A 57325-nucleotide genomic window follows, 5' to 3' on the forward strand; every position below is an offset into this window, starting at 1 on the left:
GGGATGCGCGCCATCGGTCGTCACCGCACTCTCGGTCGCCATGCGGGTATGGCCGATGCCGTGCGTACCGATCATCGCGGGAAGGCCAAAGCGATTGGCAACGTCGAGCGGCAGCCCCACTTCCTTGTAAAGCTCGATCCGGCTGCCCGAACCGGTCACGACCAGGTCGGGCCGATTGAGCGCAAGCCAGCCGCGCACCAGTTCTTCGGAGGAAACAGGGAAAGACAGCACCAGATGCGTGTCGCGACGCGTCGCGACCGCAAGTCCGGCAAGCCCCGAGACCACGGAGTCGAGATCACCACCCCGAACCGTAAGCTTGAGATGCCCCGCATCCCCAGCCCCATACACCGCAAAACCCGCACTATCCGGGCCTCTGCCCGTCATCACCACCAGCATGTCTGCCAAGAGCTTGCCCAGCTCGGGTTCGAGCGCAGGATCCTTCAGGAACAGCCCGACGATTCCACACATGTTTTCGATTCTCCAGATCAGATAGGAATCGAATAATCCTCACAGGAAACTTCGTCAACTCTTGAGAAAATTATTTTCTCTCGAAGAATGTATCTTCCGTCAGGGGCGAAAAACAGGCGCCAAAGCGCCGGAACAGGCAGAAAAATGGCCCTTCCCCGCAATGGGAAAGGGCCGGAAAAAAGCGGATCAGGCCGGAAGGCTGGAAATGCCCGCCGCGATGCCCGGTTCGGTCGGCGCGCCGTCGTCGAACTGCGACAGCCAGGCGACCGCGGTGTCGCGATAGCGGTCGGTCCCCTTGTACGCCGCGATTTCGGGATGAAGGTCGCGCAGCACGCGGTGCAGGCGACGCCCCCACTTGGGCACGCGCGCCAGTTCCTCGATACTGGCAAGATAGGCGCGGATACCGAACAGCAGTGCATTGGAACGCGGCAGGCGGAAAATGGTCTGCAACTCGACCCGCAGGTGCAAGAGCTTCCCCACGTTCTCGGGCGTCAGCGTGGTCCGGTCCGGCCCCCACAAGGGATAGTTTTCCGGCGACGTGTCGAGACGCGGATTGACCGTCATCGTCCAGTTGAGACGCCGCACCGGCTGCCCATAGCGCACGCGCATCAGGTATTGCAGCGCGCGATCGAACACGCCCAGTTCATGCGCGACCGGCACCGGTCCGTGCCATTCGTGAAAGGTCATGCCGACATTGAATTCGAGCGACCAGTCCGCCTGGGTCGTGGCAATGCCGCCGTCGAGATAGAGCGTGTTCTCGCGCTGGTCCTGCAGGGTGAAATCCCCCTGCGCCTGCCGCGCAATGTACTCGAACGGCTCGTAGGGCAGCGTATCGACCTTGCCGAAGGTGAAGGTGTCATGGATGCCGAGCGGACGATTGTGCCAGGTCCAGCGATCGCCGTCGCGTTCGAGCGTGAAATGCTCGGGATAATCGCGCGCCATGCTTTCCATCAGCAGTTCGAGCGTATCCCACTGCGCCTGCATCATGTGCGGCAGGACAAGACACCGGTTGGGGTCCTGGGCCAGCACCAGCGCGCGTTCGCGGCATTCACCGACGTAATGTTCATCGACGTCAAAGGCTGTATTGAATGCATCGGTCGCGCCGCCGGGAAAGTGCGGCTCCATGTTGACCGAATACATGTAGGTGTCTTCGGGAAACGGAAACGGAAAGCGCAGGATCGCGGCATCGCTGTTCGAATAGCGGAAATCGTCGCGAAAGGTTTCGTCGGTCTTGAAAGCGGTGGTCATCGCCCCATCCTTTGCCGAATGTCAGAGATCAAGCACGAGCACGTCGCTGCACGCACGCGACATGCAGGGCATGACCAGCAAGCCGGAGGCCTTTTCAGCATCCGACAGGTAATGGTCGCGATGTTCCGGCACGCCTTCGACCACCGACACCACGCATTCGCCGCAGGCCCCGCCCCGGCATAGCGAGCGCACCGGCGCGCCGACGCGTTCGAGCGCCTCGAGCATGGTTTCCTCGGCATCGACGGCAACGTCCTGCCCGGACTTTGCCAGGCGCACGACGAAAGGTTCGCCGCCCGCCGCCCCGAAATCCTCGCGATGAACGTGGCTGGCAGGCCATCCCAGCGCTTTCGCCTGCGCCACGACAGCATCCATCAACGCAGCCGGACCGCACGTGTAGACATGCGTGCCCAGCGGCTGCACGGCGAGCAGTTCGGCCAGATCGAGCCCGCCGCGCCCGGCATGGACATGGATCTCGTCGCCCGGACGCGGTCCGAGCAACGCGGTGAACACTCCCGCCTCGTCGGACGCTGCAACCTGATGCAGTTCCACTCGCGCATCGCTCGCCCGCAGCGCCGACAGGAACGACAGCATCGGCGTGATACCGATGCCCCCGCCGATCAGCAGATGCTTGCGCGCGACATTGGACAAGGGGAACAGGTTGTGCGGAATGGTCGCTTCCAGCACCGCGCCTTCGCCCAGCCGGTCGTGCACGTAATGCGAACCGCCGCGCGAACGCACGGCCCGGCGCACGATCAGCTCATAGGCCTGGCCACTTGCCGAAACGAGCGAATAGGAATTGCGCACCGGCTTGCCGTCGGGATCGACCGGCAGCGTCAGCGTGATGTGCGCCCCGGCCGCAGCGGGGGGAAGCAAGCCTCCGTCGGCAGCTTCGAGCACGATGCGCTTGAGCGTGGGCGACAGGAGTTCGGTCCGCGCCACCCGCAGAAGCAGGCTGGTGTCCATCATCGGTAGAGTTCCTCGATCGGCAGAGTTTCGCCCGGGACCTCGGCGTCGATCTGCACGCCCATGTAGGCGTTGTTGAACCGCGAAAAGTGATCGCGCACGAAGAGCTGCGCCCCGCAGGCCGAGCAGGTGACGACATTGGTGGTCACCCCTTCGTTCATCGTCCGGCAGTGCACGCAATAGACGCGCCGCGCGGCGCTTCCGGTCGCGTGAAGGCGATATTCGTCGCGGCCCATGCCGATTGCGGCGGCCGCCTTGGCCACGTCCCACAGGAACGCCTCGGCCCCGACCGCATAGAGGCGAAAGCCCATGCGTTCATTGGCCAGACGATGGCGCAGCGAGATCAGGAGATGGCTGGTCGAACGGAAATCATGCTGCGCCTGCGGCACATGCGGCATCGGGATCGCCTTGCTGTGCCCCTGTACGGTCCACACTTCGGCGAAATCGCCGGGGCCGACGCCAGGCGCGAACGCAGTCGCAGACGGTTCTGCCCCGTCGCAGACCAGGAGATGGGTACGCCCGGTCGGATCGGGAGCGAGCGGCGCATAACTCGGGCGGCTTCGAATGCCCTGATCGGTCATCGGGACATCCCCCCGGACAAAGTGACGAAAGGAGCAAAAGGCATCGTGGCGATCCTTTGGGTGCGTTCGAAAAACTTTCTCAAGGGGAAATATTTTTGTCAATGGGGCAAAAACGCACCTCGACACTGGTCGGTCCCATTGGTAAATCAATTTTCCACAGAAGAAATTGATTCACCCTTTCCCAAACGAGGACCCCGATGGCCAACAGTTGGCGACATTCCACTCTTGCAGACAGACATCGCGCCCTGGGTTCCAAGCTCGAGGACTGGAATGGAATGGGCACGGCGTGGACCTACGACCACGACGTTCAGGACGATCACACCATGATCCGCACCAAGGCGGGACTGATGGACGTCTCGGGCCTTAAAAAGGTGCATCTGGTCGGCCCGCATGCCAGCGGCGTGCTCGACTACGTGACCACCCGCAATGTCGAAAAGATCCTGCCGGGCCGTTCGACTTATGCCACCATGCTCAACGAAGACGGGCATTTCATCGAGGATTGCATCCTCTATCGCATGGGGCCCAACAACTGGATGGTCGTCCACGGCACGGGCGCGGGCCACGAAACGCTGGCTCAGGCCTGCGTCGGGCGCAATGTCCAGATGCTGTTCGACGACGACCTCCACGACCTCTCCCTGCAAGGCCCGACGGCGGTCGACTTTCTGGCCGAACACGTTCCGGGCATCCGCAACCTGCGTTATTTCAGCCACATCGGCACAACCCTTTTCGGGGTGCCGGTCACGATCTCGCGCACGGGCTATACCGGCGAGCGCGGCTACGAGATTTTCTGCCGCGGCGTGGATGCACCGCTGATCTGGGACACCATCCTCGAAAAGGGCAAGCCGTTCGGCATCGGCCCCGCCTCGTTCACCGCGCTCGACCTGCTGCGGGTGGAAAGCTACCTGCTGTTCTATCCCTATGACATGTCCGATCTCTGGGCCTTTCCCAACGGAGAGACCGGCGACACACTGTGGGAACTCGGCCTCGATTTCACCGTCAGCCCCGGCAAGACCGGCTTTCGCGGCGCCGACGCGCATTACCGCGCCAAGGGCAAGGAACGCTTCCGCATCTATGGTATCGAACTGGCGTCGGACGCACCGGCCGACATCGGCGACACGCTCCATGCCGACGGCAAGCAGGTTGGTCTCGTCACCATCGGCATGGTGTCCAAACTGACCGGACGCTCGCTCGCGATCGTCCGCCTCGACGTAGACAAGGCAGTCCCGGGCACTCCGCTCGAACTGCACGGCAAGCAAGGCATCGTCGCTGCCACCGCGCAGCCCCTTCCCTTCGACGACCCGGACAAGAAAAAGCGAACGGCTATCGGCTGACGCCGCGCAATCCCGCCCAACATGCCCCCCGGAAGCCCACGCTTCCGGGGGTTTTCGTAATCAAAACGGGCGGAACACCAAATTCCGGATTCCGAATTCACGTCACGTAACAGCGTCGCCAAATTGAACATTAAATTTATGCAATGTTTTACAATTGCCCAAAACCATTCATTCCGGACAGAAATAACAAATGAACTTGATAATCGTATTTTTCGTACATATTCGAAGAGGCGGAGGGCGCAATTCATCATGACCGGGCGCCATCAACGAAAGGAAGTTGAATTCGCCTTGCATTGCACAATACCTGTGTCCTGTTGACGCTGTCCTTTTCTGCAACCGCACATGCCGCCGCCGTTACACCGACGACGCCTGCTCCGCCCGCGCCCACACCAGCCCTCTCGGCACCGGCCCTCTCAGCTCCCGTCTCTGCGCCGACCACCCGCACCCTGACGCTGGCGCCCGGTGCGCTGGTGGCCGTCAGCCCGATGAACGAACTCAGCAGCAAGACGCTCAAGCTTGGCGACAAGTTCAAGTTCGCCACGATGAGCGACGTGTCGGACCACGGCGTCGTTCTTATCCCGCAAGGCACCACCGGCGAAGGCACGGTGACCTACGTCAAGGGAACCGGCGTATTCGGCCGCTCGGGCAAGCTCGAAGTCTCGTTCAACTCGCTCGACCTCGGCGGCCGCACGATCGCGCTGACGGGCAAGTATCGGCAGGAAGGCAGCGCCAATTCGGGCGCGGCGGTCGGCGCGACGCTGGCGGTCGGCCTGATCGGCGGCCTCGTCGTTTCGGGTCACTCGGCCGTCATCAAGCACGGACAGGCCCTGCAGGCCCAGACCAACGCCGAAGAGAGCTTCACGATCCCTACCGAGGCGACGGCATCGGCCGCAGCCGCTCCTGCCGCCCCCCGACGCCCGCACCCGCACACTAAGGGCGGCTTCCCCTTCCCGCGTCACGCACCCCGCCGCGAACCGCATCGCGGCGGGCCCATGACCTGCGACAGACAAGACCAGCCGAACGAGGAAACCCATGCGACAGGAACGCAACGCACTGACTATGGCACTGGCACTGGCCGTGATGCTGGCCGGATGCGCCGGATCGCCCCCCCCCGACGATCATGCAGAAAATGATCGTCGACACCACCGCCCCGGTCCACGTCGTCGATGTGAAAGTCGAACTCGCCGAAGGCGTCTGGGCAACGGACCAGGATCGCGAAGACATTCGCAGCAAGATCCTGGCCCAGCTCGCCACTCTTCCCCAGGCGGCCCCGGCCCAGGCGGTCCCGGCCCAGACAGGCCCCACGCAGCCCGGAACTCCGCAGCCCGGAACTCCGAACGCGACCGCCCTTTCCTACAAGATGGTGGTAAAACTCACCCGCTTCAAACAGGGCAGCGCAGCCGCCCGCATGATCATGATCGGGCTCGGCCAGATCCATATCGACGGTGAAGTCACCCTGACCGATGGCGACGGCAAAGTCGCGGGTCAGTACAAGATCACCAAGACGATGGCTGCAGGCGGTCTCGTGGGCGGCATGACATCGACGTCCGATGTCGAGAACGGCTTCGCGAAATCGGTCGTCGCGGCCATCAACCACCACGCCTGACCGATCGGCCCGGTCGCGTCACCGGCCGTTTTCACCGGGCCCGCAAACAAAGTTCCACACCGGCCGCCTGCGCATAAGGCGCAAGGGCGGCCGGTTTTTCGATGCGGATGCGCAAGGCGCGCAAGGCCCCGAGCGCGAACAGACGTTCACCGACGTGCCGGGCGAACGTCTCGATCAGGTCGTGATGTCCTTGGGCAATGACGGCCTCCACCGCCGTGCGGACGTGGTCGTAATCGAACGTCGCCCCGATGGAATCGCTGTCCACCGGGGCGATGTCCATGTCGACATCGATGACCAGCCGCTGGGGCGCCTGCTTTTCCTGCGGGTAAACGCCGATCGAGGCCATGACTTCCAGCCCGCGCACGAACAGGCGAGTGGTTTCGACCATGAGCCCTGCTTCGGGAGCGGGCACCGCAGCGATGGAACGGGTCATGCGGGAACGAGGCTCCGGCGCACCGCCGCCGCTTTCACGGTGTTGTGCAAAAGGCAGGCGATCGTCATTGGGCCGACACCCCCGGGAACCGGAGTGATCGCACCCGCCACGGCCTGCGCTTCGGCAAAGGCGACATCCCCGACCAGACGCGACTTGCCGTCGGCCCCGGTCACGCGATTGATGCCCACGTCGATGACGATGGCACCCGGCTTGACCCAGTCGCCCCGCACCATTTCCGGGCGTCCGACCGCCGCGACCAGAATGTCGGCGCGACGACACAAGCCGGGCAGATCGACTGTTTTGGAATGCGCCACCGTGACGGTGCATCCGGCCGCAAGCAGGAGCTGCACCATCGGCTTTCCGACGATGTTCGAGCGCCCGATCACCACTGCATTCAATCCCGCGAGATCGCGGCGTACCGTTTCGATCAGCATCATCGAACCGAGCGGCGTACACGGCACGATCCCGCCGGCACCGGTCGCGACGAGGCCGACATTGGTGGGATGGAAGCCGTCCACGTCCTTTTCCGGCAGGATCGCGCGCAGCACCGTCGTCGCGTCGATCTGCGGCGGCAGCGGCAATTGCACGAGAATGCCGTCGACCGCCGGATCGGCATTGAGCCGATCGACCAGCGCCAGCAACTCGTCCTGTCCGGTCGAGGCAGGCAGGCGATATTCGAACGATTCCATGCCCACTTCGACCGTCTGGCGCGCCTTGTTGCGCACATAGACCTGGCTGGCCGGGTCTTCCCCGACCAGCACGACGGCAAGACCGGGGCGATGCCCCTGCGCCGTCATGGCCGCCACTTCGACGGCCAGATCCTGCCTCAGACGGGCTGCAATCGCCTTTCCGTCGATCAGTTGCGCGACCATGTCGTCAGTCCCGGAACACGACAGTGGTGGAGCCGTTGACGAGCGCCCGGCCACTGAGATGCATGGAAATCGCACGCGCCAGCACGCGACGTTCGATATCGCGCCCCTTGCACACCAAATCCTCCGGCGTTTCGGCATGGGTAATGCGTTCGACGTCCTGTTCGATGATCGGCCCTTCGTCGAGGTCCGAAGTCACGTAGTGCGCCGTCGCCCCGATCAGCTTCACCCCGCGTGCATGTGCCTGGTGATAGGGCTTGGCCCCCTTGAAACCGGGCAGGAAGGAATGGTGGATGTTGATGCACCGCCCCGACAGATAGGCCGCCATGTCGTCGGACAGGATCTGCATATAGCGGGCGAGCACGACCAGTTCGGCGCCGGTTTCCTCGACGACCGCCTTGATCTGCGCTTCCTGCTGGGGCTTGGTATCCTTGGTGATGGGCAGGTAGTGGAACGGGATGTCCCCGAAATCGAGGCCCGCGAAGGATTCCAGCGGGTGATTGGCGACAATGCCGACAATGTCCATCGGCAATTCACCGATGCGCCAGCGATAAAGCAGGTCGGCAAGGCAATGGTGGAACTTTGACACCATCAGCAGCACTTTCTGCCGCTCGGACAGCGAGCGGATCTGCCACTGCATCGCGTATTCCTGGCCGACCAGCGCGAAGTCGCGTGTCAGTTCCCTGGCATCGCCGCCTTCGCCCAGGTTGAAGACCATCCGCATGAAGAACTTACCGGTGGCAAGGTCGTCATACTGATGCGCTTCGAGAATATTGCCCCGGTGTGCATAGAGCAGCGTGCAGACCCGGGCGACGATCCCCGGCTGATTGGGGCAGGAAAGGGTAATCACGAACTTTTCTTGCGACATCGGAAGTGTTCCCGGACCTTGAAGCGAGACGAGCTTGAAAACGGAATGCCCGGCATGGTTCCGGCGCACCGCAATGCGCCGCGCCGGAACCCGCGCAGGACTTGAACAGGGAAGAATGCGCCCGCCCGGCAGGCCGGACAGTCCCATCGCTTCCACAAGGATCGGCAGTGGCATCCGGTCGACGCACAGGCGCCCCTTGCCAAAGGCGCTCATGGCGACCGGGCCGGAAACGGGAGCTAAAAAGACTCGCAGGCGCGGCCCCACATGATCGGGGACCGGTTTCCTGACCGGCTCCATTCTTCTTGCCAAGAAACAATCTGCCCGATAATCGTCATTTCAAAGTGACTGTGAGCGACAGAATGGTGGCCGCCAGCGACACACTTTCGGTGATTTCCCTCGGATTCCTCCTGATCGAGGATTTCGCGATGTTGCCCTACGCCTCGTTGATCGAGCCATTTCGGGCAGCAAACACGCTATCTGGGACAGATTATTACGCGTGGCAGCATTATTCTGTCGACGGCGGTCCGGTCAGAGCCTCCAATGGGCTCGAAATCGCAGTCGACGGACGGCTCGATCGAAACGCCGCCCCTGACATCCTCTTCGTTTGCGCGGGAGGAAACCCTTCGGCCTTTCGTGATTCGGCCACCTTTGCCCAATTGCGCCGCATTGCGGCAGGGGGAACGACCATCGCGGGCATTTCCGGTGGCCCCTATATCCTCGCCCGCGCGGGCTTGCTGGCCGGACGGCACTGCACCATCCACTGGGAACACGAAACCGCCTTTCGCGAAGCCTTTCCCGATCTGGAAGTCGAAGGCGGGCTCTATGTCCGCGACGGCAATCGCATCACTTGTGCGGGGGGCATTGCCGGACTGGACCTTGCCGTCGAACTGATCGGCGAAGCGCATGGTCCCGCGCTTGCAGCCCAAGTGGGGGAATGGCACATCCGCACCCAGCCGCGCCACGGCGGCGGATCGCAGCGCCCCTCGCTTGCCGCACGTTATCGCGTGACGCATCCCGGCATCGTCTCTTCACTCGCGGCGATGGAAGCCAATATCGCCGAACCGCTGAACCACGAGGACCTCGCCGCCCACGCCGGTCTTTCGGTACGCCAGCTAGAACGCCTGTTCGCCGCGCATCTGGGACGCAGCATCGGGCAGGAATACTTGCGCCTGCGGCTCGAAGCGGCGTTGCGGCTGCTGCGCGAGACCGATCTCAGCCGGATCGAGGTCGCGATGGCCTGCGGCTTTGCCGATGTCAGCCATTTCTCGCGCCGGTTCCGCGCCTGGTTCGGGACCAGCCCGATGCAGGCACGGCGCACGCCCGGTCTCTCTCCCTATCAGAACGCAGGCGCCCCGCGCGGCGCGTGAAAACGCCCGTTTTGCGGCGCAGCAGGACCGCGAGTGCAAACGCACGTTCCTGATGGGAACTTTTTTTTCTTTTTAGTCCCCATGCGTATTGCCAGCCGCCACAGTGCTATGTATGCCTGTGGAAAGCGGTGCAAAAAACCGCAGATTTGCAAGACGAATCATTAAATAAAGCCATCCTCTGCGCAGGACGGCGCTTCATGACATAACTGCTGCCTCAATAAGGCATCGACTCTGCTTTTGCGGAGCGCTTAGCTTTGTACGTTTTAAATAACGATAATAGCGATCTTGCCAAAATAACCAGGGTTCAGAAATATTCATGGGGAAAAATGATGAAGCATGTCCGATACATACTCCGTATTGCGGCCATGGCGAGCGTATCGTGCCTTGCCTTTCCCGCTTTCGCCGCCTCGGACAGCCCGGCAGCCGGCCCTGAGCAAAGCGACGACATCGTCGTCACCGCCCAGCGCCGCGAACAAAAGGCGCAGGACGTCGGCATTGCCATTTCCGCGCTCGGTTCCGCCGCGATCAAGAACATGAATATCACCGACGCCTCGGACCTCACCCGGGCCGTCCCCACGCTGAAAATGAACTCCTATTCCTCGTCGCAGGTGGTGTTCAACATTCGCGGCATTTCGCAGAACGACTTCGGCGACCAACAGGAACCGCCCGTCGCGGTCTATCAGGACGACAGCTACGGCAGCTCGCTCAACACCTCGAGCTTCCCGACGTTCGACCTTCAGCGCGTGGAAGTGCTGCGCGGGCCGCAGGGCACCCTGTTCGGCCGCAATGCCACCGGCGGCGCCGTCCAGTTCATTTCCAACAAGCCCAAGGACCAGTGGGGCGGCTATGTCAGCGCGACCACCGGCAGCTATGGCCAGATCGTGACCGAAGGGGCCATCACCGGTCCGATCACCGACAAGCTGCAATTCCGTCTGGCCGGCATTCGCGACCGCGACCACGGTTATCTCCAGAACATCCTGCCCGGCTATGCCAACCAGGGCGCGGCCAATCACTGGGCCTTGCGCGGGATGCTGGCCTGGCAGCCTTCGTCGGATTTCAACGCACTCCTGACCTTGCGCTATCTGCGCGCGCCCAACGAACGCATGGCGGGGATCTATACGCCGGCTTCGGCCTGTCCCAACGCGATGAACCAGGGCTATTTCCTGGGCGCCAACGAAACGTGCTCGTACTGGTCGGGCATCGGCAATCCCGGCCCCGGCACGACCGCGACCGGCTATCGCAATGACAAGGTCATGCCCCAGTTCGGCGGCAGCCCATGGAAGACCGCGGCAGGCGATCCCGGCTATGTCGATCGCAAGCTCTTCAGCGCGACGCTGCGCCTCGAAGGCCATCTCGGCATTTTCGATCTCGTCTCGATCACCGACTTCCAGCACGGCAGCAAGTATCTGACCGACGACGAAGACGCGACGCCCGACCAGGCGACGACTTTCTCGCAAGGGTCGAGCCTCTATCAGGGATCGGAAGAAGTCCGCGTTCTGGCGCACTTCAAGCGCCACGAACTGACCGTGGGCGCCTATGGCATGATCATCGAGGGCCGCTATTACGGCAGCTTCGGCGACCCGTTCTACGGCTATGTGCCGGAAGCCAATTTCACGCAGAAGACGCAGTCCTTCGCTTTCTTTGCACAGGACGAATGGAGCCTGACCGACAGCGTGAAGCTCATCGGCGGCCTGCGCTATTGGCACGACCACCGCATCGGCGCCTACAACGCCTATGAACCGAGCACGGGCGTCGGCATCGTCTTCAACCAGTCGCAAGTGGGCTACAGCTCGTTCGGCACGGCACAGGACGCCACGGGTCTGACCGTCTCGCCCGCTTCGGCAACGCCGTCCTTCTCGGGCGTGACCGCCCGCGCCGAAGTCGAATACAAGCCGTCGAAGGATGTCATGCTCTATGGCAGCTTCAACCGCGGGTCGAAGAGCGGCGGCTTCACCTTCTCGCTGGGCACGCCCTTCCCCGGCGGCGAAGTCTCGGCCCTCAACGGCACGCCCTACAAGCCCGAGACGCTTGACGCCTTCGAAGTCGGGGTCAAGTCGACCCTGACGCGTGGAACCACTCTGAACATTTCCGCGTTCTATTACAATTATCAGGATTACCAAGCGTTTGCACAGTACGGCTCGGTCCAGACCGTGGTCAACCTGCACGCCCATTCCAAGGGGATCGAAGCGGAATTCACCACCCATCCGGTGCGTGGCCTGATGCTTCAGCTGAGCAGTTCGCTGCTCAACACCAAAGTCTTCGACGTGCCGCTGCCCGATGCCAATGCGACGCGCGTCACTCATGCGCTGCCCCAGGCGCCCGGGTTCTCCGGCTCGGCGGTCCTGCGCTATGAATTCCCGCTGCTCGGCGGTCTCGGCTCGTTCCAGGCCGATGCCCAGCATTCGGGTGGCTTCTGCTTCACCGTGCTCTGCGCTCCGGTCGAACAGGAAGCAGCCTACAACATCGTCAACTTGCGCGCGGGCTTTACCACCGGTGACGGCCGCATCGATTTTGCCGCCTTCGTCAACAACCTGAACAAGGAAAAGTACCGCATCTACGCTTTCGACGAATCCCTGTTCGGCGGCAACGTCGCACAGGCCTACGGCAAGCCCCGCACCTGGGGCATCACCGCGACCTACCACTTCGGCGCCCAGTAACGCCGCCGGTGCCCGGAATCCTGAACTCCGGGCACCTCCTCCTCTTCGTCACCCCGGATCAAGTCCGGGGTGACGGATAATGTGACCTCTTCCCATGCCCCCGCGTCGGGTTCTAGAACGCGCGCGATGGCTCACGACCTCTCCCTGATCATCGCCATTCTGGGCGCGGGTGCCGGATCGCGGATGGGCGGGGGCAAGCCCGGTATCGATCTGGGCGGCAAACCGCTCGGGCAATGGGCGCTCGACGCTGCAGGCGCACTGGACGGACAAGTCGTGTTCGTCTGCGGGCCGGAGCGAGCCGAATTTCTCGATTGCATACCGACACTGGTCAATCCCGATCCCGGTCGCGGCATGGCGTCCTCGCTGGTGCTCGCTGCGCGTCATGCGCAAGATCTCGGTGCGGAACGTCTGCTGCTGATGCTGGCGGACATGCCGTTCGTCAGTCCGGAAACCTTGCGCGCGCTGGTGGAACGGACCGGCAGGGATGAAGTGACCGCCTGCCGCTATCCCGACGGACGGCTCGGCCCCCCGGCCTGTTTCGACGCCGGGCGGATCGCACCGCTGCTGGACCTGACCGGCGACATGGGCGCACGAAAACTGCTCAACCGTCCCGGCTTTGCCCAAGGCCTTGCCGTGTTGGACAACGAATTGTCCGACATCGACACGCCCGAAGATCTCACCCTCGCCCGGGATCAGACTTTGACGTAAGCCTCGACCACTTCGGCCAGAACCGACATCGCCAGCGTCGCCGGATCCCGCGTCGCCGCGATCAGGCCGACCGGTCCCTTGATCCGCGCCGCCGTTTCCTCGTCCACGCCTTGCGCGCGCAATCGTTCGAGCCGGGCCGCATGGGTCCGGCGGCTGCCGACCGCACCATAGAAGAAGGCGGGACGCGAAAGGACATGGGGCAGCAGCACGTCCTCCCAGTCCCGGTCGTGGAACAGGAAAACCGCCGCCGTCCAATCGTCGCCGATGACCTCGGGCACTTGTGTCAGATGCGTCAGCCGGGTCGCGCAAAGCCCCTTGCCCTGCAAAAGATCGACGTCCCGCGCCATTGGCGAGAACGCCTCGACCAACGCGCCGAAATGGTGGGCAAGCTGAACCAGAGCGGTAAAGTCCTCGCCATGCCCGAACGCCAGCACCCGCAACGGCGGCGAGAGCGTGAGAGCAAAGCCCGCCCCCTGCTCACCCACGCCATCGGGCGCGATCATCAGCGTGACGCGTTGCCGCGCGTGGAGCCGGTCGCGGGCCCCACGCAGGACGTCGAGCGAGGGATCGGGCGTGAACATGAGGTCGATGCCCCCGCCACACGGCAGGCGCACGTCGATATAGGGCGACCCAAGGCCATAGCGGACCACCCGCCCCTGCCCCGCGTCGAGCACATCGCGCGCCTCGCCCACGATCGCATCCTCGATACAGCCGCCCGAGAACGAGCCGATCGCGCGCCCGTCATGGGTCACTGCCATTTGCGCGCCCAACGCGCGCGAGGACGATCCCTCGATCGCCACAAGGGTTACAAGAGCGACCCGAGCCCCCTCTTCGACCCAGGTTATCGCCTGCTCCACGATCGAGAGCGGCACGGCAGCAATCATCGAACATCAACCCTGTTGCTTTCCCGCCGTCTTGACCGGGATTTTTCGCACTTGCCAGATGAATTTTGTCTACTTATTGAGTTGAGAAATTAGGCAGGGCTGACCCGGATACCTCGCGCCTTCCGCGAGCCTCACTGATTTCCACCACCAAGCCGATTTCCGCCAACAAGGATGACACGTCGATGATCCCCTGCTTCCGCCTGCCTGCCCTGCCGCTTGCCCATCGGGTCGGCGCCGCGCTGATGACCGGCGCGGTACTGATGTCCCCGATGGCTGCGCGGGCGACCGACGGCTATTTCCTCGACGGGATCGGAGGCAAGGCCAAGGGCGCGGGCGGCGTCGCGCTGGCCCAGCCCGAAGACGCGCTCGCCATCGCGTCGAACCCGGCAACGGCCACCGAAATCGGCCACCGCCTCGACGTCGGGGTCGAACTGTTCATTCCCAACCGTTCCGCGACGATCACCGGCAATGCCGCAGGCCTTTCAGGGACCTACAGCGGCAATGGCGCCAATCCCTTCGTCCTTCCCGACTTTGCCTATGTCCGCCCGGTTTCGGACAAAGTATCGGTGGGGATCGCGATCTACGGCAACGGCGGGATGAACACCGTCTATCGCCGCAATCCCTTTTCCGCCTTCGGCGCACAGGGCGACGCGGGCGTCGATCTCAAGCAGATCTTCATCACCCCGACTGCGGCGGTCAAGGTCCTGCCGGGGCAAAGCCTCGGCATCTCGCCCATTGTCGTGGTGCAGGCCTTCCGCGCCTATGGCATCCAGCCCTTCTCGGGATACTCCTCCGATCCTTCGCATTTCACCAATCTCGGCACGAGCTGGTCGACGGGCGCGGGCGTGCGGCTGGGCTATTTCGGTCATATCGGCCGGGCCATCCGCATCGGCGGGTTTTACGAGACCAAAGTGAAAGCAGGCCATTTCGGCAAGTATTCGGGTCTTTTTTCCAATCAGGGCAGCTTCGACGTTCCCGCGGCATGGGGTGGCGGGATCGCGGTGACGCCGGTGCGCGCGGTCACGCTGGCACTCGATGTCAAGCGCATCGAATATTCCGGCGTCAGCTCGGTCGGCAATCCGATCGGTCTCCTGTTCACCGGCACCCCCTTCGGCGCGACCGGCGGTCCCGGTTTCGGCTGGCGCGACATCACCGCGATCAAGACCGGCGTCACCTGGCGGGCAACCCCGGCCTGGACTTTCCGCGCGGGCTACAGCCATTCGGGCAATCCGGTTCCGACGAACCAGACACTGCTCAACATCCTTGCCCCCGGCGTCGTTGCCCACCACATCACCGGCGGCGCCACCTGGGCTTCGCGCAAAGGCGTGGAAGTGACCGGCTATGTCGTGGTCGCGCCGAAAAACCATGTCTATGGCGACGGCTCGATCCCGCAGGCTTTCGGCGGGGGTGAATCCAACATCGCGCTCGGCGAAACCTCCGTCGGCGCTTCGGTCGGGATCAAGTTTTGATTGTTGCACCTGCCATCGCGCCCGCTCTTGCAGGCGGCGCCCTGATCGGTCTCGTTTCCGGCCTGATGTGGCTGGGACGAGGTCGCATTGCCGGGATCAGCGGCATCCTGCGTCTTGCCCTGCGCGGCCCGGACCGCAGCTGGCGGCTCGCGTTCATCGCCGGGCTGATCGCGGCGGGCGCAGGCGCGCGGATCGTGGTCGGACCACAGGCAGCGGCCGGACTTGAAGCCGTCGGCTGGCTGCGGCTGGCTGTCGGTGGCCTGCTGGTCGGGCTCGGCACCAGCCTTGCCAACGGATGCACCAGCGGACACGGCATCTGCGGCCTCTCCCGCCTGTCCCCCCGATCGCTTGTCTCGGTACCGGTGTTCATGGCCGCCGCGATCGTGACCGTCGCTCTTGTCGGGGTGCCCTCATGACGCGCAAGCTCGCTTTTCTGGCCGGGCTCGTGTTCGGCCTCGGCCTTGTCATCTCGGGCATGAGCAGCCCGGCCCGCGTCAGCGCCTTTCTCGACATCGGCGGGCGCTGGGACCCGACGCTGGCATTCGTCATGGGCGGCGGCCTTCTCGTCGCGGGCCCGCTGTTCTGGTTGGCCGCGCGTCGCGGGCGCACGCTCGACGGCGGCATCCTGCCCGATCTGCCCAAGCGTGGGATCGACGCACGCCTGATCGGTGGCTCGGTGGTGTTCGGCATCGGCTGGGGGCTGGTGGGCCTCTGCCCTGGCCCGGCGATCACCGATCTCGGCGTGGTTCCACTGCGCGCACTGGCTTTCCTGGTGCCGATGGCGGTCGGCGTCCTTATTGCCCGGCCCGACTGATCGGGCTTGCATTGCCATTTTGTCCACTATATTGGTAGAGAAGAATCAAGACAAACACTGACTCCCGAAAAACTCCCTTTGGTGCAGGAGCTTGGCATGAAGCGCGCAAGCGATGGCAACGACCCCGTGCTGATTGTCGGCGGGGGTTTCAGCGGCACTTTGCTGGCCATCAACCTCGCCCGGCTCGGCGTGCCGAGCGTCCTGTTCGAACGCGATCAGACGGCTCTGGCCAAAGGGCTGGCCTTTGGCACCCGCCACCCGGAACACCTTCTCAACGTCCGCGCCTCGAACATGAGCGCCTTTCCCGACGATCCCCAGCATTTCCTGCGCTGGCTCGGATTTTCCCGAGCCGAACAGGCGAACCGGTTCGTCCCGCGCCTGTCCTATGGGCAATACTTGCGCGAAATCCTGCTCGAAAGCCTTGGCCGGACCACCGCGCGTCTGGCGATCCGATCCGACAATGTCGTCGACCTGCGCGAGGACGGGGACGGGGTCATTGCGGTTCTGGCCAATGGAGCAACTGTCCCAGGACGCGCGGCGGTGCTCGCACTCGGCCATTTCGCACCGCGCCTGCCGGGCCTGTGCCGCGACATTCCTTCCGGCCTTGCCGTTACCGACCCGTGGCGGGGCGAGACACTTGCCGATCTCGATCCCGATGCGCCACTGTTGCTGCTCGGCACCGGATTGACTTCGGTCGACGTGATCCTTTCGCTCGACAAGGCGGGCCATCGCGGCCCCATCACCGCCTTGTCCCGGCGCGGCCTCATGCCGCGCAGCCACTTGCCGTCCGGCCCCGCCGTCGATCCGGTCCCGCCACCTGCCGTGCGTGGCATTGCGCTCCTCCGGGCGGTGCGCGCGCGGGCGCAAAGCGTGGGCTGGCACCATGCGGTCGATGAATTGCGCCCCCACACCCGCGCCTTGTGGCAGGCCCACGACGACCGGATGCAAGCGCGGTTCCTGCGTCACTTGCGCCCCTATTGGGACGTGCATCGCCACCGCCTCGCCCCGACCATCGCCACGCGGCTGGCCGAACTCGTCAACGAAGGCCGGGTAACGTACCGCGCCGGGCGCCTCGTCGAGGCGCGACAGGCGGGGAACCGCGTCGCCGTGACCTGGCGTCCGCGTGGCACCGAACGCATCGAACAGCTCGAGGCGGCGCGCGTCATCAATTGCATCGGCCCGGAAGGCGACATTGCGCAAGCACCCGAGCCTTTGCTCAAGGCGCTACTCGCGCGCGGCACCGTTCGCCCCGACACGCACCGCATGGGACTCGACGTCGATCCCGACTGGCGCGTGCGCGACGAAGGCGGAAATGCCAGCCCGCGCATCCACGCCGTCGGCCCCCTGACCAAGGGGGTTGCCTGGGAAATCATCGCCGTGCCCGACATCCGGCATCAGGTCTGGGAACTCGCCCGCCAGCTTGCCGCCACGCGCGAGCGGGTTATCGCCTAGCGCCCGGCCGTCCATCCCGCAAAACGCCGCTCGATCCGACGCAGCAACAGTTCGAGCGCCAGTGCGATAAAGGCGATCACCAGAATGCCGGCCACCACCACATCGGTGACCAGCATCTGCGAAGCCGACTGCACCATGAAGCCAAGGCCCCGGGTCGCGGCCACCAGTTCGGCCGCAACCAGCGTCGACCAGCCGACGCCGAGCGCAATGCGCAAACCCGTCAGGATGTCGGGCAAGGCACTCGGGAACACGACCAGCCAGGCGATCTGGTCCCGGCTCGCGCCGAGCGAGCGGGCCGCGCGGATACGGTCGGGATCGACCCGGCGCACTCCGCTCGCCGTCGCGATCGCCAATGGCGCAAAGATCGCCATGTAGATCAGGATGACCTTGGTCACTTCGCCGATGCCGAACCAGATGACGATCAACGGAAGATAGGCGAGCGGGGGCACCGGGCGATAGAATTCGATCAATGGATCGAGCGCAGCATTGACGCGCGGGAACAGCCCCATCGCCATGCCCGCCGGAATGGCCGTGATCACCGCGAACAGCATGGCGAGCCCGACCCGGGCAAGGCTAGCCGCAGCATGTTGCCACAGGCTCGCACCCACGAAACCGTGGCGGGCAAGATCGACGACCCGTCCCAGAATCTGCCCCGGCCCCGGCAGGAACAGGGGAGAGATCAGCCCGCTTGCCGTCACGGCCCACCATAGCGCGAGCAGGCTGCCCAGCATCAGCGCGCTCGATCCGGCGTGGCTGCCGCGCGGTTCACTGTCCATGGGCTTCGGCCTCTTCTTCGCTGGCAAGGATGGCAAGAGTGAGCTCTTCGCGCATGGCGAGGAAATCGGGATCGGAACGAACCGAGCGGATCGGCTCTCCGGCAAGGAAACGGCGCGCGAAACCGGGGTGATAGCGACGGACGATCCGCCCCGGTCGCGGCGACAACAGGACCAGTTCGGTCGCGAGGAACAGGGCTTCCTCGATCGAATGGGTGATCAGGAAAATGCCCTTGCCGGTGGCCTGCCAGACTTGCAGCAAGAGAACCTGCATGCGTTCGCGATTGAGTTCGTCGAGCGCGCCCAGCGGTTCGTCCATCAACAGGAAATCGGGTTTGACCGCCAGCGCCCGGGCCAGTCCGACCCGCTGGCGCATCCCGCCCGACATCTCGCTGATCCTATGCCCGCCGAATGCGCCGAGCCCGACTTCATCGAGCAAGGCTCGCGCCCGTTCCAGCCGCTCCGCCTTGCCCATGCCGCGCAGGCGCAGGCCGAAGGCGACGTTTTCGAGCGCGGACAGCCAAGGCATCAACGCGTCGTCCTGGAACACCACGGCGCGATCGGGCCCGGGTCCGGTGACCGGCCGGTCATCGACCACGATCTGTCCGCTGGTCGGCGCCACGAACCCGGCGAACATGTTGAGCAAGGTCGATTTGCCGCACCCCGAAGCGCCGAGCGCAATGACGATTTCCCCCTGCCCGACATCGAGCGTGACCGGCGAGAGCGCCTCGACCGGGCCGCGCGCGCTGCGATAGACGACCCCTGCACCTTTTGCCGACAAGACCGCCATTATCGTTGCCCATCCTGCTTCTGGTCCAATATTTGACCCTGCATGTGACCTTGCTCCGCGGCGACTTGCCGGACCCATTGCGGGTCGAGATAAGGAGAATAATCGACCAGCACGCGATCGACCTTGCCCTGCGATTGCAGGAAGCGGGCCGTTGCGGAAAGATCGCGTGCCAGCCCGCCACCGAGCAATCCGAGCCCTGCCTGTTCGGCAGCATCGGGATAGTCGCTGCCCGCCAAAAGCGCGGGCACTTTGGCCGCATCGACCCCGGTCAGCCCGGCAACGGCTTGCACTTGCGGCGACGCGGGCGTCAGCCTCGCGCGTTCGCTCTTCCACGTCTGCACCGCCTGCAAGGCCGTGCGCACGAAGGCTGCGACCACGCCGGGCTCGCGACGGGCGAAATCGCGCCGCACCACCCACGCGTCATAGGTCGGCGCGCCCCAGTGCCCGACGTCCTCGGAACTGAACAGCACCCGCCCGGTGCGTTGCAGTTCGCTGAGCGCCGGGTCCCAGACATAGGCAGCATCGATGTCCCCCCGCGCCCAGGCGGCCGCGATTTGCGGCGGGGACAGGTTGATGATCCGCACCTGCCGTTCGGAAAGCCCCCAGTGGCGCAGCGCGGCGAGCAGGCTGTAATGGCAGGTCGATACGAACGGCACGGCAATCCGCTTGCCTACGAGATCGGTCGGCCCTGCGATCCCGCTGCCGTTGCGGACGGCCAGAGCCTCGCCATGACCAAGGCGGCTGATCAGGGCGACTGTCACGATCGGCAACTGGCGCGTGGCGGCAACCGCCAGCGGGCTCGACCCCAGATCCCCGAAATCGATGTCGTCCGCCGCCAGCGCGGTGATCACGTCGGTGCCGCTGTCGAACTTGCGCCATGTGACCGGCTGTCCCAGCGCCCGTTCATAGGCGCCGCTCACTTGCGCCAGCTTGCCCGGATCGACCGCGGTCTGGAACCCGACGACGACACCATGGCGCGGCGGTCCCGACAACAGGCGCAGGCCCCCGAGCCCGAGCGCGAACAAGACGAGGACACCCAGAAAAACCCGAAATGTGATCGACATGCGTCCTCGATGCAAAACCGGACCGGGCCCCCGGCACATGGGATTGGCCCAAGACTTGCCGGGGCCTGTCGACCGAGTCGAATTCCTTGCTGGAATGCCCGGCCCGAAATGCCTGAATCGAACTGCTTGATCCGGAGCAGGTTCTACCCATGAAAACCGGCCCAGTTCGATCAAGAATTCCTCATTTGCCCGGATTATACTCAATCAATAAACTTGAGTTTTCCGGGCAACGCAGTGGCGCCTGCCCGTTCCAACCGCGCATTCGAGGAGGCCCGAAAGCATGGCCACGCAGGCAATCGCCGCCATTCAACCCGATCTTTCCGACGCCGCTCTGGCCGCGCTCACCGCGCAGCTTGCCGAACGGGCCGAGGATTACGACCGTGCCCCGCGCTTTCCGCAGGAAAACTTCGACTTGCTCGCGCGCAAGGGACTGATCGGGCTGACTGTCGATCCGCGTCTGGGTGGCCAGGGCGCGGGCTTTGTCGAGGCCTTGCGCGTGCTTGGCGCGGTGGCGAAGGGCGAACCTTCGACCGCGCTGATCCTGTTCATGACGTATGCCTTTCACGCCGCGCCCGACCGCAATGCCCGCTGGCCGGGATCGCTTTATGAAAAGCTGGCGCACGAAGCGGTCGCGGGGGGCGGGTTGATAGGCACGTTCCGCGTCGAACCCGAACTCGGCACGCCGGTGCGCGGCGGCCTGCCCAAGGCGATCGCCCGCCGCGTCGGCGATGGCCCGAACGCCAGTTGGCTCCTGTCGGGCGAAAAGATCTATTCGACCGGATCGACCGGGCTCGACTGGTTCGCCGTCTTTGCCCGCACCGACGAACCCACGCCCCGACTGGGCCTGTTTCTCGTCGATCCGCGCAGCGAAGGCATCGAGATCGTGCCCGAATGGGACCATCTCGGCATGCGCGCTACGGTCAGCCACAAGGTCGTGTTCCGCGATACTCCGGTTCCGGCCGGACACGATGTCGATTTGCGCGAGCCGGAAGAATGGGTGCCCCGCCCCGGCACCAACCAGACCGCGCTCTATTGGAACGCGCTGGCCCTTGCGACGATCTATGACGGAGTTGCCCGTGCCGCACGCGACTGGCTGGCCCACTATCTCAACCATCGCGTCCCATCCAACCTTGGCGCCGCGCTGTCGACGTTGCCGCGCGTGCAGGAAAAGTTCGGGGAAATCGAAGGCCTGCTCCATACCAACCGGGTGCTGATCACCTCGGCCGCACAGGCGATCGACGACGGGCAGGCACCCGATGCGACGGAAATCAACCTGGTCAAGCATCTGGCCAATGCCAATGCCATTCGCGCGGTCGAGATCGGGCTGGAACTGACCGGCAATCCGGGAATCAGCCGCAACAATCCCCTCGAACGCCATTATCGCGACGTGCTGTGCAGCCGCATTCATTCACCGCAAGCGGACACGGTTCTTGTCGCCGCAGGCCGGAGGGGTTTCAGCCAGAAATAACCCTTCCGGCCTGCTGTATCTCCTTGCTCAGGACCCTTCCTGAACAAGGAGATACGGGCATTCAGGCGGCTTGGGTCACGACGCTGCCGCCGGTCGCTTCGGGAAGATGGGCCAGAACGACGTCCGCCTCGGTCCGTGCCAGCCAGTCGGGGCTGACGTCGATGAAGCGGATGGTGTGATCCTTTTCCAGCACCACGATCGCGGGCTGGTCGATTTCGTAGCTTTGCGTGCCGAGGGTGGCTCCGATCCACGGCTGTCCCGGCGCAACGGCAGGACGGTCTTCGGGAAGGAAAGTCAGCCCCAGACGGCGACCGAGCGCATAGTCGGGGTCGGCAAATGTCGGGAAACGCAGACCGTGGCGTTCGGTCGGCCCACGATCGACCGGGATCTGCGCGCTGATCGCGAGCAGGGGAATCCCCGCGGCGTGCAAGGCAGGCCACAGCGCCTCGTCATAATAGGGCAGCGCGATGTTGCAGGCCGGACAGCCGCCGAAGCGGAAGAAGACCAGCACGGCCGGACCCTCCCCGATCAGTTCGACACTCGGCACCCGTCGACCGTCGGCATCGACCAGGTCGAACGGCCCGATCCGGTCGCCCGCACCGGGACGGGAAGCCGGATCGTCGCGCTCCACCAGTACGCGGCGCTGCGTCGCATTCTTCGCCAGTTGCTCGGGCGCCCAGGTCCGTTCGCGTTCGGCCTGAAGCTCGGCAAAACGTTCGGCCAAGGACCTGCTGGTCCCGGTCGTGTTGGCTATCGGCCTGTTGGTCATCGGCAAGACTACCTCTGGTTACACTTGGGTTCCCACAGGCGTAGGCGCGGCAAGGCACGCGCAACATCGAGAAGCGCGCGCACCGGATTGAGAGTTTGCAATAGGAGAGGGGACCGCAAGGTATCAAAGTGCGCCGACAGTCTCCCTGACAAGCTCGGCCAGCCGCGACGTCGCGGTGTCGAGCGCATTGGCGGTGCGCAGGATGCATGAAACGCGCGGCAAGGGCGGCAGGTCGGGATGTTCTAGCGGCTCGTCGCGCAGGAACAGATGCGTTCGGCAGGTGATCCCGAGCCCCGCCTCCACCGCCGCGCGCAACGTCGTCAGGTTGGGCGTTTCGACCGCGATGCGGAACGGACGTCCCGCGTCCTCAAGCGCGCGGATGGCAGCCTCGCGGAAACGACACGGCTGTTCGAGCACCGCGATCGGCAGGGGATCGCGGTCGAGCAGGGCGGGATCGCCGTACCAGGCCATCGCCGCCTGCGTGATCCCCGCCGGATCACCCGGCGCTGCGAACCCGATCACGACATCGAGCTGGCGCCGTTCGAGTTGCGCGATGAGTTCGGCGGTTCCGGCAATGCGGGAATAGATCTGTGCTTCGGGATGAAGCTCGGCGAATTGCGCCAGCATCCCGGTCAACAGCACTTCGGCGAAATCCTGAACCATGCCGATCCGGGCCGGCCCCACAAAATTGCCGGCCGTCACCGCCGCTACCGCTTCGTCATGCAGGCTCAGGACCTTGCGCGCGTAGTCGAGCATCAGTTCGCCCGCCGAAGTGAGCGTCAACCGGCGCCCATCGCGATGAAACAGTGCCTGTTGCAGCAGTTCCTCAAGCCGCTTGATCTGAAGACTGAGCGCGGATTGGGTGACAAAGACCTTTTCCGAAGCATTGAGCATCGACCCCGTATCGACGATCGCCACGAAGCTGCGCAACAGGTTGGTAGGAAGATTGACAGGCATCGCGGCGGCCCCCGGGCAGAATTGAGTGTGGTGCAATCGAAGACATCTCATAAGGACCGCCAAATTATCAATCAAAATAGTAGAGATTTTGCCCCATCAAGGATTCGTTTGGCGGCCCTGTCCACGCCCGGAAATCAGGGAAATTTCACGCCCCATCCGGCACGATATGAGGATCTCTCATAAGCACGACGCCAAACTCAATTGAAGAAGTAGACTTGAAGGTATTGGCTGACCGAACATTCCCTCTGTCAGCGTGATTCCCCCACCATGCCCATCCTGTCCAAGCTGTCCCGCACTCTCGGCTCTTCCCGCTGGTTGTCGCCGATCGCGTTCCTTGCCGTCTGGGAACTGGCTTCGCGCACGGGGCTCATCCCGCAACGCACGCTGGCCGCCCCTTCCGCCGTTGCCGGGACGCTCGCCGAGATGACGCTGTCGGGAGAATTGCCGTCGAACCTCGTGGTTTCGTTCGAGCGGGTTCTCTTCGGCCTTGCCATCGGGGTTACGACCGGCATCGTGCTAGCCTTGCTGGCGGGCCTGTCGCGGCGGGGCGAAGCGGCAGTCGATCCGATCATGCAGATCAAGCGCACGATCCCCACGCTCGCGCTCACCCCGCTGTTCATCGTCTGGTTCGGCATCGGCGAAACGCCTAAAGTGGCCCTGATCGCCTTTGCCTCGATGTTCCCGGTCTATCTCAATCTCTTCAGCGGCATTCGCGGCGTCGACGCGCGTCTGGTCGAAGGCGCGCGCAGCTTCGGTCTGAGCCAGGCCGAACTCGTCTGGCACGTGATCCTGCCCGGTGCGCTGCCCTCGCTGCTGGTCGGTCTGCGCTATTCGCTCTCGATCGCCATTCTCGTTCTGGTCGTTGCGGAACAGATCAACGCCTCGGCGGGTCTCGGCTATCTCATCAACAACGCCCGCGATTTTCTGCGCACCGACATCATCGTCGTGTGCCTGCTCGTCTACGCCGTGCTCGGCCTTGCCGCTGACGGACTGGTCCGCGCAATCGAAGCCCGCGCACTGGTCTGGCGGCCCGCCCTGCTCGACGCCTGAGCCCGGATTTACCGCCCCCCCGTTTCCGCCAATCATGTGGAGCAAGCGCCCATGGATGCCCGGCTGACTTTTCTCGAATTGCCCGAACATCGCCTTTACGCGCCCGACGAGAGCCCGACCGAACCACCGGTCGTCCGCCTGCGCGACTTTACACGGGCCTTCGGGGCCAACACGATCATCGACCGGCTCGATCTCGACATCCACCCGGGTGAATTCGTGGCCCTGCTCGGCCGGTCGGGATCGGGCAAGACCACCCTGCTGCGCACGCTGGGCGGTCTCGACGATGCGCCGGGGCAGGACGTCAGCGTCCCTTCCTCCCGCGCCGTCGTGTTTCAGGATGCGCGGCTGCTGCCGTGGAAGCGGGTCTGGCGCAATGTCGTCCTCGGTCTCAAAGGCGAAAACCAGCGGGAACGGGCCCATGACGCCCTGCGCGAAGTCGGCCTTGGCCATCGCATCGACGCATGGCCGCTGACCCTGTCGGGCGGCGAGGCACAGCGCGTGGCGCTGGCCCGTGCGCTCGTTCGCGAACCCAGGCTGCTTTTGCTCGACGAACCCTTTGCCGCGCTCGACGCGCTGACCCGGCTCAAGATGCACGGCCTCGTGCTCGATCTCTGGCGCGCGCACCGTCCCGCCGTGCTGATGGTCACGCATGACGTCGACGAAGCCATCGCTCTGGCCGATCGCATCCTCGTTCTCGACGGTGGACGCATCGCCGCGCAGGAGCGCATCGCCCTGCCGCGCGGAGAGCGTGCCGAACTCACCCACTTGCTGCGTTCCAAATTGCTCGGCATCCTCGGCGGCACTGCCACGTCCGATGCCGTCATCCCGTTTCCTCAAGGAGGACATTGATGAGCACGTCACCGCTTGCCGAAGTCGAAAAGCCGGTGGGCATTGCCCGCCTGCGGGATTTCGTCACCAGCCTTGCCGATCTTCTGGCCGAACCGCGCGAAGAAGCCGAAATCCTCGACACCGGGTCGAAGCTGCTCGCGCGCCTCGTCGCCCATGACGACTGGCTGCCCGAAGAATTCACGCGCCCCCATCCCGACCGGTACCAGCAATACCTGCTCCATTGCGACAGCCGCGAACGATTCAGCGTCGTCTCGTTCGTGTGGGGCCCCGGACAGGGCACGCCCATTCACGACCACCGCGTCTGGGGCCTGATCGGCGTCCTGCGCGGCAGCGAGCAATCCGAACGCTATACCCGCGCGCCTGACGGCACGCTGCGCAGCCTCGGCGCGCCCGAAGTGCTCCATCCCGGCGAAGTCGAAGCGGTCAGCCCGCGCATCGGCGACATCCATCGCGTGTGGAATGCCCTGCCCGATCGTCCGTCGATCTCGATCCACGTCTATGGCGGAAACATCGGCGCGGTCGAACGCGCGACGTATGCTCCCGACGGGGCTGCCAAGCGCTTCATCTCGGGCTATGCCTCGGGCCTATTGCCCAATATCTGGGACAGGTCGAACCGCGCATGAGCATACCCGCACAAGACATTCGCAAGGCCTTGCAGGCGCGTGAGGAGATCGCGCTGATCGACTTGCGCGAGGAAGCCGCGTTTGCGCTGGGCCACCCGCTGTTCGCAGCCCAGATCCCGTTGCGGCGGCTGGAAATCGAAGCGCCCTGGCGCCTTCCCCGTCGCGATGTCCGGGTCGTGCTCTATGACGATGGCGAAGGCCTTGTCGATCCGGCCCGCGCCATTCTGGCCGGGCTCGGTTTCACCGATGTCGACGTTCTGGAAGGTGGGCTCAAAGGCTGGCGCGCGGCAGGGTACGAATTGTTCGAGGACGTCAATTCCTATTCCAAGGCCTTTGGCGAACTGGTGGAGCACCAGCGCCACACCCCCTCGCTGCCCGCCCCCGACGTTCAGGCCCTGATCGAGGAAAAGGCCGACATCGCCATTCTCGATGCGCGCCGTTTCGACGAATACGCGACGATGTCGATCCCGGGCGGGGTCAGCGTTCCGGGCGCCGAACTGGTCCTGCGCGCCCGGGCCGTGGCCCCTGATCCGGACACGACCATCATCGTCAATTGCGCGGGCCGGACCCGGTCGATCATCGGCACCCAGTCACTGGTCAACGCAGGCCTTCCCAACCGCATCTTCGCCCTGCGCAACGGCACCATCGGCTGGACGCTCGCCGGGCAAAGCCTTGAAACCGGGCAGCAGCGCCGGGGCGATGCTCCCGAAGGCGACCTCGCCGACGAAGCCCGGGAACGCGCGCGCAAGGTTTCCTATCGTGCAGGCGTGCGGCACATCGACCTCGACGAACTCGCGCACCTGCGCGCGGATACCAGCCGCACGCTCTATCAGTACGACGTGCGCCTGCCCGAAGTCTTTGTCGCCGGGCATCTGCCGGGATTCCGCAATGCGCAAGGGGGGCAACTGGTTCAGGAAACCGATCACTATGCGCCGGTGCGCGGCGCCCGGATCGTGCTGGCCGACGATCACGGCGCCCGCGCGGACATGACCGCCTCGTGGCTGGCGCAGCTCGGCTGGGATGTGCTCGTGCTCGACTGGCCACAGGACGCTGCGCTCGAAACCGGCCCCGACGGCGCTCCGCCCCCGCGTGGCCCCGAAGGTCGCTACAAGCGGCCCTATGAAGGCACCGACAATGCGCAGGCCGCGATGCAGGCCTATCTCGACTGGGAATTCGGCCTCGTCGAACAATTGCGCCGCGACGGCACCCACGGGTTTTTCGTGATCTGAACGGAGAGGGAGTCTCTGCCAAAATTCGCTGAAGAGCGAATTTTGGAGGCGGCACCGGCCCGCTCCCCCACCCGACCACCCATAGGGTACTTTCGTTGGGTGGTCGGGTGGGGGAGCGGGCCGGTGCCGCCTCTTGGAAATTCCGGCGTTGCCGGAATTTCCGCACCAAACCCTTAAGCAAATCTCGAATTGCCATCACGTTTGCGCATTGGTCCCACAGGGGACCGATGCGTAGCCCTTTGTCCTGACCTTTTTTCAGGAGGCTTTCATGCCCAAGCGCCAGCTCAAACTCGGCTTTATCCTTCACGGCGTCGGTCCCGGCTGGGACGACTGGCGCCACCCCGACGCGCTGGTCGATGCCAGCACCAATTTCGGCTTCTACAAGCGTCAGGCGCAGACCGCCGAGCGCGGCAAGCTCGACTATCTTTTCGTCGCCGACAGCGTCTCGATCAATGCGCGGTCGAGCCCGCATTACCTCAACCGTTTCGAACCGCTGACCATCCTGTCGGCCGTTGCGGCCGTGACCGAGCATATCGGTCTCGTCGGCACCGCCACGGTCAGCTATACCGAGCCCTTCAACCTTGCCCGCCAGTTCGCCTCGCTCGACCATATCAGCGGCGGTCGCGCCGGATGGAACGTGGTGACGAGCTGGCTCGAAGGAAGCGCGGCCAATTACGGCAAGGAGGAACACCTTGCCCATGACGTGCGTTATCGCCTGGCCGAGGAATACCTCGACGTGGTCAAGGGGCTGTGGGACAGCTGGGAAGACGACGCGCTCGTCCGCGACAAGGCGACCGGCCAGTTCCTCGATCCCGACAAGCTGCACGAACTCAACCACAAAGGCGAGTTCCTGAAAGTCAAAGGCCCGCTCAACATCTCGCGCGGGCCGCAGGGCCAGCCGGTGATCTTTCAGGCGGGCTCTTCCGAAGACGGCCGCAATTTCGCCGCGCGCCATGCCGAGGCGATTTTCACCCATCAGGACGACCTGGCGCAGGCGCAGGCTTTCTATGCCGACGTCAAGGCCCGCGCACGCGGGTTCGGACGCGATCCGGACAAGCTGGCGATCGTGCCGGGCGCAAGGCCGGTGATCGGCTCGACCGAAGCGGAAGCCGAAACCAAATATGCAGAGCTCGCGGGGCTCGGAAATCTCGAAAACGCCCTGCGCGCGCTCGGCCGCTCGTTCAACGACCACAATTTCAGCGTCTACGACCCCGACGGCCCCTTCCCCCGCGAAGTCGCCGCCGAAGGGTTCAAGAGCAACCAGAGCGCGTCGGAACGGATTCTGGCGCTTGCCGACCAAGGGCTCACTCTGGGCGAAATCGCGCGCCGGGTCGGCACGCCGCGTGGCGGCTGGGTCGGAACGCCCGAACAGATCGCCGACCGGATGCAGCAATGGCTCGACGAACGCGGATCGGACGGCTTCAACCTTTTCGAAAGCCTGCCCGGACAGCTCGACGTCTTCGTCGATCAGGTTGTGCCGATCCTGCAGGACCGCGGGATTTTCCGCCGCGAATACCCCGGAGCCACGTTCCGCGAGACGCTCGGCCTCGACAAGCCGGTCAACCGCTACACCGCACAGCGGCTTGCCCGCAGCGCGGCCTGAAGGAAGCGCCATGGCCTTTTCGCGACGCACCCTGCTTGCAGGATCGCTCGCTTCGCTCACTCTTGCCGCGTGCCACCGGGGAACCGGTGGCGCCGTGCTGAAAGTCGGCAGCCAGAAAGGCGGGACCAAGGCGGTGCTGCTGGCATCGGGCGTGCTGGAAGGCGCGCCTTATGCCGTCGAATGGTCCGAATTTCCCGCAGCCCAGAACCTGCTCGAAGCCCTGGGCAGCGGCGCGGTCGATCTCGGCCTGATCGGCGACGCACCGTTCCAGTTCGCTTTTCAGAGCGGCAGCCCGACCAAAGCCGTCGCAGTGCAGCGGGTCGAAGGGAAAAACCCCGGCATTCTCGGGATCGTTGCCCCCGCGCACTCTCCGTTGCGAACGATCCACGACCTTGTCGGCAAGCGGGTCGCAACGACACACGGCAGCATCGGCCATTACCTGATCCTGCGCGCGCTCATCGCCAACGGGCACAAGCCTGATGCGGCGCATATCTCGTTCCTTTCGCCCAGCGATTCCCGCGCCGCCCTGCAAAGCGGAGCAGTCGATGCCTGGTCGACCTGGGCCCCCTATACCGTCGCCGCGATTGCCGAAGGCGCGCGTGTTCTGGTCGATGGTCGGCTCTATTCAGAGGGCAACAGTTTCGATGTCGCCAACGAACAGGCAATTGTCGACAAGCGCCCGTTGCTCGCCGACTTCCTCAAGCGCGAGGCCCACGCGCTCGACTGGGCGGTCGCCCATGGCGGCGACTATGCCAAAGTGCTGGCCCATGAGACCGGGCTGCCCCTGCCGGTCGCGCAGGGGACTGTCGAAGCCGCACGACGCGTGCGCGGCACGATCGACCCCGCGCTCATTCGCGATCAGCAGGTCATTCTCGACACGTTTCTGGCCTCAGGTGAAATCAAGGCCAATCGCCCCGTCGCACAGGCATTCGAACCCATCATCTGAAAAACGGCGGAAGCGCCAAGCGCTTCCCCCTCCTCTCTCAGCCTTGCTCCGCATAGCGTCGGGCCGCAATCTCGGCCCCTTCATTGAGCAGCGGACCCAACAGGCGATAATCGTCCAGCTGTCCGGCATCGAACGGTTCATCCCAGCCGTGGTCGCGGCGCACCTGCCCAAGCTGTCCCGAGGCAAGCAGGACGTCGAGCGGGGGATGCGAGGCATCCGCATCGTCGGGATTGACCCACAAGGCATCCTCGCGACATGCCAATTCGCACAGATAACAGGTCTGGCAGGCATCGACCCGAGCCAGCACCGGCGCAGTCGGGCCGGGTTCGAACACCTGTGTCGGGCAGGCCGCGACACAGGCCGCACAATTGGTGCAGCGTTCGGCGACAAGCGCCGCGATCATGCCGCCACCTCCGCCAGCGGGCCATCCGCCTGTGTCTGGACCTGATCGAAGCCTCCGACCAGCAAGCGCCGTGCGAACGCCGGATCGGACCGGGAAACATCGGCGCGAACATGAATGCCGCGCGTCTCCCGCCGGTCGAGGGCCGCCGCAAGACACCAGCGCGCACTGGCCGTCATGGCGACCGCTGCCCGCAATTCGACCAGAGCGCGCCCTTCGGCCCGGCCATGGTCGGCAAGAGTGTGCCAATGGGTGTCGAGCACTTCGAGGGAATTCCTGAGCTGATCCGCACGACGCCAGAACGCCTTGCGATAGTCGTGAACTTCATGGCCCGCTGCGGCCACGATTTCGGGCACGTCGAGCGTCCGGGCCGCACGTCGGGGGCGCAACCCGGCGCGACCGAGCCCGCTGGCCGGGGCATAGGCACCGGATCGCGTGGCCTGCGCTTCACGCGCGGCGGCAACCCCGGCAATCCGGCCCGAGGAAAGCGCCCAGGCGGCATTGACTGCCCCGCCCCCGCTTACGGCCCCGGCAACCGGCTCGCGCGAGGCCGTGTCGCCCGCCGCGAACAGCCCGCGCACTTCGGTGCGGCAGTCCGCATCGACAATGCGGATTCCCCCGGTTCCCCGGATCGTACCTTCGCCGAACAGCCGTACCGGAAAACGCTGTCGCCACAGATCAATGCCGCGCCGCTCGAATGCCGCCACCGTCAATGGCTGGATCCGCCGCAGCAATCCGTGAAGCGCCGGAGGTGCATCGGAAAGATCCGCCAGCACCGGTCCGCGATCCATGGCCGCGCCCAGTGCCTGCTGATGCGCATGGCCTGCCTTGGGCGGCGGCACGTCGATCTCGCACCCGTCCGTGTCGAAGAAGCGCGCCGCGTAATAGGGAAGCGTCCGGGTCGAAGCCCAGGCCGGAGACAGCGAATAGGAAATCGAGAATTCCATGCCCGACAGCAGGGCTCCGGCTTCTACCGCCATCAGCAAGCCGTCGCCGGTGTTGGTGTGGCTGCCGATCAGCCCCGAACGAAATGCCACGCCTCCGGTGGCGAGCACGGTCGCGCCGCTGCGGATTTCCCAGGCATCCTCGGTCGCCAGCACGATACCGCGCGCGCCCACGATCCGGCCTTCCCCGTCGGCGATGAGTTCGGTCGCCGGATGATGGTCGAGAATGGTCACCCCGCGCGCCTCGGCAAAGCGGCGCAAGGCGCGCATGTATTCGGGGCCCCGCACACCCTGCACATACCGGCCGCCCCGTCCGTCCGAGCCGAACGGATAATAAGCCGCGATCGTGGGAAGATGGCGCCAGGTCAGGTCGATGATCCGTGCCATCCATTCGGGATCACCCAGACCTTGCGCCTTCGCCGCCTGTTTCTCGACGGCCTCACGGCGCAATCCGGGGTCTTCGGGAACCCACCAATGGCCGGGCCCGCCGGTCGCGGTCACGCCGCTGGTGCCCATTGCCCCCTTGTCGACGACGATCACCCGCGCACCGGTTTCGGCGGCGGCGATCGCGGCCCAGGCCGCCGCCATGCCGCCGCCGATGATCAGCACATCACTGCGTACAATGACCGAAGCGATCATTCGGCAGGGACCAGATCGTCGGACCGGCTTTCGACAGGCGCGGCATGGCGATTGGACGGAACCGGAATGCCGAGATGCCCGCGCAGGGTGTCGGCGGTATAGTCGGTGCGAAACAGGCCCCGATGCTGAAGGATGGGCACCACCCGTTCGCGGAACAGCGCGAAATCGCCGGGACGCGTAACGCGCAAGTTGAACCCGTCCGCAGCCCGCCCGACGAACCAGCGTTCGATCTCGTCAGCCACAGTCTCGGGCGAGCCGACGAAGGACGTGCGCCATTGGCCGAGCTGATAGGCCGCTTCGCGCAAGGTCAGCTGCTTGTCGCGCGCGGTGGCGATGATCCGTTCGGCATGGCCCTTGTAACTGTTGAGCGTCACTCCGGTCAGATCCGGGAACGGCGCGTCGGGATCGTACTGGCTGAAATCGTGGTAGTTGAACGCCCGGCCCAGTTGAACCAGCAGCTTGTCGAAATCGAGCGCCTCGTGCTCGCGGCGGGCAATCGCCTGTGCTTCCTCATCCGTTTCGGCAAGGATCGGGAAAAGGCCGGGCAGAACGACAATGTGGTCGGGATTGCGCCCGAGCGCGGCAGCACGTCCTTTAAGATCGGCATAATACTGCTGTGCGCTTTCGAAATCCTGCGCCGCGGCAAACGTGCCGTCGGCAATTGCCGCGCCCAGATCGCGCCCGGCCGCGCTGTCGCCCGCCTGAAAGATCACCGGCTGCCCCTGGCGCGAACGCGAGAGCGCAAGCGGCCCGTCGACGCGGAAGAAGCGCCCGTGGTGATCCAGCCGATGCTGCTTTGCCTTGTCGAGGAAAATGCCGCGCACCTTGTCGCGGGGAAAGGCATCGTCCTCGTAGCTGTCCCACAGCCCACGCACGACATCGACGAATTCATGTGCCCGTTCATAGCGTTCGGCATGATCGAAATGCTCGTCGCGCCCGTAGTTGCGCGCCGCGCCTTCCAGCCCGGTCGTCACCACGTTCCAACCCGCACGCCCCCGGCTGATATGATCGAGCGATCCGAACTGGCGCGCGACGTTATAGGGCTCCCAGTACGAAGTGGTCAGCGTCCCGACGAGACCGATGCGTCGGGTATGCGTCGCGACCGCCGAAAGCAGCGTCAGCGGTTCCAGCCGATTGAGGAAATGCGGCGCGGTGTCGGGCGTGATGAACGGGGAATCGACGATAAAGACGAGATCGAACCGCGCTTCCTCGGCCAATTGCGCATTGCGGATGTACCAGTCGATGTCGATCGAGGCATCACCGGGAAGCGCGGGATCGCGCCACGAATACTGATCGGTGCCGACGCCTTCGAGAATGGCGCCGAGATGAAGCTGACGGCCCTGGGTCATGAGACAATCTCCTTGGATTGCCTGAAAATCTAGGGCGTGCAGGCCCGGGCACCCAACGAGGCTTGCTGATAGCCCTATTGAACCTTCTGATGCGGGCGGTGGGCATGCCCCAATCCGTTCGTCCTTCGACAGGCTCTGGACGAACAAGCCTCGAAAAACGGCGCTTGCGGATGGCCCCCGCAAGCGCCGTTTGCTCAAAGGCGGAAGGCGATGCCCGCCTGTACGCTGTTGCTCGACAGATTGCCTTTGAGCGCATTGCCGTTGGTCGTGCGCAAGGTCAGGCTCGGCACTTCGAAATAGCGGTATTTCAGGACCACATCGATGCCCTTGGCCACCTGATGGCGCACCCCGGCAAGCGCCTGCCAGGCAAAGCCGGTGGCATTGTCGGCGCTGAAATAGGTCGGTGTCGCAGCCATGCTGGCCGCGCTGGAGGTAAACGTGTTCGAAGCCTGCGTGCGGTCGAGCGTCCAGCGCCCGGTCGAGACCCGTGCCAGACCGAAACCGCCGCCGGCAAAGGCGCGAGTCGCCCCGTCCCTGTGCCCGATGTTGATCAACCCGTTGAACATGGCCGACAACACGCTGGTCCGCCCGCCCGCATCGGGATAGTCGCCCGCCCCGCGCCCGGACGCGTCGACCGCGACATTGGCATTCGTATAGGCGACAGCGCCTGTGCTGTATCGCTTGGCGCCTGCTTCGACTTCGACGCTGAACCGCCCAAGATCGTAGCCGAGCACGCCGTCGAGATCCCATCCGGCCTTCTGCCCGACGCGGATGGCTCCTGATGCCGCCGTTGGATCGGTGACCTTGTTCAGCACGGCCGCCTGATAGGCCGCCGGGAATGCACCGCCCGCATCGAGTTCGAGATAGGCACGCCCGCGATGGCGCTCACTTGCCCCCGCCCCGATCACGCCGCCATCGGACGGAGCATCATTGGCATGATCGGCCTGAAGCGCGACTTGCGCCGAGACCGTGAACGTGCGCGGAGCCCCCGGCGACAGCGAAGTCCCGACCGATCCCGGCACCCAATAGCGCGTATCGGCGATGTTCTGGATATTGGCGCGCACGACAACCGCATGGCCCGAGGCGTTGAAGCCATAGCTGGCGCCAAGGTCACCCACGGTCGAACTGTGGAAGACGAAAATGTTGCTGGCACCATAGGCGCGGCCCGAATGGTGGATGCCGCCGGTCAGCTTCACGCCCGGAAGGAACGGCAACGAATATTCGGCAAGGCCCGAGATCTGGAAATCGGTCGTTCCCGCAATCGTCTGGCCGATCAGGTTGGACGGCCCCGAAATCTGCTTGGCATCGAGATAGGCGACCGACCCGGTCAGGAGCAGGTCGCGGATCGGATGCAGCGTCGCGTTGAATTCGATCCCCTGATACCGGGCGGTGCCGTTGCGGACGAAGGTATTGGTCGTGTCGGTATATTCCGAAGGCGTCGCGATGCGATAAAAGGCCAGATTGGCGCTGCCCCAACGCCCTTCGGCCTTGACCCCGGCTTCGTATTGCGTGGTCTTGAGCGGGCCGAAGGAAGCATTGGCGTTGGTGGTGCTTGCCGGAGCAAGCGCGCCGCGCTGAAGCGCCTCGACATATGTGGCGTAGACGTGGACCGTGGGCAGGACCGCCACGCTGATCGAATAGACCGGCGAAACCGGGTGGTAATGGAAATAGGACGACGTCGAGGAATTGGGATTGAAATTGACTTCCTCGTAATCGGTATAGCGCAGGCCGAGCAGGACCGAGACCGGCCCCCAGCCGAGCGTATCACTGGCATAGAGCGCGCGCTGGTGCACTTCCTGATAACGGGTCCATACCGGCGGACGATTGTTGTAAAGCGCCGCCGCATTCCCGCTCAGGGTCGGGACATTGTTGGCATTGTAGATGTTGTAGCCGGTCCCGATCACCGTGCTGCGCGTCGGATTGTCGTAATCGAACTGCACTGTAAGCGACGATGCGCCCACCGCGATCTGGTGCGTGATCGGGCCGGTCCGCACTTTGCCGTTCACGCTGGCATCGCCGACGTAATAGCGGAACAGGCGGTTCATGTTGTAGGCGGTCGAATAATAGTCGCCCGCATTGTCATAGATCGTCGCGAGACTGCCGGGGAACCGTTCGTCGAGCGCGGCATAGCGGGCAGCGACGCTCGCTTTCCAGTCGTGCGCGATTTCATAGTTCACGCGCCCGGTCAGGCTGACGATGTCGTTGAACTTGGTCGTCCCGCGCGCGCCGGGTTGCAGGTCTCCACTGGTCGGTGTGAGCGAGGTGACCGGTTTGTACGTCACACCGTTGATAGTCGTCGTGGTCGTCAGAATCGAGATCGTGTTGACCTGATCGTCCTGTCGCGTGCGTTGATAGAAACCGTCGAGTTGCCAGTCGAGCTTGTCGGTGACGCGCCCGGTCAAAGCGAGGCTGACGAACTGATCCTTGTTATAGGCGCCGTTATAGAGCCGCCCTTCCTCGTTCACGGCATTGAGGCGAAAGGCATAGCGCCCTTCGGCATCGAGCGGCCCGCCGATGTCGAGATGTTCGCGCAGGATGCTGCTGCTGCGATAGGACAAGTCGAACAGCGCCTGGAACGTCCGCGTCGGCTGCTTGCTGACCAGATTGACGACCCCGCCCGGCGCGGCAAAGCCATAGGCAAAGCCCCCTGCGCCTTTCAGGATCTGGATATCCTGAAGATGCTCGATCGGATGGTCCTGATACCAGTAGGGGAACGGCAGTCCGTCGAGCTTGTACCCGTTGGTGCGGTCGATCGCGATGCCGCGCACGGAAAAGGTATTGCCCGAAGCCACGCCCGAATTGTTCGAGCGGACGCCCGCGTCATAGGCAAAGGCCGCGTCGATCGTCGTGGCGGCCAGCCGCTGGATCTGCTCGGCATCGACAGTCCCGACCGAGAACGGCGTTTCGAGCAGGCTGCGTGGTCCAAGCGCACCCGCGCTGACCGTCTGCTTTTTCGCGGCACCGGTCACGACGATGGGATTGGCCCCGCCATCACCGTCCCCGTCTCCCGGAACGGCTGCATCCGCAGTCGGCGCGGTGGCGGTCGGACCATCGGCCGCGCGGGCCGCGACCGAGCCCCCCGCAACAAGAGCAACGGCCAGCGCAAGCCGACTGGCGTGGTGGGATCGGATCACGTCATGTCCTTTCAGAGCGGAGGATGCGTCGCGGCAACGGCGCGGGAGGACCTGCGCGGAGCGACGGCATCAGGAATGCAAATTGGGAAAAGTCAGGCTTGGCAGCCCGCAGTTGTATGGGCCGAAGTTGTATGGGCCGGGCCCATGCGATCCGCGCGATCGCCCCCTGATGCGACAGTCATTGCGAACCCCTCATGCCCTGCTTGTCGAATGAGCGAGGCAAGCCTTGGAGAAGCGGCTCGGCAAAATACAATGAGACTTGCAAATGGCAGATCGAGTTAATCTTGACCCCAAATCATCAGGAAAACCGCCAGTTTTCAGAAATAAAGAAAAACCATACCGGCAAGTTCTGCTCATAATCACATGAGAATTCCTGTTTTGGATAATGAGCGATTCTCACATTGCTATCAGCCCAAAGCGCTGGCGAATTGTCGGGATCGATTCCTACTCTCTCCTGCCTTCCACCGCATCCGCAGGAGATCAGGATCGTGTCCACACAAACCCTCGCAGATCACAGCAGCACCGATGCCGGCCTTCACATCACGCCCCTGCAGCCGAGCATCGGTGCGGAAGTATCGGGGGTCGATCTGTCGCGGCCGATCACCCCGGCCCAGCGAGAAGCGATCCGGGCCGCCGTGCTTCGCTACAAGGTGATCTTCTTCCGCGATCAGCCGCTGAGCAACGAACAGCACGCGGCGTTCGCCGCGCAATTCGGGCCGCTCTATACGCATCCGACCACGCGCCATCAGGCCGCCAACACGGCCATTCATTCGATCGCGGCGCGCGACGACCGCGAATACGGGGAACGGTTCAAGCGCGTGCTGGATTCAGGTGACGCCTATCACACCGACACGAGTTGGCGGCTGGTCCCGACCTGGGGCGCGGTTCTGCGTGACATCACTCTGCCCGAAAATGGCGGCGATACGATCTGGGTCGACGCGCATCTGGCCTGGGATGCCCTGTCCGACGATCTCAAGCAGAAGCTCGAAGGCCTGCACGTCACCCATAATTTCCTGTCCGCACTGAAAGGGGTCGGCCACGAATACCCGATCGTCGCCCATCCGGTCGTGCGCACCCACCGCGAAACCGGGCAAAAGATCCTGTGGGTCAATTTCTCGCAGCAGCCGCAGATCCTGGGCGTCGAACTGGCCGAAAGCCGGGCCCTGCTCGACGAAATCCTGCGCCAGTACAAGCGCCCCGAACTCCAGGTCCGCTTCACCTGGCGCAAGAACTCGGTCGCCTTCTGGGATAACCGTTCAACCGTCCATTACGCGGTCCGCAACTATGGCGAATTCCCCCGCGAACTGCACCGCATCCTGATCGCCGACGAGCCGCTGTGGTCCGACCTGTGACGGTCTGCCCCCGGCGCGGTAACAAGCCGCCCCATATCGTGCAAAATCAATGAGGGGTTGAGCAACCGCGATTTGAACTTGGGGCCGACCCGGCCGCAAAGCGGGGCTTTCCCACTCATGAAGCGGAGATCGGCTTGAAGGCCCCGTTTGATCACGACGCCATTCGCGATCCCGAAACCCCGCCCAGAACGGGCGGCACCAGCCGCCGTGTCGTTCTGGGGGGGATTGCCGCTGCAGCTGTCGCCGGGCTCGGCTTCGACCTTGCCCGCAGACACGAAGCCTGGCCGAAAACGCCCAAGGGGCTCGACCGGGTGCGACTGGCGTGGAATCCCAATGCCCTGTGCCTTGCCCCGGTGCTGCTCGCGCAGAACAAGGGCATTTTCGCGCGCCACGGCATCGACGTCGAACTCATCAGTTATGCCGGATCGACCGACCAGCTGCTCGAAGCCATGTCGACGCGCAAGGCCGATGCCGGGGTCGGAATGATCCTGCGCTGGATCAAGCCGCTCGAACAGGGGTTCGACGTGCGCCTTCTGGCCGGAACCCACGGTGGCTGCATCCGCATGTCGGGTTCGCGCCGCGCCGGGGTCACGCCCGATCCGCTCAGCCTCAAAGGCAAGACGATCGGCCTTGCCGAGATCACCGGCGCCTCGCGCAATGCCTTTGCCGTCCTGCTCAAATACCACGGCCTCGACCCCGACCGCGATGTCGAATGGCGCCAGTTCCCGCAAGCCCTGCTCGGCGAGGCCCTGCGCAAAGGCGAAGTGCAGGCGATCGCCGACAGCGACCCCGTTCTTTTCCTCGAGGAAAAAGCATCGGACGGCGACATGGTCGAAGTCATCAGCAATCTCAGCCACCCCTGGCAGAACCGGGTCTGCTGCGTGATCGGGGCGGGCGGTTTCATGCTCCGCGAAAACCCGCGCGCGGCCAAGGCGCTCGTCCTTGCCATGGCGGACGCGGCAAACCTGTGTTCGTCCGACCCGCACGAAGCGGCGCGCGCGTTCCTTCCCTATACGCGCGGAGCCAGCGTCGATGATCTTGTCGCGATCCTGAAAACCCAGACGCACGCCAATCATCCGCTCGGCCGCGACCTTGCCGGAGACGTCACCCGCTACACGGCCGAATTGCGCGCCATCGGCGTGATGAAGCCGACCACCGATCCCGCCCGCTTTGCCGGTTCCATCGTCAGCGACGTGCTGGCCTGACCGAACGGAAAAGGTACCTTCAGCGTGACAGCCCCCGCCCATTCGCTTGCCCCATCCGCTGATCCTTCCCTGCCCCGCGATCTGGCTTTCACCCTGCCGCGCTGGCGTCTCTGGCGTGGAGGAGCGGGAGCCGCCGCATTGTGGATCGGGGCCGGGCTTTTTGCACTCTATGTCCCGGGCGTCACTCCGCTGCCGCGCACCGGCCTGCTCGGCGGGATCGAGCTTGCGATCGGGATTGCGATCGCGGTTGTAGCGCTTGCCCCTTGGCGCCGTTCGGAAGGCCTGGAGCAGGCTGACCGCTGGCTCGCCGCCCTGCCGATCGGCTTCGTCATCTGGCAATATGCGACCAACAAGACCGGGCTCCTGCCGCTGCCGTTCTTTCCGGCCCCGGAATCGGTACTCGAAGTCTTTACCGACGACTGGGCCAAACTGGCCGAAAGCGCGCTCGCTTCGCTCGTCCTGCTGATCCCGGGCTATGCCATCGGCGCGGCGCTCGGCTTTTCGCTGGGCGTTGCGATCGGCTGGTCGCGCGCGGTCCATTACTGGGCCCATCCGATCCTGCGCTTCGTCGGTCCGCTTCCGGCAACCGCATGGCTGCCGATCGCGTTCTTCTGCTTTCCCTCGACGCGCAGCGCCTCGACATTCCTGATCGCGCTCGCCAGCGGCTTTCCGGTCGCGGTGCTGACATCGTCGGGCGTCGCGAGCGTGGCGCGCGCCTATTACGACATTGCCCGCAATCTCGGCGCAGATCCCCGCTTCCTCGTCCGCAAGGTTGCGGTCCCGGCGGCCTTGCCCAGTGTGTTCGTCGGCCTGTTCATGGGCCTTGGCGCCTCATTCGTGGTGCTCGTGACGGCGGAAATGATCGGGGTGAAAGCCGGTCTCGGCTTCTATCTGCAATGGGCGCAGGGATGGGCCGCCTATGCCAATATCTATGCCGCGCTCATTGTCATGGCGTTCCTGTTTTCCGGCCTGATCGGCCTGCTCTTTGCCGTCCGCGACCGGGTGCTTGCCTGGCAGAAAGGGATCGTGCGGTGGTAAGCGCGACACTCGACAACGAAACCCGGCCCGGCCTCTCGGTTCAGATCAGCCGGGTCAGCCATGCCTATCGCACCGGCGCCGAGCCGGTCGATGTCATCGACAATGTCACGTTCGGCGTCGATCCGGGCGAATTCGTCGCCCTGCTCGGCCCCAGCGGATGCGGCAAATCGACGCTGCTGCGCCTTGTTGCGGGGCTCGATCAGCCGAGCGAGGGTAAAGTCGGCACCGACATGGTGCGCGTGACCGGCCCCGATCCTGCGCGCTTGCTGGTCTTTCAGGACCCGACCCTGTTCCCGTGGCGCACCGTTCGGCAGAACATCGCGCTCGGGCTCGAAGCGCGCGGGGTGGCGGGCGATCACCGCGCCGCCACCGACGAGGCACTCGCACTCGTCGGTCTTGAAGCCTTTGCCGACGCGCTCCCGCATGAACTGTCGGGCGGCATGGCTCAGCGCGCGGCGCTTGCCCGCGTCCTGATCAACCATCCCCGCCTACTCCTGCTCGACGAACCCTTCGGCAAGCTCGACGCGCTGACCCGCATGACCTTGCAGGGCGAACTGCTGCGGCTGTGGCAACAGGGCGGCTTTACCACCATGCTCGTCACCCACGATGTCGAGGAAGCCCTGCTCTTGGCCCAGCGCGTCATCGTCTTCGGCCCGCGTCCTGCAAGCGTGGTGTTCGAAGCCGAAGTCGACCTCCCCTATCCGCGCCACCGCGACGATCCCGGCTTCATCGCCCTGCGTCGCGACATCCTGATTGCTCTGGGGCACGGCGAGGAGCTGTAAGCGGCAATCATTGCGCCATACGCAAAGATGGTCGCGAAATTCAGGCAATTATCGCTATCATCGCATGGGGGCATAGAAGCGTTGTCAATCATGACGCTCTCAGCCAAACCGAAAGTGCCCCCTATGACCTCCCCCCTCTTCTCCCCCATCCACCTCGGTCACATCGACCTGCCCAGCCGCATCGTCATGGCGCCGTTGACCCGTTCGCGCGCCGCGCCGGGCAATGTCCCGTCGGATCTGGCGATCGAATACTATCGCCAGCGCGCCTCGGCGGGCCTGATCATCACCGAGGCGACCCAGATCTCGCCGCAGGGACAGGGCTATGCCTGGACCCCCGGCATTCACGACGAAGCCCAGATCGCCGGATGGTCGCGGGTGACGCAGGCGATCCATGAAGCAGGCGGCCGCGTCGTCATGCAGCTCTGGCACGTCGGACGCGTGTCGCATCCCGTGTTCCAGCCCGGCGGCGCTCGCCCGGTTGCCCCGACCACGATGCCGGTCCCCGCGCAAGCCTTCGTCCCCGGCCCCGACGGCAAGGGCACCTTCACCGATATTCCCGAGCCGCAGGAACTGACCGTTGCAGGCATCCAGCTGATCGTCGCCGACTATGCGCAAGCCGCCCGCAATGCCATCGCGGCGGGCGTCGATGGTGTCGAAGTCCATGCCGCCAACGGCTACCTCCTCGACCAGTTCCTCAACAGCGCGAGCAACTGGCGCACCGATCGCTATGGCGGATCGGTCGAGAACCGCGCGCGCCTGCTGTTCGAAGTGATCGATGCAGTGACGGAAGCCGTCGGGGCCGATCGCGTCGGCGTGCGCCTCTCGCCGATGGGCAAGTCCTTCGGCATGGATGATCCCGATCCCGAAGCCCTGTTCGCCCATGTCGTGCGCGAACTCGACCGGCGCGGTCTCGCCTATCTCCATCTGGTCGAACCGACCGTGCGCGGCCGTGAAGTGGTGCGCGAGGCCGATACCCGGAGCGAAGCCCTGATGCATGCCATCCGCACAGCCTTCTCCGGGCCGATCATCCTTGCCGGGGGCTACAACCGTGCCCGAGCCGACAAGGCTCTGGCCGAAGGGCGCGGCGACCTTATCGCGTTCGGTCGCCCGTTCATCGCCAATCCCGACCTGCCCGCCCGTCTCGCGCTCGATGCTCCGCTCAACGAGCCCGATCCGACCACGTTCTATGGCGGCGATGCCCACGGCTATATCGACTATCCGACGCTCGCGGACGCCCCGACCGACGAGGTCGTGTCGTGACGGCGGCGACCCCGACAGCAGGGGCGGCTCATGCCGCCCCCACCCTCGGCAAGGGGCTGACTTTCGCCATGGCGGCGACCACCGGCCTTGCCGTCGCCAACATCTATTACAACCAGCCGATGCTGGGGCTTGTCGAGCGCGACCTGCCCGGTTCGCTGACCGCGCTTGTGCCGACGGTGACGCAGCTCGGCTATGCGCTGGGCCTGTTCCTGCTGGTCCCGCTCGGCGATCTGGTCGAGCGCCGGGGCCTTATTCTGGTGCAGTTCCTCGCTCTTGCCGCCGCGCTGGTGACGGCGGCGATCGCACCCAATGCGGCGTCGCTGCTGATGGCCTCCCTCGCGGTCGGGGCGACCGCGACCGTCGCGCAACAGATCGTCCCGCTCGCCGCGCACATGGCGCCCCAGGAAAGGCGCGGCGCGGTCATCGGTACGGTCATGGCGGGCCTGCTCTGCGGCATCCTGCTCAGCCGGACGCTGGCGGGCTTTGTTGCCGACCATGCCGGATGGCGGGCGGTGTTCTGGCTCGGCGTGCCGCTGGCCGTGCTCTCGGGTCTTGCCTTGCGCATCCTGCTGCCGACCAGCCGCGCCGATCACCACCACAGCTATGGCTCGCTCCTCGCCTCGCTCATTCACTTGTGGCGGGACCTGCCTGCCCTGCGCCGCGCGACGCTGACGCAAGGCTTGCTGTTCGGGACGTTCAGCACGTTCTGGAGCACGCTCGCGCTCCATCTTCAGGAGCCGCGCTTTGGTCTGGGCGCAACCGTTGCGGGCCTCTTTGGCGTGATCGGCGCGGCAGGCGTGCTGGCGGCTCCGGCGGCCGGACACCTTGCCGACCGACGCGGCCCGCGCACGGTCATCCTGCTCGGCACGGTGCTGGCGCTGCTCGCCTGGGCGGTTCTGGGGTTCTGGTCCGCACTCGCCGGGCTGGTGGTCGGGTGCATCCTGCTCGACTTTGCCGTACAGGGCGCGCTGATCTCGCACCAGCACCTCGTCTATGCCCTGCGCCCCGAAGCCCGTGCACGGATCAACACCCTGTTCATGGGCGGCATGTTTCTGGGCGGGGCGAGCGGATCAGCCCTCGCGATGGCGGCATGGCGGATGGATGGATGGACCGGCGTCAGCGCCCTTGGCATGGTCCTCGCGGCCCTTGCCGCGCTGGTGCAGCTTACCGCGACTTCGCGGTGATCGCACGCATCTCGTTCATCTGCCACAGCAGCAGCGTTGGCGCGCCCAGAGCGATTTCGCGGGCGCGCTTGGCAAGGCTGAGCGCCAGAGCGGTTTCCGCAGGCAGGCCGAACAAGGGCCCGGCCAGCGCATAGGCGACTTCCTGAACCCCCAAGGCCCCGGGGATCATGAAGGCCACGCTGCGCAGCGTGAAAATCAGGCTTTCAAGGCTGAGTACGTACCAGATCGACATCGACACGCCCATCAGGCGCAATGCGATCCATCCCCCGATCCCGCTCGCGATCCAGGCCAGGAGATTGAACCCGAACGCCAGCAGGACATGATCCCGCCGGGCATAGATCGCCCGCAGCTCCCCGCGAATTTCCGCGAGCATCCCCGTCGAATTGGGCAGGAACCGCGCCGCGATCACCGCAGCAAGATCGAGCGCGCGTTGTTGCGCCCCGAAAAAGGCGAGCATCAGTGCGATCATCACGCCGGTCCCGCCCAGAATGGCCGGACGCAGCGCGACCGCCGCGTGATTGCCGATCAGGATCGAGGTCATCTGGGCCAGCCCGAACAGGGTGAAGACGACCTGTCCCGCCATCTCGGTCGTCATGTCGACGACAAGCGATCCATAGACCCGCCGCGCCGGAATCCCGGCCGAGGCCAGAACCCGCGCGCTGACGATAAGACCACCCAGATGCGAGAACGGCAGGAGATCGGCAACCCCCTCGCGGACCAGACGCGCCCAGGTGAAGAGCGAAAGGCGCGCGCCCGGCTCGCCCGGCGCTGCCGCGAGCCAAGCCGCGCCAAGCAGTCCGTAGATGCCCAGCGACCATGCGCAATAGGCAAGGAAACCGCCCGCTCCGAGGCGTCCGGCCGTGTGCATGACATTGGCGAAGTCGGCCGCGCCCACCGTCCAGACGGCGACGGCGAGACCGACAATCGTTGCCAGCACGATCCCGAGGCGGGCATGTCCGTTCAGGCGAAAGCTCCCTTTGCATGGCCCTTGCCGAACGGAAGCGACTTCCACAGCTTGCAGGCTTTTCCGGCAAGATCGCACTTGCGCAAGGCCTCGACCTTGCCGGGCAGGTCAGCCTTTTCGATCCGGTCCGACACGTCGAGCGCCAGACGAATGGCAGCGGGCACGAACCGCGGACGAATGAGACGCTTGTCATAAGGTTCGAGGCGACGATCGTTTTCCGAGAGGCAGATCTTCGCAAGCTCGGTGAAGGTGATCTCGACACCAAGTTCCTTCGAACCGTTGAGCGTGAAGTTGTTTTCCTGCGCCCGGGTGTTGTCCTTGCCGAGGCCTGCGGCGGTATCGATCCGTTCCCAGATCAGATAGAGCCACACGGCAATTACCTTGGCTTCGAACCAGGGACGGCGCCATGCGGGCATGTTGCTGCGCCACCATGCGACCCAGTTCACGAAAAACAGGATGTGCCGCCCTTCCTCGCGCATGACCGGTTCGAACGTGTCGACCAGCTCGGGCGGGAAAAAGCCGGAATCGCGGGCGATCTTGAACAGGCCAAAGCCAAAGAAGCTGTCGATGCATTCCGAGTAACCGGTGCGCATGAACGCGAATTCCGGGTCCTTGGGACGCTTGTATTCCGGCTCGGGCTGAAGCTCGATGCCATAGGACTGGACCATGTCGTGCAGGACGACCTTGTGCCGCATTTCCTCGTAGGCATCCATCTCCACCGCCGTCTTGAGCAGCGGTTCGTCGATGTATTCAGCGTAAGTCTTGACGTTCATCCCCGCGCGCCCCTCGGTCGCGACAGCGATGTCCCAGATCGGCAGGGAGACGATCCGGTTGCGCGTTTCCTCGTCGAGCTCGGGCCAGTCGATGACTGCCGGGCGATAAGGATCGTGGGTGTCGAGCAGCATTCGGCTCATGAGCATCATATGCTCGGGGCTACCCAGCTTGATCGGACCGACGGGCAGCGGTGCCTTATCGTCGTAGTCACCCCAAGTGCGAGTGAGTTCCATGTCGAGCTCCTTTACATGAAATCAGCAAAACGGCCGGTCGGGATGCCATTGCTCGACAATGTCCGCTTGGCAACCCCGTCCAACAGCGCAAGGAGTTCGTCAGAATAACGGTATCCCGGCGCAGCCCCCGGATAGGGACCGGTCGCGGGATGTGCATAGATTTCAGTCAATCCGGGCGGCAACAGTTCGATTACTGCACGCAAACGTTCAGGCGTGAACGCACCCGACCAGGCAAGACCGAAGACCTGATCGGGGACCAGCATTCCGGCCGCGCGCATGCGGCGCTGCACGAACCCGGCCCAGATCCGTTCGACCCGGCCACCACCGCGCGTCCCGTCGACCGCCTCGATCACTTCGGGTGGCTCGATCGGCGCGCGCACCGCCTTCATCCCGAACCGGCGTCCGACTTTGAGGATGGTATTGGCGATCGTGGGGTGAAGATGGAAATGTTTGTGCGCATTGACGTGATCGAGCGGGAGCCCGGTCGCGGCAAAGGCTGAAAACTGCGCCTCGATCTCGGCGGCGAGCTGGCGCCGCGCGGCAGGCGAGGCAAAGATCTCGATCGCGGTGCGCACCATGTCGTTGCGGAAATGGCCCGACGCATCAACCAGCGCGGGAATCCGCTCGGGCGGCAACACCGGCCGTCCTTCGACCAGGACGACATGCAGCCCGACGCCGAGCTGGGGCAGGCGCCGGGCCCGCTCCACGGCCTCGTCTGCCGCGTCGCCGGCCACCATCAGGCTGGCGCAAGTCAGCAGGCCCTCGCAATGAGCCTGCTCGACCGCCTCGTTGACTTCGCGCGAGACGCCGAAATCGTCGGATGTGACGATCACGCGACGCGGCGCAGGGCCCGACAGGCTCATGAAAGGCAAGTGCCGGGCACGAAGGCCCGGCAGAATTGGTCCGTCATCGGCTGGCAACCATGGCCCTTTGGGATCAGGCTGCCTGCTTGCGCTTGCGCAGGAACTCGAAGAATTCGACGCCTTCGCGCAGGCGGCGCTTCATCATGTCCCAGTCGCGGACCATTTCGCTCACGATCGCCCCGACCTTGCGCGGGCGGAAGTAGAAGCGCTTGTAGAATTCCTCGACCTTGTCGAAGATCACCTTGGCAGGAAGGTGCGGATAAGACAGCTGCGCGATCTGGTTGCCGTAGTCGGCAACGAGGTGATCGGTGCCGTCGAACCAGCCGTTTTCCATCGCCTGCTGATAGAGGAACGTGCCCGGATAGGGCGCCGCCAGGCTGACCTGGATCGTGTGCGGGTTGATCTCGATCGCATAACGGATCGATTCCTCGATCGTTTCGAGCGTTTCGCCCGGCAGGCCGAGGATGAAGGTGCCGTGGATGGCGATGCCCAGCGCGTGGCAATCGCGGGTGAACCGCTTGGCCACTTCGATGCGCAGGCCCTTCTTGATGTTGTGCAGGATCTGCTGGTTGCCGCTTTCATAGCCCACGAGCAGCAGGCGGCAGCCGTTTTCCTTCATGATCTTGAGCGTTTCGTAAGGCACGTTGGCCTTGGCGTTGCAGCTCCAGGTGATGCCGAGCTTACCCAGTTCGCGAGCCAGTTCCTCGACGCGCGGCAGGTTGTCGGTGAGGGTGTCGTCGTCGAAGAAGAGTTCCTTGACCTGCGGGAACTCGCGCTGGACGTACTTCACTTCCTCGATCACGTGGGGGATCGAACGGGTACGATAGTTGTGCCCGCCGACCGTCTGCGGCCAGAGGCAGAACGTGCAGCGGCTCTTGCACCCGCGCCCCGTGTAGAAGCTGATGTAGGGGTGCTTGAGATAGCCGATGAAGTAGTTTTCGATCTTCAGGTCACGCTTGTAGATCGGCGACACGAACGGCAGCGTGTCCATGTCGGTGATGATCGCGCGATCCTTGTTGTGGACGATCTTGCCGTCCGCATCGCGATAGCTGATGCCTTCGACTTCGCTCAGCGGCATGCCTTCGGCAACGTCCTTGATCGTGAAGTCGAACTCGTTGCGGCACACGAAATCGATGTCGGTGCTCGCTTCGAGCGAAGCCTGCGTCTCGACCGCGACTTTCGCACCGATCAGGCCGATCATGGCCTTCGGGTTGCGCTGCTTGATCAGGCGGGCCGTGTGAAGGTCCTGCTGGAAGCTGGGCGTCGAGGTGTGCAGGATGACGAGATCGCGGTTGTCGACTTCATGCGCGATGTCTTCCCACGACAGGTCGTGCGCGGGCGCGTCGATGAGCTTGGAACCTTCGATCATCGCGGCGGGCTGGGCCAGCCAGGTCGGATACCAGAACGACTTGATTTCACGCTTGGCCTGATAGCGCGCGCCGGCGCCGCCGTCGAAGCCGTGGAAAGAAGGAGCCTGCAGAAAAAGGGTACGCATCATTGAGGAGCTGTCTCCGTAAGCGTGGTCAAGCCGCTCCCTGCGCCTAGACGCAAATGGTTTCCACGCCAATCAATCTTGCGCGTAAAAAAGCTGGCAACGAACACGGCAAATCCGAACAAATCACGCCAAGGTAGCAGCCAGAGCGGTGCCGGGGCAAGCCCGGTGGCATCATCGACCGTCGCGGCAAGCAGAAAACGGGCAGCGCAGGCAATGGCAACCATGGCCAGCCCCACCGCCGGATGGAACGCGGCAGCCCCCAGCGCGAGCGGCAGCGGCATGCTCATGACATTGCTGACATAAGCGGCCGGAACCACCCCGCGCACGGTCGCCCCCCAGCGCAATTCGTGGCGCCACAATTCGCCCAGACCGCCTTCGGCACTCCCGTGCGTGACGATCGGGCCGAGCACGGCAACTTCGCGTCCCTGCGCCCAGACCGCTTCGCCGATGGCATAGTCGTCGGCAAGAATGTCGGCAAACCGGGCAAAGCCGCCGATCGAGTCGAGCACGGCCCGGTGCATCGCGATCGTCGAGCCCATGCAAGGGCGCGCGAGCCCCATGGCGACGCCGAACGCTGCGCTGGGCAGGAATTGCCATGCGATTCCCGCAGCTCCGAACCGCGACCAGAAACCGGCCTCGCCATGCCCGCGATAAAGGCAGCTGACCGCACCGACGCCGGGCGCTTCGAGCGCGGCGACGACGCGGGCAAGATAGTCGCGATCGGCAGCCATGTCGCTGTCGCTCAGGATGAGGATGTCGTGCTCGGCCGACCCGATCATGTTGCACAGGTTCGAGATCTTGCCGCTCGCCCCGTGTCGGGTCGAATCGATGACGAGATCGATGCGCGCGTCGGGATAGCGCACCTTGAGCTCGTGAACGGCAAGAATCGCCGGATCGTCGGCGCGCTGCACGCCGCAAAGGACCTGCACCGGTCCGTCGTGATCCTGTTCGAGGAACGTCGCGAGATTTTCGACCAGACGCGGCTCGGCACCATAAAGCGGCTTGAGCAAAGTCACCGCCGCATTCGAGCGAGGCACTGCGCCCGGCACATAGGCCGTACGATAGCGCGCACGGAAAACCCAGGCCGCAGCGAGCGTATAGCCCGTGCCCAGCGCTGCCATCAGCATCAGGGCCCATCCGGGCACAGCAGTCAAGAATGCAAGGGGCAGCATGCGCGCCTTCCTATCGTCGCACATACCTGTCGGATAGTCCCAATTCGCGCAACGATCTTGCGTTGAGCGCGCGAGGTCATAGAGGGGGCGGCAACAGGCACAATTCAGCCAGGCCATCGGGCCGAGAAAGAGTTGCAAAGATGAACGATCAGGACGGCATCGCACTGGTAACCGGCGTCTCCGGCTTCGTCGGATCGGCAGTGGCACGCGCCCTTGCCGCGCGCGGACAGAAAGTTCGCGGCCTTGTCCGCGCCACCAGTTCGCGCACCAATCTGGCCGATTTCCCCGGCGAACTGGTCGAAGGCGATGCGCGCGATCCCATCAGCGTCGGCATGGCGATGAAAGGCGTGCGCTATTTCTTCCACGTCGCGGCCGACTATCGCCTCTGGGCCCCCGATCCCGAAGAAATCGTCATCAACAATCGCCTGAGCACCGAGACGGTCATGCGCGCCGCGCTTGCCGCCGGAGTCGAACGCATCGTCTATACGAGCAGCGTCGCCACGTTGAAGCCGTCCGACCACGGCATTGCCGACGAAACCTGCGCCGCGCGCCCCGAAGAAGCGGTCGGCGCCTACAAGCGCAGCAAGGTTGTGGCCGAGCGTCTGGTCGAGGACATGGTTGAACGTGACGGACTGCCCGCCGTCATCGTGCAGCCTTCAACGCCGATCGGCCCGCGCGACGTACGCCCGACTCCGACCGGCCGCATCATCGTCGAGGCCGCCAACGGCCACATGCCCGCCTATGTCGATACCGGGCTCAATCTCGTCCATGTCGACGACGTCGCGAACGGCCACCTCCTCGCGTTCGACAAGGGGATGATCGGCGAACGCTATATCCTGGGCGGAGACGATATCATGCTCGGCGACATGCTCGACGAGATCACTCTCATCGCCGGGCGCCGTCCGCCCTATACCAGCCTGCCGCGCTGGCCGCTCTATCCCATGGCTTGGGCCAACGAATGGCGCGCACGCCTGCTCGGCGGCGCCGAGCCGTTCCTGACGCTCGATTCTCTACGCATGTCGCGCCACCGCATGTTCTTTTCCTCGGCCAAGGCGCAGCGCGACCTCGGCTATGTCGCGCGCCCACACCGGGCCGCACTTGCCGATGCGATCGCGTGGTTCCGCGAGGCGGGGATGATCCGGTGATCATCGCTGGTCTGGCCTCTCTCTCGTTCCTGATCTGGCTGGGGCTGATTTTCGGCAACGGCGGCTTCTGGCTTGCCCGCGAACGCGACACCCGCGACCTGCCCGCCGACCCGACGATCTGGCCCGACGTCGTCGCGGTCGTGCCCGCGCGCGACGAAGCGGACGTCATCGCCCGCTCGATCGGCAGCATCGTGCGCCAGGACTACCCCGGCAATTTCCGCGTCATCCTGGTCGACGATTCGAGCAGCGACGGCACCGGGGACATTGCCCGCGCGCTCGGCAGCGACCGGCTGGAAGTCCTCGCCGGAAAACCGCTCGCAGCGGGCTGGACCGGCAAGCTCTGGGCCGTGTCGCAAGGGATCGAGCGGGCCGGAAAGACCCCGACCTGGCTCTGGCTGACCGATGCGGACATCGAACATGCGCCCGACACGCTGCGCACGCTGGTCGCACGGGGCCAGGCGGGCAAGCTGCAAATGGTCAGCCTCATGGCCAAGCTGCGCTGCGACACGTTTGCCGAACGCATGCTGATCCCCGCGTTCATCTTCTTCTTCGAGATGCTCTATCCCTTTGGCCGGGTGAACAGCCCGACCGGCATCGGCGCGGCGGCCGGCGGCTGCGTGCTCGCCCGGCGCGAGGCACTCGAACGCGCCGGGGGCATCGGAGCCATGCGCGGCGCACTGATCGACGACTGCACGCTGGGCGCCCTGCTCAAGAAGCAGGGGCGCATCTGGCTTGGCCTTACCGACCGGTCGTGCTCGATCCGTCCCTATGACGGCTTTGCCCCGATCGCGGCGATGATCTCGCGCTCGGCCTATGCGCAGCTCAACTATTCGCCCTGGCGCCTGGCCGGGACCACGCTCGGCCTCGCGCTCGTCTATGGCGTGCCGCCGATCTTCGCGCTCGCCTGCACCGGCCCCGCGCGCTGGATCGCGCTTGCCGCCTGGGCCCTGATGGCGATCTCGTTCCAGCCGATCCTGCGTTTCTACCGCCGCTCGCCGCTCTGGGGCGTGGCGCTGCCGGTGATCGCAACAGTCTACGCTTACTGCACCTTGCTATCGGCATGGCAGTATGCTCATGGGCGCGGGGGCATGTGGAAAGGCCGCGCGCAAGCAGCCACAGGACAGTAATGGAAGCCGCCGAGCTAGCATCAGGAAAAGGCCATCGCGACGAGAATTTCCCCGTCGCCAGCCTCATCATCCGGCCGGAGCATCGTGCTCCGGTCATGGCCTATTACCGTTTCGCGCGGGCGGCCGACGACATCGCCGACAATCCCGATGCGCCGCAGGAGGACAAGCTTGCGCTTCTGGCGCACATGCGCGCGGGTCTGTCGGGCGTGGGCTCGCCAGAAGCGATGGCCCTGCGCGAAGTCATGGCCGAACGCGGGATCGATCCCGTCCATGCCCATGACCTGCTCGACGCCTTCGTGCGCGACGTCACGGTCGATCGCTATGCCGACTGGGACGATCTCATCGGCTATTGCCGCCTCTCGGCGATGCCGGTCGGACGCTATGTCCTCGACGTCCATGGCGAAAGCCGGGCGACATGGGCCGCCAACGACGCGCTTTGCGCCGCCTTGCAGATCATCAACCACCTGCAGGATTGCGCCAAGGACTATGCCACGATCGGTCGCGTCTACATTCCGCTCGACACCGGGCTCCATGTAACCGACCTCGGCGCCGACCACGCGAGCCCGTCGCTGCGCGCGATCATCGCGGGTCTTGCCCATCGCACCAACGGCCTGCTGCGCCAGTCGGCAGGCTTTGCCGCCCAGATTCGCGACCGCCGCCTTGCTGCCGAAGTCGCCGCGATCCAACGTCTCGCCGAAAGCCTGTGCGACCGCCTCGAACGGCGCGATCCGCTCTGCGAGAACGTGCACCACTCCAAGATCGAGGCCCTCGTCCTCGGCGCGAGTGCGGCCATCCCCACCTTGCTCCGGCGACGCAATCCATGACCCAGACGATCAATGCCGGCAAAGCGGCCGCCGGCAGCAGTTTCTATGCCGGGATGCGCGTCCTGCCCAAGGCCGAGCGCGAAGCGATGTACGCCGTCTACGGCTTCTGCCGCATCGTCGATGACATCGCCGACGATCAGCAGGGCCATCGCGACGCGCGCATGGCCGAACTCGATGCCTGGCGGCACGATCTCGATTCGCTTTATGCGGGCGGTGCGCCCGGCCGGGCGGCGCTGGTCGCCGATGCAGTGCGCCGGTTCGGTCTCGAACGCGCCGATTTCGAAGCCGTGATCGACGGCATGGCGACCGATGTCGATCATGACGTGCGCTGGCCGACCTGGGACGAACTCGACCTCTATTGCGACCGCGTCGCTTCGGCGGTCGGACGGCTTTCGGTTCGGGTCTTCGGCATGGACCGCGCTGCGGGCCTGGCCCTCGCCCATCATCTGGGCCGCGCCCTGCAATTCACCAATATCTTGCGCGACATCGACGAGGATGCGGCGATCGGGCGCGTCTACCTGCCTGCCGAGGCGCTGACCGAAGCGGGCATTGCGCTCACCACCCCGCGCGAAGTCGCGGCCGATCCGCGGATCGATGCCGTCGCGCGCCAGGTCGCGGTCCGTGCGCAGGAGCATTTCCGGCAGGCCCATGCCGTGCTTGCCGCCCGTCCGCGCGGCCATCTCATCGCGCCGCGCCTGATGGATGCGGTCTATGCCCGGATCCTGCAACAGATGCTGCAAGTGGGCTGGGCCCCGCCGCGTCGGCGGATCAAGACCAACAAGCTGCTTCTTGTCGCCACCGTGCTGTGGCTTCTGGTGAAAAATTGACTTTCGCACGCGCAACCATCGCCGGGGCCGGCCTTGCCGGGCTGTCGAGCGCCGTTCGCCTGATCGAGGCGGGCCTTTCGGTCAGCATCGGCGACGGCGCGGCCCGCGCGGGCGGGCGCTGCCGGTCCTATTTCGACCGCCAGCTTGGACAAGTGATCGACAACGGCAATCACCTCGTCCTTGCGGGCAATCGCGCGGTGGCCGACTTCCGCCGCACGGTCGGGGCAATCGCCCCGCTCGAAGGCCCCGATCAGGCCGATTTCCCGTTCGCCGACCTTGCCACCGGCGATCGCTGGACCTTGCGCATCAATGACGGCCGTGTGCCTTGGTGGGTGCTGGTCAAGAGCCGCCGCGTGCCCGGCACAGGGGCGTCGGACTATCTCGCGCTGGGCAAGCTGCTTTCGGGCAAGCCCGGCCAGACCGTCGGCGATCGCGTTCCCACCACTGGCCCCTTGTGGGATCGCATGCTCGATCCGGTGCTGCTCGCCATTCTCAACACCGCTCCGGCGATCGGTTCGGCGGAACTGACCGCTGCGGTCGTGCGCGAATCGCTGGCGCTCGGCGGCAAGGCCAGCCTGCCGCGCATTGCCTCGCCGACACTGGCGGCCGCTTTCATCGATCCCGCGACTGACTGGCTCGAAGCCCATGGTGCGCCGGTCGCGCTGGGCCGTCGCCTGCGCAGCATCGAAACCACAGGGGACCGCGTGACCGCGCTCGACTGGGGTGCGGGGCCCGAACCGGTTGTAGCCGACGAAGCCGTCGTGCTTGCCGTGCCTTCGTGGGTGGCCAAGGGCCTGCTCCCCGAAATCAGCGTGCCCGATGCGTTCCATTCGATCGTGAACGCCCATTTCGCGTTCACGCCGCCGCCGGGGGCCCCGCTGATGCTGGGCCTGCTCGGTGCGACGGGACAATGGCTGTTCGCGTTCGAGGACCGCATTTCAGTGACGGTCAGCGCCGCCGACGACATCGTCGATCACGACCGCGAGGAACTCGCCTACCGCTTCTGGGACGAGATCCAGCGCGCCTATGGCTTTTGCGCGCCCATGCCCGCGTGGCAGATCGTCAAGGAAAAGCGCGCGACCTTTTCCGCCACCCCCGAACAGGACGCCAAGCGTCCGCCCGCGCGCACGCGCTGGCGCAATCTCTTTCTGGCCGGCGACTGGACCGCCACTGGCCTGCCCGCAACCATCGAGGGCGCCCTGCGCTCGGGTGAGACGGCGGCGCGGACCGTGCTGGGCAAGGCGTAACGGGCAAGAGGAACGAGCATGACCGATCCCATCACTGCACCCGAAAATCTCGAAACCGTCGATCTGGCTGTCGATCGCGCGGCCAATGCCATGGTCGAGGCCCAGCGTCCCGACGGCCACTGGGTTTTCGAACTGGAAGCCGATTGCACGATTCCGGCCGAATACGTGCTCTTGCGCCATTTCCTCGGCGAACCCGACGATCTGGAACTCGAAGCCAAGATCGGCCGCTATCTGCGCCGGATCCAGTCGAAGGACCACCACGGGTGGGGCCTGTTCCACGGCGGCGCCTTCGACATTTCGGCCAGCGTCAAAGCCTATTACGCGCTCAAGATGATCGGCGACGACATCAACGCCCCGCACATGGCGCGCGCGCGCGCGGCGATCCGCGCAGCGGGCGGCGCGGCGGCGGTCAATGTCTTCACCCGCATTCAGCTTGCGCTGTTCGGCGCGGGCAGCTGGGACGCGGTGCCGACGATGCCGCCCGAGCTGATCCTGCTGCCGCGCTGGTTCCCGATCCACCTTTCGAAGATGAGCTATTGGGCGCGCACGGTGATCGTGCCGCTGCTGGTCATCGGCGCGAAAAAGCCGCTGGCCCGCAATCCGCGCCGCATCTTCGTCGAGGAACTCTACACCACCACCAAAGCTCCGCTCGCGAGCAAGGGCGCCAATCTCAAGTTCGCGTGGTCGATCGGCTTCAACGCGCTCGACCGCGTGCTCAAGGCCGGAGACAATCTCTGGCCCAAGGCGCGGCGCGCACAGGCGATCCAGACGTGCGTCGACTGGGTGATCGAACGCCTCAACGGCGAAGACGGCCTCGGCGCGATCTATCCGGCGATGGCCAACAGCGTGATGATGTTCGACCTCCTTGGCTATCCCGAGGATCATCCGGCCCGGGCAATCGCACGCAAGTCGGTGGAGAACCTGCTCGTGATCCACGAGGACGAGGCTTATTGCCAGCCCTGCGTCTCGCCGGTCTGGGATACCGCGCTTGCCGCCCACGCCATGCTCGAAGCTGGCGGTGAAACCAATGTCGCGCGGGCCAAGGCCGGGCTGGACTGGCTCAAGCCGCTGCAAGTGCTCGACGTCGAAGGCGACTGGGCCGAGGAACGCCCCGGCGTGCGTCCAGGCGGCTGGGCTTTCCAGTACAACAACGCCCATTACCCTGACCTCGACGATACCGCCGTGGTCGTGATGGCAATGGATCGCGCCGGGGTCGAGGACCGCATGCCGATCGACCGCGGGGTCGAATGGACAGTGGGGCTGCAGTCGAAGAACGGTGGCTGGGGCGCTTTCGACGCCGACAACACATACGACTACCTCAACAACCTGCCTTTCGCCGACCACGGTGCCTTGCTCGATCCGCCGACCGCCGACGTTTCGGCGCGCTGCATCTCGATGCTGGCCCAGCTCGGCGAATCGAAGGACAGCCCGCGCATGGCCGCCGCCATCGAATACCTGCGCAAGGAGCAGGAGCCCGAAGGCAGCTGGTTCGGCCGCTGGGGCGTCAACTATATCTACGGCACCTGGTCGGTGCTTTGCGCGCTCAATGCCGCGGGCATCGCCCCCAGCGACCCGATGGTTGCGCGCGCGGTTTCGTGGCTGCGCCAGATCCAGAACGCCGACGGCGGCTGGGGCGAGGATTGCGAAAGCTATGCTCTCGACCGCAAGGGCCATATCCCGGCGCCCTCCACTGCATCGCAGACCGCCTGGGCGCTCCTGGCGCTGATGGCGGCGGGCGACGTCGACACCGATGCGGTGCGGCGCGGGATCGCCTGGCTCGTCGCCAATCAGGACGAGGACGGCCTCTGGGGGCAGGAACTCTACACCGGCGGCGGCTTCCCCCGCGTGTTCTACCTGCGCTACCACGGCTATCCCAAGTATTTCCCGCTGTGGGCGCTGGCGCGGTATCGCAACCTGCGCCGATCGAACACAGGCCGCGTCACCGTCGGGATGTAAGCCAAATAAACCCGATGAGCCCCCGCTCATCGGGTTTTTCATTGCCCCTTATGGCATTGCCCCCACGCGGGACTTCCCATCGGGCACCCCATACCCTCATCGAACAAAGGAACCCGGCATGACCTGGATCATCGCGTGCGGCCTCAAACGCGAAGCCGACATTTTCCGCAAGGCCTGCCCGGACTTGCGTATCGTTGCCGGTGGCGGCGACCGGGCACGCCTCGAACGCGAGCTGGATGCCATGGCGCGCGTCGCCCGCGTGCCGCTGCTCTCGAGCGGCCTTGCCGGGGCGCTCGATCCCGCCCTGCGGCCCGGTGATGTCGTGCTGGATGGGGATGCGGCGCTGGTCGAACGCCTGCGCGGCGTGTTCCCGCGTGCCTTTGTCGGCAAAGTGACCGGCGGGGACGCGATCGTCGCGACCGCGACCGAAAAGGGATCGCTGCGCGTCCGGACGGGCGCTGTTGCCGCCGATATGGAAAGTCACGTCGCGCGCGAAGTCGCACAGCGTCACGGACTGCCGTTCGCGGCGATCCGCGTCATTTCCGATGCTGCGAATGAAACCCTGCCGCCTGCTGCTCTCGTGGGCATGGGCGCGGACGGGGATATGGCGCTCGGGCCGGTGCTGGCCTCGCTCGCCCGGCATCCCGGCCAGCTCCCCGCGCTCATTCGCACGGGGCGCCATGCCGGGATGGCCTTTGCGGGCTTAGGCCGCGTTTACGACGCGCTTGGACGCACCGGGATTTTGCGTCTTGATCTTCTCAAGCTCGCGCTCGACGTGGCTTGAGTAAACGTCGTCGGCCGGACGGGCGCGGGAAAGGTCGACTTCCGGCGCCATCGGGCCGCTCGTGCGGATGCCGTTGCGCGACAGGCCCAGCAGCTTGAGCGGGTGACGGATGGCGTCGGTCGCCGCCGTGCCTTCAAAGCCGCAGTGCGTCATGCAGTTGGCGCACTTTTCGTACTTGCCGACGCCGAACTTGTCCCAATCGGTGCCTTCCATCAGTTCCTTGAACGAGGAGACATAGCCTTCACCGATGAGGTAGCAGGGCTTCTGCCAGCCGAACACGGTGCGCAGCGGCATCGACCACGGCGTGCATTCATAGGTCTGGTTGCCCGCGAGGAAGTCGAGGAACAGCGGCGAGTTCGTGAAAGTCCACGCCTTGCCGTTGTTGCCGCGCTTGAACACCTGGCGGAAGAACTGCTTGGTGCGTTCGCGGGTGAAGAAGCTGTCCTGATCGGCGGCGCGTTCATAGGCATAGCCGGGCGAGACAGTGATCTCGACGTCGCGCTTCTTCATTTCGTCGAAGAACGAAGCCAGACGCGCCGGATCCGCGCCGTCGAACACGGTGCAGTTCACCTGCACGCGGAAGCCGCGCGACTTGGCAAGCTCGATCGCCTCGATGGCGATGTCATAGGTGCCTTCGAGATCGACCGCGTGATCGTGCATGCCGCGGTCGCCATCGAGGTGGATCGACCAGGTGAAGAACGGCGACGGTTCATAGTCGTCGATCTTCTTCTTGAGCAGCAGGGCGTTGGTGCACAGGATCACCATCTTCTTGCGCTCGATGTAGCCAC

52 protein-coding genes and 1 pseudogene (1 of these 53 only partly in view) are annotated in these 57325 nt (G+C 64.8%); 30 read left to right on the forward strand and 23 right to left on the reverse strand.

Features of this window, described 5'->3' with window-relative positions:
• The 4 genes and pseudogenes from Y88_RS19545 to Y88_RS07150 all read right to left on the reverse strand — a co-directional run.
• Positions 1 to 468, reverse strand: a pseudogene (locus tag Y88_RS19545) (glutamine amidotransferase); the annotation flags it as partial.
• A gap of 186 nt (positions 469 to 654) precedes the next feature.
• Positions 655 to 1716, reverse strand: a complete 1062-nt coding sequence (locus Y88_RS07140; protein WP_008067555.1) for a heme-dependent oxidative N-demethylase family protein — start codon at positions 1714 to 1716, stop codon at positions 655 to 657.
• A gap of 21 nt (positions 1717 to 1737) precedes the next feature.
• On the reverse strand, positions 1738 to 2682 hold the full coding sequence (locus Y88_RS07145) for a PDR/VanB family oxidoreductase (protein ID WP_232280963.1): 945 nt from the start codon (positions 2680 to 2682) through the stop codon (positions 1738 to 1740).
• A complete protein-coding gene (locus tag Y88_RS07150; RefSeq protein ID WP_008067560.1) occupies positions 2679 to 3260 on the reverse strand; it encodes a dimethylamine monooxygenase subunit DmmA family protein in 582 nt (193 codons plus the stop codon). The genes Y88_RS07145 and Y88_RS07150 overlap by 4 nt, the downstream gene beginning before the upstream one ends.
• A gap of 197 nt (positions 3261 to 3457) precedes the next feature.
• Here Y88_RS07150 and Y88_RS07155 point away from each other — a divergent pair, with 197 nt between their 5' ends.
• From Y88_RS07155 to Y88_RS07165, 3 genes are all read left to right on the forward strand, one after another.
• Positions 3458 to 4591: an aminomethyltransferase family protein gene (locus Y88_RS07155; RefSeq protein ID WP_026167050.1), complete on the forward strand. Its 1134-nt coding sequence runs from the start codon at positions 3458 to 3460 to the stop codon at positions 4589 to 4591.
• 293 nt (positions 4592 to 4884) lie between these two features.
• Positions 4885 to 5724 (forward strand): hypothetical protein, encoded by an 840-nt coding sequence (locus Y88_RS07160; protein ID WP_008067566.1) that lies wholly within the window; start codon positions 4885 to 4887, stop codon positions 5722 to 5724.
• Entirely contained in the window at positions 5712 to 6197 is a 486-nt protein-coding gene (locus Y88_RS07165; protein WP_232280964.1) for a DUF4410 domain-containing protein, read from the forward strand. The genes Y88_RS07160 and Y88_RS07165 overlap by 13 nt, the downstream gene beginning before the upstream one ends.
• 31 nt (positions 6198 to 6228) lie before the next feature.
• Here Y88_RS07165 and folB read toward each other — a convergent pair whose 3' ends face one another.
• Genes folB through purU form a run of 3 tightly spaced genes read right to left on the reverse strand, consistent with a single transcriptional unit; the run spans position 6229 to position 8367 of the window.
• Positions 6229 to 6630 (reverse strand): dihydroneopterin aldolase, encoded by a 402-nt coding sequence (folB, locus tag Y88_RS07170; protein WP_008067570.1) that lies wholly within the window; start codon positions 6628 to 6630, stop codon positions 6229 to 6231.
• Complete coding sequence (gene folD / locus Y88_RS07175) at positions 6627 to 7502, reverse strand: bifunctional methylenetetrahydrofolate dehydrogenase/methenyltetrahydrofolate cyclohydrolase FolD (RefSeq protein ID WP_008067572.1); 876 nt, start codon at positions 7500 to 7502, stop codon at positions 6627 to 6629. The genes folB and folD overlap by 4 nt, the downstream gene beginning before the upstream one ends.
• A 4-nt stretch (positions 7503 to 7506) precedes the next feature.
• On the reverse strand, positions 7507 to 8367 hold the full coding sequence (gene purU / locus Y88_RS07180) for a formyltetrahydrofolate deformylase (RefSeq protein ID WP_026167049.1): 861 nt from the start codon (positions 8365 to 8367) through the stop codon (positions 7507 to 7509).
• Positions 8368 to 8714: 347 nt separating this feature from the next.
• Between purU and Y88_RS07185 the strand changes: the two genes are divergently transcribed.
• The 3 genes from Y88_RS07185 (at position 8715) to Y88_RS07195 (ending at position 13099) form a co-directional block, all read left to right on the forward strand.
• Positions 8715 to 9734, forward strand: coding sequence for a GlxA family transcriptional regulator (locus Y88_RS07185; protein ID WP_232280965.1), 1020 nt, complete (start codon positions 8715 to 8717; stop codon positions 9732 to 9734).
• Positions 9735 to 10099: 365 nt separating this feature from the next.
• The gene (locus Y88_RS07190; RefSeq protein ID WP_008067577.1) at positions 10100 to 12391 is read left to right on the forward strand and encodes a TonB-dependent receptor; all 2292 of its coding nucleotides are present in this window, start codon (positions 10100 to 10102) and stop codon (positions 12389 to 12391) included.
• Positions 12392 to 12517: 126 nt separating this feature from the next.
• Positions 12518 to 13099, forward strand: coding sequence for a nucleotidyltransferase family protein (locus Y88_RS07195; protein ID WP_008067580.1), 582 nt, complete (start codon positions 12518 to 12520; stop codon positions 13097 to 13099).
• Here Y88_RS07195 and Y88_RS07200 read toward each other — a convergent pair.
• Positions 13084 to 13983: an XdhC family protein gene (locus Y88_RS07200; protein ID WP_008067582.1), complete on the reverse strand. Its 900-nt coding sequence runs from the start codon at positions 13981 to 13983 to the stop codon at positions 13084 to 13086. The two genes, Y88_RS07195 and Y88_RS07200, sit on opposite strands and share 16 nt — an antisense overlap.
• A 182-nt stretch (positions 13984 to 14165) precedes the next feature.
• Here Y88_RS07200 and Y88_RS07205 point away from each other — a divergent pair, with 182 nt between their 5' ends.
• The 4 genes from Y88_RS07205 to Y88_RS07220 all read left to right on the forward strand — a co-directional run bounded on the left by Y88_RS07205 (position 14166) and on the right by Y88_RS07220 (position 17718).
• Positions 14166 to 15452: an OmpP1/FadL family transporter gene (locus Y88_RS07205; protein WP_008067583.1), complete on the forward strand. Its 1287-nt coding sequence runs from the start codon at positions 14166 to 14168 to the stop codon at positions 15450 to 15452.
• A complete protein-coding gene (locus tag Y88_RS07210) occupies positions 15449 to 15868 on the forward strand; it encodes a YeeE/YedE family protein (protein ID WP_008067584.1) in 420 nt (139 codons plus the stop codon). The genes Y88_RS07205 and Y88_RS07210 overlap by 4 nt, the downstream gene beginning before the upstream one ends.
• Positions 15865 to 16266 carry a DUF6691 family protein gene (locus Y88_RS07215; RefSeq protein WP_008067585.1) on the forward strand — a complete coding sequence of 134 codons (402 nt, stop codon included), beginning with the start codon at positions 15865 to 15867 and terminating at the stop codon, positions 16264 to 16266. The genes Y88_RS07210 and Y88_RS07215 overlap by 4 nt, the downstream gene beginning before the upstream one ends.
• 96 nt (positions 16267 to 16362) lie before the next feature.
• Positions 16363 to 17718: an FAD/NAD(P)-binding protein gene (locus Y88_RS07220; RefSeq protein ID WP_018076033.1), complete on the forward strand. Its 1356-nt coding sequence runs from the start codon at positions 16363 to 16365 to the stop codon at positions 17716 to 17718.
• Here the strand turns inward: Y88_RS07220 and tauC are convergent.
• From tauC to tauA, 3 genes are read right to left on the reverse strand one after another with little or no spacing between them, the layout of a single operon-like run.
• Positions 17715 to 18494, reverse strand: coding sequence for a taurine ABC transporter permease TauC (gene tauC / locus Y88_RS07225; RefSeq protein WP_008067587.1), 780 nt, complete (start codon positions 18492 to 18494; stop codon positions 17715 to 17717). The two genes, Y88_RS07220 and tauC, sit on opposite strands and share 4 nt — an antisense overlap.
• Positions 18484 to 19281 (reverse strand): taurine ABC transporter ATP-binding protein, encoded by a 798-nt coding sequence (locus tag Y88_RS07230; RefSeq protein WP_008067588.1) that lies wholly within the window; start codon positions 19279 to 19281, stop codon positions 18484 to 18486. The genes tauC and Y88_RS07230 overlap by 11 nt, the downstream gene beginning before the upstream one ends.
• Entirely contained in the window at positions 19281 to 20345 is a 1065-nt protein-coding gene (gene tauA / locus Y88_RS07235; protein WP_008067591.1) for a taurine ABC transporter substrate-binding protein, read from the reverse strand. Before tauA ends, Y88_RS07230 begins: the two co-directional genes overlap by 1 nt.
• Positions 20346 to 20625: 280 nt before the next feature.
• Between tauA and Y88_RS07240 the strand changes: the two genes are divergently transcribed.
• Positions 20626 to 21813 (forward strand): acyl-CoA dehydrogenase family protein, encoded by a 1188-nt coding sequence (locus Y88_RS07240; protein WP_008067593.1) that lies wholly within the window; start codon positions 20626 to 20628, stop codon positions 21811 to 21813.
• Positions 21814 to 21874: 61 nt separating this feature from the next.
• Here the strand turns inward: Y88_RS07240 and Y88_RS07245 are convergent, their stop codons facing one another.
• Together Y88_RS07245 and Y88_RS07250 are read right to left on the reverse strand one after the other, a co-directional pair.
• The gene (locus Y88_RS07245) at positions 21875 to 22582 is read right to left on the reverse strand and encodes a peroxiredoxin-like family protein (protein ID WP_018076032.1); all 708 of its coding nucleotides are present in this window, start codon (positions 22580 to 22582) and stop codon (positions 21875 to 21877) included.
• Between the two features lie 123 nt (positions 22583 to 22705).
• Entirely contained in the window at positions 22706 to 23539 is an 834-nt protein-coding gene (locus Y88_RS07250) for a LysR substrate-binding domain-containing protein (protein ID WP_008067596.1), read from the reverse strand.
• A 267-nt stretch (positions 23540 to 23806) separates the two neighbouring features.
• Between Y88_RS07250 and Y88_RS07255 the strand changes: the two genes are divergently transcribed.
• The 6 genes from Y88_RS07255 to Y88_RS07280 all read left to right on the forward strand — a co-directional run bounded on the left by Y88_RS07255 (position 23807) and on the right by Y88_RS07280 (position 29839).
• Entirely contained in the window at positions 23807 to 24589 is a 783-nt protein-coding gene (locus Y88_RS07255; RefSeq protein WP_008067599.1) for an ABC transporter permease, read from the forward strand.
• 51 nt (positions 24590 to 24640) lie between these two features.
• Positions 24641 to 25438: an ABC transporter ATP-binding protein gene (locus Y88_RS07260; protein WP_008067603.1), complete on the forward strand. Its 798-nt coding sequence runs from the start codon at positions 24641 to 24643 to the stop codon at positions 25436 to 25438.
• On the forward strand, positions 25438 to 26061 hold the full coding sequence (locus Y88_RS07265) for a cysteine dioxygenase family protein (protein WP_008067609.1): 624 nt from the start codon (positions 25438 to 25440) through the stop codon (positions 26059 to 26061). The genes Y88_RS07260 and Y88_RS07265 overlap by 1 nt, the downstream gene beginning before the upstream one ends.
• Positions 26058 to 27290 (forward strand): rhodanese-like domain-containing protein, encoded by a 1233-nt coding sequence (locus Y88_RS07270; RefSeq protein WP_008067611.1) that lies wholly within the window; start codon positions 26058 to 26060, stop codon positions 27288 to 27290. The genes Y88_RS07265 and Y88_RS07270 overlap by 4 nt, the downstream gene beginning before the upstream one ends.
• A gap of 268 nt (positions 27291 to 27558) precedes the next feature.
• On the forward strand, positions 27559 to 28893 hold the full coding sequence (locus tag Y88_RS07275) for an LLM class flavin-dependent oxidoreductase (RefSeq protein ID WP_008067613.1): 1335 nt from the start codon (positions 27559 to 27561) through the stop codon (positions 28891 to 28893).
• Positions 28894 to 28903: 10 nt separating this feature from the next.
• Positions 28904 to 29839: an ABC transporter substrate-binding protein gene (locus Y88_RS07280; RefSeq protein WP_008067615.1), complete on the forward strand. Its 936-nt coding sequence runs from the start codon at positions 28904 to 28906 to the stop codon at positions 29837 to 29839.
• 37 nt (positions 29840 to 29876) lie between these two features.
• Here Y88_RS07280 and Y88_RS07285 read toward each other — a convergent pair whose 3' ends face one another.
• From Y88_RS07285 to Y88_RS07300, 4 genes are all read right to left on the reverse strand, one after another.
• Positions 29877 to 30242, reverse strand: a complete 366-nt coding sequence (locus Y88_RS07285) for a 4Fe-4S dicluster domain-containing protein (protein WP_008067617.1) — start codon at positions 30240 to 30242, stop codon at positions 29877 to 29879.
• On the reverse strand, positions 30239 to 31822 hold the full coding sequence (locus tag Y88_RS07290; protein ID WP_008067619.1) for an FAD-dependent oxidoreductase: 1584 nt from the start codon (positions 31820 to 31822) through the stop codon (positions 30239 to 30241). Before Y88_RS07290 ends, Y88_RS07285 begins: the two co-directional genes overlap by 4 nt.
• Positions 31819 to 33171 carry an LLM class flavin-dependent oxidoreductase gene (locus Y88_RS07295; RefSeq protein WP_008067621.1) on the reverse strand — a complete coding sequence of 451 codons (1353 nt, stop codon included), beginning with the start codon at positions 33169 to 33171 and terminating at the stop codon, positions 31819 to 31821. Before Y88_RS07295 ends, Y88_RS07290 begins: the two co-directional genes overlap by 4 nt.
• A 194-nt stretch (positions 33172 to 33365) precedes the next feature.
• Positions 33366 to 36305, reverse strand: a complete 2940-nt coding sequence (locus tag Y88_RS07300; RefSeq protein WP_008067622.1) for a TonB-dependent receptor — start codon at positions 36303 to 36305, stop codon at positions 33366 to 33368.
• A 488-nt stretch (positions 36306 to 36793) separates the two neighbouring features.
• Between Y88_RS07300 and Y88_RS07305 the strand changes: the two genes are divergently transcribed.
• From Y88_RS07305 to Y88_RS07330, 6 genes are all read left to right on the forward strand, one after another.
• Complete coding sequence (locus Y88_RS07305) at positions 36794 to 37657, forward strand: TauD/TfdA dioxygenase family protein (protein WP_008067625.1); 864 nt, start codon at positions 36794 to 36796, stop codon at positions 37655 to 37657.
• Between the two features lie 134 nt (positions 37658 to 37791).
• Positions 37792 to 38862 carry an ABC transporter substrate-binding protein gene (locus Y88_RS07310; RefSeq protein ID WP_008067626.1) on the forward strand — a complete coding sequence of 357 codons (1071 nt, stop codon included), beginning with the start codon at positions 37792 to 37794 and terminating at the stop codon, positions 38860 to 38862.
• Between the two features lie 24 nt (positions 38863 to 38886).
• Positions 38887 to 39900, forward strand: a complete 1014-nt coding sequence (locus Y88_RS07315) for an ABC transporter permease (protein WP_008067627.1) — start codon at positions 38887 to 38889, stop codon at positions 39898 to 39900.
• Positions 39894 to 40682, forward strand: coding sequence for an ABC transporter ATP-binding protein (locus tag Y88_RS07320; protein ID WP_008067630.1), 789 nt, complete (start codon positions 39894 to 39896; stop codon positions 40680 to 40682). Before Y88_RS07315 ends, Y88_RS07320 begins: the two co-directional genes overlap by 7 nt.
• Before the next feature lie 123 nt (positions 40683 to 40805).
• Positions 40806 to 41942: an alkene reductase gene (locus Y88_RS07325; protein WP_008067631.1), complete on the forward strand. Its 1137-nt coding sequence runs from the start codon at positions 40806 to 40808 to the stop codon at positions 41940 to 41942.
• Positions 41939 to 43126 carry an MFS transporter gene (locus Y88_RS07330; protein ID WP_008067634.1) on the forward strand — a complete coding sequence of 396 codons (1188 nt, stop codon included), beginning with the start codon at positions 41939 to 41941 and terminating at the stop codon, positions 43124 to 43126. The genes Y88_RS07325 and Y88_RS07330 overlap by 4 nt, the downstream gene beginning before the upstream one ends.
• On the opposite strand, the gene Y88_RS07335 is transcribed toward Y88_RS07330, so the two are convergent.
• The 5 genes from Y88_RS07335 to hpnI form a co-directional block, all read right to left on the reverse strand.
• Positions 43107 to 44063, reverse strand: a complete 957-nt coding sequence (locus Y88_RS07335) for a lysylphosphatidylglycerol synthase domain-containing protein (protein WP_008067636.1) — start codon at positions 44061 to 44063, stop codon at positions 43107 to 43109. The genes Y88_RS07330 and Y88_RS07335 overlap by 20 nt on opposite strands.
• Positions 44064 to 44086: 23 nt before the next feature.
• Positions 44087 to 45097, reverse strand: a complete 1011-nt coding sequence (locus tag Y88_RS07340) for a ferritin-like domain-containing protein (protein WP_018076029.1) — start codon at positions 45095 to 45097, stop codon at positions 44087 to 44089.
• Positions 45098 to 45108: 11 nt separating this feature from the next.
• A complete protein-coding gene (gene hpnK, locus Y88_RS07345; RefSeq protein WP_008067640.1) occupies positions 45109 to 45960 on the reverse strand; it encodes a hopanoid biosynthesis-associated protein HpnK in 852 nt (283 codons plus the stop codon).
• Between the two features lie 73 nt (positions 45961 to 46033).
• The gene (hpnJ, locus tag Y88_RS07350; RefSeq protein WP_008067642.1) at positions 46034 to 47458 is read right to left on the reverse strand and encodes a hopanoid biosynthesis associated radical SAM protein HpnJ; all 1425 of its coding nucleotides are present in this window, start codon (positions 47456 to 47458) and stop codon (positions 46034 to 46036) included.
• Positions 47455 to 48627, reverse strand: a complete 1173-nt coding sequence (hpnI, locus tag Y88_RS07355) for a bacteriohopanetetrol glucosamine biosynthesis glycosyltransferase HpnI (RefSeq protein ID WP_036500583.1) — start codon at positions 48625 to 48627, stop codon at positions 47455 to 47457. The genes hpnJ and hpnI overlap by 4 nt, the downstream gene beginning before the upstream one ends.
• 140 nt (positions 48628 to 48767) lie before the next feature.
• Between hpnI and hpnA the strand changes: the two genes are divergently transcribed.
• The 7 genes from hpnA (at position 48768) to Y88_RS07390 (ending at position 56537) form a co-directional block, all read left to right on the forward strand.
• Entirely contained in the window at positions 48768 to 49772 is a 1005-nt protein-coding gene (hpnA, locus tag Y88_RS07360; RefSeq protein WP_008067659.1) for a hopanoid-associated sugar epimerase, read from the forward strand.
• Complete coding sequence (locus Y88_RS07365) at positions 49769 to 50899, forward strand: glycosyltransferase (protein ID WP_008067660.1); 1131 nt, start codon at positions 49769 to 49771, stop codon at positions 50897 to 50899. Before hpnA ends, Y88_RS07365 begins: the two co-directional genes overlap by 4 nt.
• Complete coding sequence (gene hpnC / locus Y88_RS07370) at positions 50899 to 51723, forward strand: squalene synthase HpnC (RefSeq protein ID WP_008067662.1); 825 nt, start codon at positions 50899 to 50901, stop codon at positions 51721 to 51723. The genes Y88_RS07365 and hpnC overlap by 1 nt, the downstream gene beginning before the upstream one ends.
• Positions 51720 to 52550 carry a presqualene diphosphate synthase HpnD gene (hpnD, locus tag Y88_RS07375; protein WP_008067664.1) on the forward strand — a complete coding sequence of 277 codons (831 nt, stop codon included), beginning with the start codon at positions 51720 to 51722 and terminating at the stop codon, positions 52548 to 52550. The genes hpnC and hpnD overlap by 4 nt, the downstream gene beginning before the upstream one ends.
• A complete protein-coding gene (gene hpnE / locus Y88_RS07380) occupies positions 52547 to 53797 on the forward strand; it encodes a hydroxysqualene dehydroxylase HpnE (protein ID WP_018076027.1) in 1251 nt (416 codons plus the stop codon). Before hpnD ends, hpnE begins: the two co-directional genes overlap by 4 nt.
• A gap of 18 nt (positions 53798 to 53815) precedes the next feature.
• On the forward strand, positions 53816 to 55753 hold the full coding sequence (shc, locus tag Y88_RS07385) for a squalene--hopene cyclase (protein WP_008067666.1): 1938 nt from the start codon (positions 53816 to 53818) through the stop codon (positions 55751 to 55753).
• Positions 55754 to 55871: 118 nt separating this feature from the next.
• Positions 55872 to 56537, forward strand: coding sequence for a phosphorylase family protein (locus Y88_RS07390; RefSeq protein ID WP_018076026.1), 666 nt, complete (start codon positions 55872 to 55874; stop codon positions 56535 to 56537).
• Here the strand turns inward: Y88_RS07390 and hpnH are convergent.
• Positions 56457 to 57325 carry the 3' portion of an adenosyl-hopene transferase HpnH gene (gene hpnH, locus Y88_RS07395; protein ID WP_008067667.1) on the reverse strand. Its footprint extends 277 nt past the window's final position, so the window shows 869 of its 1146 coding nt (coding positions 278-1146); its start codon lies off the right edge, out of view — the gene reads right to left on this strand; its stop codon occupies positions 56457 to 56459. The two genes, Y88_RS07390 and hpnH, sit on opposite strands and share 81 nt — an antisense overlap.

This window comes from Novosphingobium nitrogenifigens DSM 19370 (assembly GCF_000192575.1).
GTDB lineage: Bacteria > Pseudomonadota > Alphaproteobacteria > Sphingomonadales > Sphingomonadaceae > Novosphingobium > Novosphingobium nitrogenifigens.

Excerpts from the sequence above, each read along its gene's own strand:
- Y88_RS07325 (WP_008067631.1), top strand. The coding sequence starts at position 40,806 with ATGACCTCCCCCCTCTTCTCCCCCATCCACCTCGGTCACATCGACCTG.
- Y88_RS07265 (WP_008067609.1), top strand. The coding sequence starts at position 25,438 with ATGAGCACGTCACCGCTTGCCGAAGTCGAAAAGCCGGTGGGCATTGCC.
- Y88_RS07255 (WP_008067599.1), top strand. The coding sequence starts at position 23,807 with ATGCCCATCCTGTCCAAGCTGTCCCGCACTCTCGGCTCTTCCCGCTGG.
- Y88_RS07390 (WP_018076026.1), top strand. The coding sequence starts at position 55,872 with ATGACCTGGATCATCGCGTGCGGCCTCAAACGCGAAGCCGACATTTTC.
- folD (WP_008067572.1), bottom strand. The coding sequence starts at position 7,502 with ATGGTCGCGCAACTGATCGACGGAAAGGCGATTGCAGCCCGTCTGAGG.
- hpnA (WP_008067659.1), top strand. The coding sequence starts at position 48,768 with ATGAACGATCAGGACGGCATCGCACTGGTAACCGGCGTCTCCGGCTTC.
- Y88_RS07245 (WP_018076032.1), bottom strand. The coding sequence starts at position 22,582 with ATGACCAACAGGCCGATAGCCAACACGACCGGGACCAGCAGGTCCTTG.
- tauA (WP_008067591.1), bottom strand. The coding sequence starts at position 20,345 with ATGTCGATCACATTTCGGGTTTTTCTGGGTGTCCTCGTCTTGTTCGCG.
- Y88_RS07240 (WP_008067593.1), top strand. The coding sequence starts at position 20,626 with ATGGCCACGCAGGCAATCGCCGCCATTCAACCCGATCTTTCCGACGCC.
- Y88_RS07250 (WP_008067596.1), bottom strand. The coding sequence starts at position 23,539 with ATGCCTGTCAATCTTCCTACCAACCTGTTGCGCAGCTTCGTGGCGATC.
- Y88_RS07340 (WP_018076029.1), bottom strand. The coding sequence starts at position 45,097 with ATGGAACTCACTCGCACTTGGGGTGACTACGACGATAAGGCACCGCTG.
- hpnK (WP_008067640.1), bottom strand. The coding sequence starts at position 45,960 with ATGAGCCTGTCGGGCCCTGCGCCGCGTCGCGTGATCGTCACATCCGAC.
- Y88_RS07155 (WP_026167050.1), top strand. The coding sequence starts at position 3,458 with ATGGCCAACAGTTGGCGACATTCCACTCTTGCAGACAGACATCGCGCC.
- Y88_RS07270 (WP_008067611.1), top strand. The coding sequence starts at position 26,058 with ATGAGCATACCCGCACAAGACATTCGCAAGGCCTTGCAGGCGCGTGAG.
- Y88_RS07290 (WP_008067619.1), bottom strand. The coding sequence starts at position 31,822 with ATGATCGCTTCGGTCATTGTACGCAGTGATGTGCTGATCATCGGCGGC.
- Y88_RS07275 (WP_008067613.1), top strand. The coding sequence starts at position 27,559 with ATGCCCAAGCGCCAGCTCAAACTCGGCTTTATCCTTCACGGCGTCGGT.
- tauC (WP_008067587.1), bottom strand. The coding sequence starts at position 18,494 with ATGGACAGTGAACCGCGCGGCAGCCACGCCGGATCGAGCGCGCTGATG.
- Y88_RS07285 (WP_008067617.1), bottom strand. The coding sequence starts at position 30,242 with ATGATCGCGGCGCTTGTCGCCGAACGCTGCACCAATTGTGCGGCCTGT.
- Y88_RS07165 (WP_232280964.1), top strand. The coding sequence starts at position 5,712 with ATGCAGAAAATGATCGTCGACACCACCGCCCCGGTCCACGTCGTCGAT.
- Y88_RS07230 (WP_008067588.1), bottom strand. The coding sequence starts at position 19,281 with ATGGCGGTCTTGTCGGCAAAAGGTGCAGGGGTCGTCTATCGCAGCGCG.
- purU (WP_026167049.1), bottom strand. The coding sequence starts at position 8,367 with ATGTCGCAAGAAAAGTTCGTGATTACCCTTTCCTGCCCCAATCAGCCG.
- Y88_RS07215 (WP_008067585.1), top strand. The coding sequence starts at position 15,865 with ATGACGCGCAAGCTCGCTTTTCTGGCCGGGCTCGTGTTCGGCCTCGGC.
- hpnI (WP_036500583.1), bottom strand. The coding sequence starts at position 48,627 with ATGCTGCCCCTTGCATTCTTGACTGCTGTGCCCGGATGGGCCCTGATG.
- Y88_RS07295 (WP_008067621.1), bottom strand. The coding sequence starts at position 33,171 with ATGACCCAGGGCCGTCAGCTTCATCTCGGCGCCATTCTCGAAGGCGTC.
- hpnJ (WP_008067642.1), bottom strand. The coding sequence starts at position 47,458 with ATGATGCGTACCCTTTTTCTGCAGGCTCCTTCTTTCCACGGCTTCGAC.
- shc (WP_008067666.1), top strand. The coding sequence starts at position 53,816 with ATGACCGATCCCATCACTGCACCCGAAAATCTCGAAACCGTCGATCTG.
- folB (WP_008067570.1), bottom strand. The coding sequence starts at position 6,630 with ATGACCCGTTCCATCGCTGCGGTGCCCGCTCCCGAAGCAGGGCTCATG.
- Y88_RS07195 (WP_008067580.1), top strand. The coding sequence starts at position 12,518 with ATGGCTCACGACCTCTCCCTGATCATCGCCATTCTGGGCGCGGGTGCC.
- hpnD (WP_008067664.1), top strand. The coding sequence starts at position 51,720 with ATGACCCAGACGATCAATGCCGGCAAAGCGGCCGCCGGCAGCAGTTTC.
- Y88_RS07140 (WP_008067555.1), bottom strand. The coding sequence starts at position 1,716 with ATGACCACCGCTTTCAAGACCGACGAAACCTTTCGCGACGATTTCCGC.
- Y88_RS07145 (WP_232280963.1), bottom strand. The coding sequence starts at position 2,682 with ATGATGGACACCAGCCTGCTTCTGCGGGTGGCGCGGACCGAACTCCTG.
- Y88_RS07260 (WP_008067603.1), top strand. The coding sequence starts at position 24,641 with ATGGATGCCCGGCTGACTTTTCTCGAATTGCCCGAACATCGCCTTTAC.
- Y88_RS07150 (WP_008067560.1), bottom strand. The coding sequence starts at position 3,260 with ATGACCGATCAGGGCATTCGAAGCCGCCCGAGTTATGCGCCGCTCGCT.
- Y88_RS07200 (WP_008067582.1), bottom strand. The coding sequence starts at position 13,983 with ATGATTGCTGCCGTGCCGCTCTCGATCGTGGAGCAGGCGATAACCTGG.
- hpnC (WP_008067662.1), top strand. The coding sequence starts at position 50,899 with ATGGAAGCCGCCGAGCTAGCATCAGGAAAAGGCCATCGCGACGAGAAT.
- Y88_RS07220 (WP_018076033.1), top strand. The coding sequence starts at position 16,363 with ATGAAGCGCGCAAGCGATGGCAACGACCCCGTGCTGATTGTCGGCGGG.
- Y88_RS07190 (WP_008067577.1), top strand. The coding sequence starts at position 10,100 with ATGGCGAGCGTATCGTGCCTTGCCTTTCCCGCTTTCGCCGCCTCGGAC.
- Y88_RS07280 (WP_008067615.1), top strand. The coding sequence starts at position 28,904 with ATGGCCTTTTCGCGACGCACCCTGCTTGCAGGATCGCTCGCTTCGCTC.
- Y88_RS07205 (WP_008067583.1), top strand. The coding sequence starts at position 14,166 with ATGATCCCCTGCTTCCGCCTGCCTGCCCTGCCGCTTGCCCATCGGGTC.